Here is a 56,713-nt window from a genome sequence, read left to right on the forward strand (position 1 = left end):
GCCCCCCCCCCCGCCCGCGCGCCCCCGCCCCCCCCCGCGCCGCGGGGGGGGGGCCCGGCCCCCCCCCCCCCGCGGCGCGCCCCCCCCCCCCCCCCCCCCCCCCCCCCCCCCCCGCTCCCGCGGCGTCCTCAGGGGGTCACCGCCACCGTGGTGGTCTCGGGGTTCCCGCTGTTGCCCTGGTAGATCGTGTCACCGCTGTAGACGGCCGTGATGACGTGCGCGCCGGTGGTCCGGAAGAAGACGACGCGCCCCGCGGCGGCGCAGTTCCCGAGGTTGAGGACCAGGCGGGCCGTGCCCAGGGTGGTGCCGGTCGTGGTGTCGGTGAACGTCACGGTGCCGGTGGGCGGGGTCGTGGCGCCCCGGTCGGCCGGGCAGACCAGGTCGTCGAGGACCACCGGCCGGCCGAGCCGGGAGTTCTGGGGCAGCGGGATCAGGTGCGTGTTCACCGGCTTGCCCGGAGTGGTGTAGCTGATGGTGACGCCCGCGGCGGTGCTGGTCACCGTGGGGCCGCTGCCGCCGGAGGGGACGAGGGACGACCCGCCGCCGCCACCACCCGCGCTCCCGAACGGAGAGGTCAGGCCGTTGAGGCTGGCACCGCCGCCACCACCGTAGTAGCCCCCGCCGCCCGCTCCGCCGGTGCCACCGCCGTTGCCACCGCCGTTGCCGCCGGTGCCGAGCGTGCCGGGCGCGCCGTTCGTACCGCCGGTGGCCACACCGCCGGCGCCGCCCTGGGTCGCCGTGCCCGCCCCGCCGCCCATTCCCCCGTTGCACGTTCCGTTCGCGCCCGGCTGGCCGGCGTCCCCGCCCTGGCTTCCCGGGCACGAGGAGCTGAAGACCTCGCCGGCTCCACCGCCGCCCGCGGCCACGACGAGGCGGGAGTCGGTGGTGGTGAGCGGAGTGGTGCGGGGCTGGGTGCGGACGTCGGAGCCCCCGCCTCCGCCGCCGCCGAAGCGGGTCGTGCCACCGCCGTTGAAGCCGCCGAGGCACGGCGAGAACACGTAGCAGGCGGAGGTGTCGAGCGTGGGGGTGCCGCCGACCTCGACGTAGAGGGTCTGACCCGCGGACAGTCCGGTGAGCGTGCCCGCAACCTGCGCGCCACGGCCGCCGGGCGTGTTGTTGACACCCTCCAGGCCGCCGGCCGCGCCGATCGCCGTGACGTCGACCTGGGTGACGCCGGCCGGACGGTGAACGTCTGCTCGCCGCCGGTGAAGGCGAAGGTACAGGTGGGGGTGGGGCCCGAGACCGTGCAGGAGCCCTGCGCGTGGGCGGTCCCGGACAGTGCCACCGGGGCGATGCCGGCGACACAGAGCATGCCGGCCGCGGCGGCCAGCGCGGGCCAGCCGCGAACGGCCGAACCGGTACGGGGCCTGCTTGCCGTCGCGTTGGGCTGACCGGCGGCGGCCGGCGGTGAGAACTTCACGATCTGCTCCCGGAAGGGGGAAGGAGGGGATCTTTCGGCAGGGGGGTGCCTGCCCTCCGACACTGTGGATCAGACAGTTCGAGCCCAGGCCCGCAGCCGATCTGACACACCGTCGATTCACCTCGGCGGTGTGCGATCGACGTCGAGGTCGACAACCCGGCAAGGCGGATCGGCGGCCGCCGGAACACCGAGAGCTGCTCTGCGGCCGAGGCCCTACCCCAGGCTCTCCGCGACGTGGACGAGCTCCTCGTCCGAGAGCCGCGGCGGACCACCGGTGGTGACGACGAAGGTGTACGTCCCGTCGGACCATGTCACCGAACGGGGCGCGCCGTTGGAGTCCGGTGGCGTGATGGTCGCGGGGTGGCCCTTGACGACGGCGGCCCGGCCGGCCGGTGGTGCGCTGCTGCGGAGGGTCTGGCTGATGATCAGGGACCCCTGTTCGGGCCCGGTTCCCAGCCGGTATCCGCTGGCCCAGGCCGGGGTGTCGGTCGGGAGCGGGGCCAGGCCGGGCAGGTGGACCATCCTGCCCGCGGGGTAGGGGTAGTAGTTCTCCGGAAGGAACGCGGGCCGCCGGAGGTCGCGCTCGTCGAAGTGGACGGCGGGTCTGCCGGTGGCGTCGTTCAGGGCCCTGGTTCCGAGGGGTTCGTTCAGGTGGGCTGTGATCTGTCCGAGGCCGCCCAGGTCGCAGCCCCTCGGGTCGACCGTGTGCCGCAGGGAGAGTTTCACCGCACCGGCGGTCTCGCGGGCCACGAGCTCGGGTTGCTTCTCGCAGCTCCAGCCGATGTTGAGCGTCAGGGTGTGGCCGTCGGAGCCGACCAGCAGCGGGTAGCCGGCCACGGGGCCTTCGTGGACCTCGGTCTCCGGGCCCCGGTCCAGCCAGGTGTTGATCGCGAAGCCGCCACCGAGAACGGCTACGGCCGCTACGGCGGTCAGGCGGTTCCGTCGTCCGCGCTTCGACATTCGGACGGTGCGTTCCGTCACAGGCCCCTCCCCGGTGGTCGCGGCCATGCTGGTGGCACGGCGTGTGCGAAGTCAAAGGGCGAGGTGGGGAGCCGGTGGGCGCTGGCGGAGGGCTACCAGGGCAGGGGGCCCGCCGCGCCGAAGTAGCCGCCGGTCGGGCCGTCCGGTCCTGTCTGTGCCATCCGGACGATGATCTCGGCGCCCTGTTCGACGGTCTGGGTGCCCTGGTGGTGGTTCAGGTCGGTCGCGGTGTGGCCGGGTTCCACGGCGTTGATCCGCATCTGCGGGAAGGCCTTGGCGAACTGGACGGTGAGCATGTTGACCGCGGTCTTGGAGGTGGGGTAGGCGGCTCCCGGGTACTGCTTGCCGGCCATGGTCAGCGAGGCCAGGCCGCTGCACATGGCGTCGGGCGCTGGTGGCGGCGGCCGTTCGGGCCCCGCCGATCGACGGGGGCGGCGCCCCGTCGATCGGCGGTATCGATGCGTCGTATGCGAGTGGAACGATCTCAGCGGTCATCAGTTGCGGGATGGCCGAGCCACCCTCGGCCCTCACCGGCGGGGCGGCCGGCTTCCGGGGGGAAGAACCGCAGGAACCGGGGGGGACCACGCGGCAGGCGTTTCGGCCTGCCCGCGTGCGTCGACGCGTCGGCCGGCGATCGACCACTCACGTGCGAACCGACGCGGACGACGCGAACGGTGCGGTGCGGGCGACGGATCAGCAAGGGCCCTGAGCGGCCCGTGAGCTGACCGGTCGTCGGCCCGCACGATCGCGCCGCCCCGAGGCAGCGCGCGCTCCTGGTGCTCCCGCCCGGACGCCGGGCGGCTCATCTTGCGGCCACCATCAGGAGAACAGCCACTCCCATGCAGACCAGATTACCGATCCGCTCACGCCGGGCGCGCCGCGCCGTGGCCAGGGTCCTGGGCGTCACCGCGATAGCCACGGCGATGTCCCTGGTGACCTCCGCGGCGCACGCGGCGCCCGTCCGCTCCGCCGCCCCGGCCGACGTGCCCGCGGCGCCCGCCTTCGCGGTCAACGGCGAGGTCGCCCACTACGACTACGAGTGGAGCGACGAGAAGACCGCGCCGAACCTCATCGACGGCGGCCCGCGCGCCGTCCACCACAACGGCGCGCACGCCGGACCCGGGACCGACAACGAGGTCATCTGGGGGATCCCCGGCCACACCGTCCGCTCGCTCCGGCTGGACGGCGCCAACCAGTACGACTCCGTCCCGCTCACCGTGCCGACCGACCAGTCCTTCACGGTCTCCGCCTGGGTGCAGCTCGACAAGAAGCCGGACGCCTCGTACGCGGTGGTCACCGAGGGCGGCAGCCGGGTCTCCGGCTTCTACCTGAAGGTGAATCCGGACGGCAAGCCGCTGTTCGGCATGCCGCGGGGCGACTCGGAGAACATCGGCTGGGACACCGCGGACGGCACCGTCGCGCTGACCGAGAAGAGCGGCTGGACCCACCTCACCGGCGAGTACGACGCCGCGGCCGGCGTGATCCGGCTGTTCGTCAACGGCGTCAAGGTCGCCACCACCCCGCACACCGCCACCTGGAAGGCCACCGGCGAGCTGAACATCGGCCGCGGGATGTGGGCCGGCCAGCCGGGCGACCACCTCCCCGGGCGGATCGCCGACGTCCGGATCTGGCAGCGCGCGCTGTCGGACGTCGAGGCGTCGAACGTGGCGATCGCCGACAGCGTGGTCCGCGACGACCGCTGCTCGCTGGCCTTCGCGCTGCACGCGGGCGGACCCAAGGTCAAGGCACTGACCTCCAAGGCCCTGGCCGGCACGGTCGCCGACGTCCGCGCCGCGGCGGTCAGCGGGTGGGGGTACGGGCCGATCGCGGCCGCCGCGGTGGACGACCAGCGCGACCAGCGCGCGATCCAGGACGCCGAGCTGGCCCGCGAGGGGGCCTGGACGGACATCACCAAGCCGTTCGCGGTCTCCGGCCCCGACTACATGTCCTTCCTGAACAAGCCCGGCTACGGCGCTCCGATCTGGGCCTTCCTGGGCGACGGCAAGCTCGTCGACCCGACGGGCCCGCCGAAGCCCTCCCAGGCCGCCCTGGACCGGGCGATCGCGATCTACCAGGAGCGCCGGGCGGCGGCCGGTAACGGCGGCGGGCCGAGCTGGTACGGGTTCTTCGTCAACGAGGACGTCCTCAAGCGCCTGTCGGCCTACCAGATCGCCCGGTTCATCCGGCTCGGCGGTCTGCCCACGGTCGCCCCGGCGAAGGACTCGGTGGAGTTCCGCACCGAGGTCGAGGACCTCAAGGCCCAGTGGGCCGGCTGCGACGCGAGCGACCCGCTCGACCCCCAGCACATCCTGAACGAGGTGGTGGCCACCGCCAGCGCCGAGTGGCAGGCCGAGCTGGGCGACCAGGCCAAGCAGCGCGGCGACATCGTCTCCGCCGACCTGACGGCCTACCAGAACCTGCGGACCGCCACCAGCGCGATGGTGGAGGCCCAGGGCCAGGCGTTCATCGTCAGCCGGATGCTGGTCTTCCAGAAGTACTGGCAGGGCAAGCCGTCGAACGACCCCAACTACCCGAAGCCGCAGACCTTCGCCAACGCCACCGCGGCGATGGCGAACGCCCGGAACGCGGTCAGCGCCCAGCTGGCGATCGCCCGACAGGCCGCGGCCTCCGCCAAGGCGCAGGCCGACCGGGCGACCGCCGCACAGTCCGAGGCCGGGAAGATCGCCGAGTCCGGCGGCACCCCGTACGGTCGCGGACTGACCCACGCGCTGCAGTCGGCGCAGGTCACCAAGGCGTCGGCGGCGGCCGCGCAGACGGCGTCCAAGGCGATCGAGACCACCCTGAACGCGGTCGCCGCCGGCCAGGCCGACAGCGGTGCGCTCTACGCCCTGGCCGACACCCAGACCCACGCCACCCAGGCCGAGTTCCAGCGCGCCGTCGCCCAGGAGGCCGCGGACCAGGCCAAGGCCGCCGCCGCCGCCGCGGCCGCCCAGGCCGACCAGGCGGCCCAGGCCGCCGCCCGGGCCAAGGCCGACCGGGAGCAGGCGCAGCAGGCCGAGCGGGACGCCAAGGCGGCCGCCGACGACGCGCACGCCAAGCGGGCCGTCGCCGAGCAGGAGCGCGCCAACGCGGCCGCCGCGCGGCAGAAGGCCGACGGCGAACGGGCCAAGGCGGCCGCCGCCGAGGCGGAAGCGACCAAGAAGCGGGCCGCCGCGGCGGCCGCGCTGAGCGCCGCCGAGAGCGCCGGGAAGACCGCGTCGGACAAGGAGAGCGCCGCGAAGACGGCCGAGGCGCAGGCCTACCTCGCCCGGGACGCGGCCGCGGCGGCGGAGGCCCGCAAGGACGCCGCCACCGCCCGGCAGAAGGCCCTGGAGGCTGCCGCCGACGCGGCCGCCGGCAGCGCCGACGCCAAGGAGAGCCGACAGGCGGCGGACCAGGCCAAGGCCGCCGCCGCCGAGGCCACGACCGCGGCCGGTGGTGCCAGGGCCGCGGCCGACGCGGCCGGCCGCAGCGCCATCGCCGCCCGGGCGGCGGCCACCGAGGCGACCGGCGCGGCCCAGCGGGCCCAGGCCGCCTCGGACGCGGCCCAGGCCGACGTCGCCATCACCAGCGCGGCCGCCTCCACCGCGCACGCCGCGGCGGCGGACGCGATCGCCGCCTCCGAGCAGGCCGCACAGAACGTCAAGAACGCGGCCGAGCAGGTGAAGGTGGCCGCTGCCGCCGCCCTCAAGGCCGAACTGGCGCAGAAGGCGGCCCAGCTGCAGTCAGCCCAGGCCGCCGCCGACAGCGCCCGCGCCGCCGGCCGGGCCCACGCGGCCTCGCTCTCCGCGCTCGCCGCCAGGGACACCGCGGCCGCGGCGATCACGGCCGGGAACCAGGCGATCGCGCTCGGCACGCCGTACCGGGAGACCGACTCCGCGGCCGCGCTGGCCGTACTGGTCGGCCAGAGCGGCAAGACCCTGGCCCAGCAGCAGAACGACGCCGCCCGGGCCCGCGCGGACGAGGCGGCGAAGGCCGCCGCCACGGCGGCCGCGCTGGCGGCCAAGGCCGGCAGCGACGCCAAGGCGGCCGCCCAGGCCAGCGCGAACGCGGCGGCCGACACCACCAGGGCGCTCGCCTCGCTGCAGCAGGCGCGCGCCTCGGCCGCCCAGGCGGCGAACGAGGCCGCGGCGGCGAAGGTCGCCGAGACCAACACCGCGAAGTACGACGAGCAGGCCCACGTCGACGCGTTCGCCGCGGCGGCCGCCTCGACCGACGCCGCGAACGAGGCCGGCGCCGCCCGGGCGGCGGCCACGGCGGCCGAGCAGGACGCCGCCACCGCGCGCAGCAGCGCGACCGCGGCGGAGGCCGACGCGGCCAGGGCCCGTGCCACCGCCGAGCAGGCGGACAAAGCGGCGACCGAGGCCGAGAAGGCCGCGGCCAACGCCCAGGGCGCCGCCCAGCAGGCCGACCAGTCGGCCCAGCGGGCCGAGGAGCAGCAGCGCAAGGACGAGCAGGCGGCGCAGGCGGCCCGGGCCGCCCAGGTGACGGCCGGTCCGGCCGACACCGGCCCGGACCTCAGCGCGAACGACGAGCAGCTGCTGCTGGCCCAGTGCGGTCAGAGCTGCGTCGACGAGTTCCGCAAGGCCAAGGCGGACGCCGCCAAGGACGTCCTCGACTGGGTGAAGGAGAACGGCGGGGAGATCCTGCTCGACGTGCTCGGGGTCACCGACGCCAAGAAGTGCTTCACCGAGGGGGACGTCGAGGGCTGCCTGTGGACGGCGCTCAACGTGGCGAGCCTGGTGGTCGTGGTCGGCAAGCTCCCGGCCGTCAGCAAGGCGGTCATCCGGATCGGCGAGGGCATCGGGAAGTTCTTCGAGGAGTCGGTGGCGGCCAAGCGGGCCATCGACCGCCTGCGCAAGGTGATCGAGGACGCCAGGAAGGCCGCCGACGGGGAGTGCGTGCTGGAGCTGGCCGCCGAGGGCGCCTCGGGCGCGGTCTCCGCCGCGTTCCTGCGCCCCGAGGGCGCATCGGCCGGCAGCCTGCGGCTCGCCGCGGGGAAGAAGAGGTTCTGCGGCATCAAGCGGGCAGCGGTGCTGCACGACGACTTCTGCGCCAAGGGTTCGCACATCAACCTGCTGAACGGCGCCGAGGTGGCCCTGCGCCCCGACGAGAAGGGCAGCATCCGGGGCATCGTCGGGCGGCCCGCGCCGCGCGACGCCACCCAGGCGGAGATCGACGCGGTGATCGACATCATCAAGTCCGACAAGTCGCTGCGGGAGGAGATCAAGTCGGTGGCGAGGGATGCCATGCGCATCTTCAACACCCCGGGCAATCAGCCCGGCACCTGGGGCGGCGGCTGGAGCTGCTCCACCAACCGTGCGCTGGAACTGAAGTTCCTGATCGACGCGCTGGAGCGGATGGGCTGACGGTGCGGTGATCAGGATGTGCTGATCAGAGTGTGTTGATCAGGGTGCGGTGCGGTCTTCCCTCCGGGGCGGGCCGCACCGCATTCGATTTCTCCCGACACTTCGCTGTGCCATCATGAACACATGGAATTTATCCGGGTGTTGACGGAATTCGGATCGGCCGCGAGGCTCGGCGGAATCCAACCGCTGGATGGTCTGGCCGACATCGTCGAACGGCTCGGACCGTTCGAGAAATCCGGCCGGATCAACCAGAGACGACGCTGGCCGCACTGGTTCGGGTGCGGCGACGTCACCTTCGAATCCTGCCAGTGCCGGATCGTCAACCGCCTTTCGCTGCGCACCTGGTACGAATCGGTCCGGATTCCGGCCGGCGCACCGGGGGAATTCCGTACCTTTCCGACCGGCGTCCGATTCGACCGGCTGGCCGACGCGTTCGCCGGAGTCGGCCTCGAATGGCGGGAACTGCACCGCTCGGACCGCGAGTTCGCCTTCGCCACCCAGGCCGCCGAACTCCCCGGAGTGAGTGTCGCCTTCACCTTCACGGCCGACGACCAACTGCTCTACAGCGTCCACGCCACCGAATCCGGCCACCTCTGCCACCCGCCGGCGCCCGGCACCCCGGACGACGGCTTCGGCCGCTGACGCCCTACCACCCCGCCGCCCTACCGTCCTTCGTCCGTCCCGCCGTGCACGGCGGCGCCGTAGGCGAGCAGGATGCTCAGCGCCAGGTAGTCCGAGCCGGGGCGGCGGACGGGCACGAACACCCTCAGCTGGTCCCCGTCGGTGCTGTAGCCCTTCTTTATTGCTTGCGCCCTCAGGGCCTGGCTGCCGACGTGCGCGGCCAGCCCCTCCACGTCGAGCAGGACGCCGTTGGCCGGGGTCGCGGAGACGAGGGCGATCCGGGACCAGGCGACCGGCTCGGCGAAGGGGGCGAGCGTCATCCCTTCGGCGGTGAAGGTCAGGGCGCCCCAGCGGAACGCGCCGCCCGCGCCGAGCTCGTCCACGAGGCGTTGCGCGCGGGCCTCGCCGACGGCCCGCGTCGCGATCGTGACGAACCGTTCGCCGGTGTCGGGGGTGGCCTGCTTGATCAGCCCCCAGAAGCCGCACTCCTCGCGGACCTTGACGTAGTCCAGGCCCCTGACCCGGATCCGGTCGCCGGTGTACGGGCGGATCACGGTCTTGAGCACGTCGTGCGAGTGCGCGAAGTTGAAGTGGACGGACACCCGGGTCGACTCGACGGACGCGATCTCCTGCCACGCGTACCGCAGCGTGCGCCGCCCCGGCCGGAGCAGCTCGAAGCCGTGCTCGTACTCCCGGATCCTGATGTGGGCGTGCCGCACGCACAGGGCGAAGCACAGCACGCCCGCCACGACCACCGCCCAGAACACGAGGCGGAACGAGGACTCCTCGTCGTAGTACTCGCCGACGAGGGTGCACATCACGATGAACGCGATGAGGAGCGCGAAGAACGCGCTCAGGGGCCTGCGTGCGTAGACCCCCTGGTAGGTCCACACCCGCTGCCCCAGCCGCCCGGTCCGCTCCGACCCCGCCGCCGTGCCTGCCGACACCACACACCTCACTCGATCGCCCGGTACCGCGGTTGTCGAGTCTCGGGCGGCTTCGCGCGGCGGGGCAACGGGAGAACTACTCAATTCCCGTGCGTCCGTAAGATGGCGACCCATGGAAACGGGGGCAGCCACCGGGACGTTCGCCGGCGTCGACGTCGCACTGACGCCGCTGGTCGGGCGGCGGGCGGAGACCGCCCGGATCGCCCGGCTGCTCTCCGGCGCGCGCCTGGTCACGCTCAGCGGAACCGGTGGCGTGGGCAAGACCCGGCTGGCGCTGCGGGTGGCGGCGGGCGCGGCGCGCTCCGCCTTCCCCGACGGCGTGTACGTCGCCGAACTCGCCGACCTGCGGGACCCGGAGCTGCTCGCACCGAGCGTCCTCGGCACCCTCGACGCGGCGAACCCGGGCCGCCCCGGCGCCGATGCGACGGCCGTCCTCGCCGCCCGGCTGCGCGAGCGGCGGGCCCTGCTGGTCCTGGACAACTGCGAGCACCTGCTCGACGCGTGCGCCCGGCTCACCGACACGCTGCTGCGGGCCGCGCCCGGACTGCGAGTCCTGGCGACCAGCCGGCAGCCGCTCGGCATCGCGGGCGAACAGGTCTTCCCCGTCGAGCCGTTGCCGGTGCCGGACGCGGACGCCGGCGCCGGCCAGGGCAACGGCCTGCGCGTCCTGAGCGGCAACCCGGCCGTCGCGCTGTTCACCGACCGGGCCGCCGCCGTGCTGCCCGGCTTCACCCTGACCAGCGCGGACGCCGCCGCCGTCGCCGAGCTCGTGCGCCGCCTGGACGGGCTGCCCTTCGCGATCGAGCTGGCCGCGGCCCGCATCCGGAGCCTGACGCCGCAGGAGATCCTGGAGCGGCTCACCGACCGGTTCGCGCTGCTCACCGGCGGGAGCAGCGTCGCCACCGACCGGCAGCGCACCCTGCGCGCGCTGATCGACTGGAGCCACGACCTGTGCACGGCGCGCGAACGACTGCTCTGGGCGCGGGCCTCGGTGTTCCGCGGCGGCTTCGACCTGGAGGGCCTCGAACAGGTCTGCGCGGACGCCGAACTGCCGCCCGCCGCCCTGCTCGACACCCTGGACGGCCTGGTGGCCAGGTCGATCGTCAACTGCCGCCAGGTGAACGGGCGTTCGCGCTATCACATGCTGGAGACGGTACGGGAGTACGGCCACGAGCGGCTGGCCGCGTCCGGTTCGCTGGACGCGCTGCGCGGCCGTCACCGGGACCGGTACGCCGAACTGACCGCACGAGCCGGGCGGGAGTGGTTCGGGCCCCGGCAGGTCGACTGGTTCACACGGCTGCGCCTGGACCACCCGAACCTGCGCGCGGCGCTGGAGTTCTGCCTGGAGCGGCCCGGGCAGGCGCGGGCCGGTCTGGCCCTGGCCGTGTCGCCCCGGCACTACTGGATCACCGCGGGCCTGCTGCCCGAGGGGTGCCACTGGCTGTCGCAGCTGCTCACCGCCGACCGCGCCCAGGACGAGGGCGACGACGCCGCGGGGACGGACGCCGCCGTCCGCGTACAGGCCCTGGTCACCGAGACGTACCTGCGCATCCTGCAGGGCGACCCGGAGGACGAGGTCCGCCGCGCCCTCGCCGCCTGCGAGGCGGTGGCCAGGCGGGGCGGACACCGGCGGGAGTCGGCCTGGGTGCGGCACCACCACGGGATCCTCGCCGTCTGGCGGGAGGACTTCGCGAGCGCCGCCGAGCTGTTCGCGCGGGCGCACAGCGAGTTCCGCGCGCTGGGCTGCCTCGACGCGGCCCTCGAATGCCGGGTCAAGTTCGCCATCGCGAACGCCTACGGAGGCCAGGCCGCCGTCGCCGACGAGGCGTGCCGAGAGGTCGAGGAGGCCGCCCGCGCGCACGACGAGTCATGGCTGCGCGGCATGGCCCTGCTCGCCCGCGCCCTGCTGGCCCTGCGCGCCGACGCGCCCGCCGACGCGATCACCCACGCCAGGGCGGCCATCGCCCGGCTGCGCCCGTTCCAGGACTGGTGGGACGTGGCCATGTGCGTGGAGGTCATCGCGTGGAGCACCCGGGACGACCCGCGGCGCACCGCCCGGCTCCTGGGGGTGCTGCACCTGCTGTGGGAGTCGCTGGGCGGGCGACTCGGCGCGGCGCCGTTCATGCGCGCCCGGCACCTGCGCTTCGACGCCGCGGCGCGGGAGGCGCTGTCCGCCGCCGCCTTCGACCGGGAGTTCCGTCGCGGAGCGCGCGCCACCGTGGACGAGGCGATGGCCTACGTCCTGGAGGACGCGGCCGGGGTGCCGGGACTGACGCGGCGCGAGAGCCAGATCGCGGAACTGGTCGCCGAAGGCCTCACCAACAAGGACATCGCGGCGCGTCTGACGATCGCGCAGCGCACCGCGGAGAACCACGTCGAACGCATCCTGGACAAGCTGGGGTTCGCCTCGCGCACCCAGCTGGCGGTGTGGACGTACGAGCAGCGCGACGAACCCGCCGGGAGCCGGCGGCGGCCAGGGCCCACGGAACGGGCACCGGCGGACCGACGCGCCGAGCCCTGACCGGGCACCGGCGGACCGACGCGCCGAGCCCTGACCGGGCACCGGCCCGCCGTGGAGAATCACGCCATGCGCATCCTGATCGTCACGACCGGCTCCCGCGGGGACGTCGCCCCGTTCACCGGCCTGGGCCGACACCTGGTGGACGCCGGGCACCGGGTCGCCGTGGCCGCCCATCCGACCTTCGCGACGCTGGTCGAGTCCTGCGGCCTGGAACACCGGCCGGTGCCGGGGGACCCGGAGGCGTTCATCCGTGACAGGGCCCGCGCGACGTCCCCGGCGGAGACCCGCGCGTTGACGGCCGCGTTCGTGGACGGGCTCGCCGACGGCGTGGCGGACGCCGTGGCCGGCGGGGCCGACCTGCTGCTCACCGCCTTCGCCCCGTCGCCGTTCAGTCTGACGGCCGGGGAGGCCCACGGCGTGCCCGTCCTCGGCACGTACCTCACGCCCGCCTTCGCCACCAGGGAGTTCCCGCTGCCCGGCCCCGCCGGCGGCGGGGACCTGGGACCGGAGGGCAACCTCGCCGCCGGGCAGGAGCGGCTCCGGAGCGCGGACCGGCTGTTCTCGGGTGCCGTGGCCCGGCTGCGCGAGCGCCTCGGCCTTCCCCGCACGACCCCGCCGGAACCGCTCGGGCACACCCGTCCGGTCGTCCACGGCTACAGCCCCGTGCTGCTGCCGCGCCCGGCGGACTGGCCGGCCCCGGTCGAGGTGGCGGGCTTCTGGTGGCCCGCCCGGCCGCTCGGCTGGCAGCCTCCGGCCGAACTGGTCGACTTCCTCAGGGCCGGTCCGGCGCCGGTGTTCATCGGGTTCGGCAGCATGGCGCCGGGGGAGGGCGCGCGGCTCGGTGAGCTGGTGACGGCGGCGGTGCGGCGGGCGGGTGTGCGCGCGGTGGTCCAGGCGGGCTGGGCCGGGCTGAGGGCGGCGGGTGACGGTGTCCTCTCCGTCGGCGACGTGCCCCATGACTGGCTGTTCCCCCGCACGGCCGCCGTCGTCCACCACGCCGGAGCGGGCACCACCGGCGCCGCGCTGCGCGCCGGAGTCCCGGCCGTACCGGTGCCCGTCATGGCCGACCAGCCGTTCTGGGCGGCGCGGCTGCACCGGCTGGGAGTCGCCCCGGAGCCCGTGCCGTTCGCGGAGCTCACCGCCGAACGCCTCGCCGCCGCGATCACGGCCGCCCTGGCCGAGCCCGTCCGCCGCCGCGCGGCCGCCGTCGCCGGGCTCATGGCGGCCGAGGACGGCGCCGGCGCCGTCCTCTCCCACGTCGACCGGATCGCCGACGGCCCCGGCCGCTGAGCCCGCCACCCTTTCTCGCCGCCCGTTCTTGCCGACCGTTCTCGCGGACCGTTATCGCTGCCCGTTCTTGCCGACCGAGCCGTGCAACCCCTTTCGCGGCGCGGGGGTGAGTAGGGCAGAGCGGCGGTCCGGTCGGGCCGTCGCGTGGATGCGAAGAGGAATCGGATGACCGCGAGCACATTGCACGTCCCACCGGAGGAACGGCCCCGGCCCGTCACGGCACTGGTGTCCGCCGACGGCCCCGGCCCGCGGGAGCCCGACTTCGAGGCGTTCGCCGCCACACGCTGGCGGCGGCTGGTGCGCACCGCCTACCTGCTCACCGGCGACCACCACGAGGCCGAGGACGTGGTGCAGGCGACGTTCGCGAAGGTCTTCAGGAACTGGTCCCGGATCAGCCGCCTGGACGAGCCGGACGCCTACGTCCACCGGGCCCTGGTGAACAACAACCTGAACCGTCACCGGCGGCGCCGGGTCAGGCAGCTGCTCGTGCCCGTCCTGCCCGACCGGGCGTCCACCGCGGGCGGCGGCGGCCACCGCGACGTCGAGGAGCGCTCGGTGCTGCTCCAGGCGCTGGCCGAGCTGCCGCAGCGCCAGCGGGCCGTGGTCGTCCTGCGCTACTGGGAGGACATGAGCGAGCGCCAGGTCGCCGACGTGCTCGGCTGCTCGCAGGGCAACGTGAAGAGCCAGGCCAGCCGGGGCCTGGCGAAACTGCGCGCCCACCCGGCGCTGGCCCCGTACGCCCCACAGGCCCTGCACGCCCCGCAAGCCCTGCACGCCCCGCAAGCCCTGCACGCCCCGCAAGCCCTGCACGCCCCGCAAGCCCTGCACGCCCCGCACGCACCGCGCGCGGCGGACACCGACTCGACGATCGACGGCACGAACGGAGGCAACAGGTGATGGACACCGAGGACATGGTGCGCGGCGCTCTGCGGGACGAGGCGGCCCGGGTCGCGGTGGCGGACTGGTCCGCCGGGCCCGTGCGGGTCCACGTGCGCCGCCAGCGGCGCCGGGTGGCGATGGGCGCGTCGGCGGTGGTGGCCGCGCTCGCGGTGGTGGCCGGCACGGCCACGGTGCTGTCCGCGCAGCACGGGGGCCCGGCCGTCGGGCCGGCCTCGCAGGCTCCGCGGCTGCCGGAGGGGCCGGCCCCCGAGGCCGTGGTGGTGGAGCCCGGCCGGCAGCTGCCGTTGGGCCGCCAGGACTGGTGGATGCAGCTGAAGGACCAGGAGATCTGCATCCACGACGCCCCCGCGTACGGAACCGGTCCGGGCTGCGGCGGGCACTCCTGGGCGGGGGGCGCGACCGAGATCACCATGCAGTACTACGGGAACCCCCCGCAGTACCAGGAGGGCCTGTACAACCTCGTCTACCACGGGCCCGGACAGGTGGCCCGGATGGCCGTCGAGGTGGACGGCCGGTCGTACTGGGCCACCGTCGCCTCGCTCCCCGGCAACCCGGGCTATGCCACCGGCTACGTCTGGGGGCCCGGCCGGAAGACCTCCGACGATCCGAAGGCGCACCCACTCGAGGGCATCAGGCTCGCCGCGTACGACGCCCAGGGAACGGTGCTGGCGAGCCGGACGCTCTCGCCCTGAACCCGGCACGAGCGGCCCGCACCGTCGCCGCGCCGACCGGGCGTTAGCATCCACATAGCCGCGACCCCACGGCTTCACGGCCGTACGGCCTCACGGCTTCACGGCCGAACGGCCGCAGGGCCTCGCGGAGCGGAACACGCGCAACACGCGGAACTGAAAGGCGGAGACTGCCATGGGAGTTGAGATCCAGGTCGAGCCCCTGGGCGACCACGAGCACCTGGTTCGGGTCCGTGAGGGTGTCGTCGAGGCCGAGACCCGGATCCGGGTCACCGACGGCGTCCTCGACCAGCCGCAGGTCACCGGCGCGGACGAGACCAGGATCGTCCACGAGACGGTGGCCTTCCTCGTCGAGCGCCAGCCCGTCATCGACATCCCGCCGATGATCGACCTCGACGACCTCACGGACGCCTACGGCGCCCCTTATCTGGAGGACCTCGGCCGCCGCCTCGCCGCGCGGTAGGCCGGAGCGTCGTCCCGCCGCGCGGTGCCTCGCCGCGTGGCGGGACGCCAGAGGTCGGTCCGCGCCGCCAACGCACCTGAGCCGCCGGTCAGTTCGGTCGCGCCCTGATCGCGCCGCCACAGCGCTGCGCCGGCCGGGAGCCAGGGGGATGAGCCGGGTCTGCTACGTTCACCTGCACGAATGAACCAGTTCGGGCACATATCTGTTCGATCGCCAAGCCGCTGCCCCAGGGCTGGTTCGTCCGCGCACCGCAGGTCGACGAGCAGGGGGACGGACAACCATGAACGCCTACGCGGACCCGGGCGGACCGGTCGGGCTCTATGGGCTCCCACCGGCCGGGGCGCCGATCGCGCCGACCTTCGGCGTCAACCCCGCGGACCTGGACGCGGCGGCCAAGGCGGCCAAGGAGACCGCCGAGGCGATGCCGAACGAGCTCAAGACCATTCACGACCCCTCGGACAAGGCCGCCGCCGCCCTGTCCGGCTGGCGCGTCGGCGCCTCGCTGAAGAACTGCGCGACCGCGTGGGAGGAGTGCCTGAAGAACCTCGCCACCGAGGTCGACCAGGTCAGTCTGAAGCTGAGCCAGACCGCGGCCGGCTACCGCAACGCGGACAAGAACAGCGCCGCCTCCCTCAAGCCGCAGGCGGGTGGCTGATGGTCACCCTCGCCCAGCTGCGCGACGCCGACCTGTCCGGCCTCCAGCCGGCCGCCACCGCGTACGACACCCTCGCCGGCAACTTCGGCAAGCACGTCCAGACGATGCAGCACGAGGTCACCAAGCACATCCTCAACGCGAACTGGGTCGGCAACGCCGCCGGTGCCGCCAACGCCTCCCTGCAGCGCACCAGCACCCGTCTGGACGCGGCGCACACCGAGATGTCGGCGGTCTCCGGGCTGCTGCGCGAGGCCTCGGAGAACTTCCTGCTGGCCCAGTCCGAGCTGAAGGTCGCGCTGCAGGAGGCGCAGAACCTGGGGCTGACCGTCGCCGACGACGGGGCCGTGTCCTGGCCCCCGCCGTCCCAGGCCGAGCGGAACGACCCGGGGTACAACGTCCCCGAACGGGCGAAGGCGCTCGCGAACCGGATATCCCACGCCGTCGGCATCGCCGACAACGCCGACCAGAAGGTCGCCAAACTGCTCGACGACCTGACCGCGCGGGCCCGCAACGGCACGGGGCTCGACGCCGACAAGGCCGCCGCCGACCTGAAGGCCGTCACCCAGCAGGGCATCGACCTGATGGCCGCCGGGTTCCCGCCCGCCGGCGCCCAGCCCACCGAGGTCAACTCCTGGTGGAAGGGGCTGGCACCCGACGAGCAGCAGCGGCTCATCGAGTCCCATCCGGACCTGCTGGGCATGCGCGACGGCATCCCGGCGGAGGCCCGGAACCAGGCCAACCGGCTGAACCTCGCCAACCTCATCACCACGTACGAGCACAAGTCCGGGCTGACGGACGGCGAGAAGCAGAAGCTCGAGGGCTTCCACGCGATCAGGGCGCGGCTGGAGTCCGGCAAGGACAAGCAGCCCCCCATGTTCCTGCTCGGCGTCAGCGAGGAGGGCCAGGGCCGCGGCATCCTCTGCTACGGCAACCCGGACACCGCGAAGAACGTCAGCGCGTACGTGCCCGGGCTGGGCACCACGCTCGCCGCCGTCGGCGGCAAGGACGGCGACCGCGCCCTGAACGTGTGGAACGCCGCGCACAACGCCGACCCCAACGCCGAGGTCGCGTCGATGGTCTGGCTCGGCTACGACCCGCCGCCGGGCCTGGAGAAGCTCGCCGACGGCGACCTGCGCCCGCTGGAGGTGATGGGGACCGACCGCGCGTCCAAGGGCGGTGCCTCCTACGACCGGTTCATGGCCGGCCTGCGCGCCACCCATGACGGGCCGCCCGCGCACCTGGTCGCCCTCGCCCACAGCTACGGCTCCACCACGGTGGGCCTGGGCGCGCAGATGCCCGGCGGCAACGGCGCCGACGACATCATCCTCGTCGGCTCTCCCGGCACCGGCGCGCAGAAGGCCTCGCAACTGCACATCGCCCCCGAGCACGTGTGGGTCGGCGACGCGGAGAACGACCCGGTCAGCCACCTGCCGAGCAAGGACCGGGTCGCCAACGACGCCGCGGGCGTCGAGATCGGTACCGGGCTCCTCGGCCCCGGCGGCGGTTCCCTGCTCGGGGGCTTCGTCGGTGACAAGCTGTACGACTGGTTCGGCCCCGAGAACGAGCTCTGGTTCGGCCAGGACCCGGCCGGCAAGCAGTTCGGCGCCAACCGCTTCGCGGTCGCCGACGGGCCGTCGCTCTCCTTCGACTCCCACTCCGACTACATGACCGACCCCAACGACGCCCAGTCGAAGACCCTGGAATCCGTCAACAACATCGGCCAGATCGTGGCCGGACAGTACGACCACGTCACGAGGCAGGACCACCGATGAACCGTTCCCCCCGCCCCGCCCTCGTCCTGGCGGTCGCCTGCGCCGTCCTCGCGCTCGGCGTCACCGCCTGCGCCGGCGGGGGCGGGGGCGGTACGGGCGGCGGCCGGAGCGGCGGGGGGACCCCCGGGCCGCTCATGACGCCCGCGCAGGCCCTGCAGAAGGTCGACGCCCTGCTCGACGAGGTGACCTCGGGCGTACAGCCGGCGCTGCGCTACCGGGACGCCTGGCCGGAGGCCACCGTGCAGTACTCCAAGGGCCTGGACGAGCACTCCCTCGGCTACGCCAAGGCCTCCCGCCAGCGCCACGTCATGACCAAGGTCGCCCCCGCCAAGTACGGCGCCCTGCTGGACGCGGTGCGCAACACCTGGCAGGCCAAGGGCTACCGGGTCGAGGCCGGGCCCGCCAACCTCCAGGCCCTGCTCGCCACCACCGCCGAGGGCCACGGGGTGAGCATCACCATCCACCCCGCCGGGAACATCGACATCGGGGCGACCGTCAGCCCGATCCCGGTGCCGGAGGGCCAGGACCCGTTCGGCACCCCCACGCCCCAGCCGACCACGGCCGGGGGAGCGCCGGACGTCATGCCGACGTACGACGACCCGTACTGGTCCGTCTGACCGCCGCGCCGCCCCAGGGGCCGCTGCCGCGCTGCTCCCGGGGGCGGTCGTCCCACCTCCTCGCTCCGAAAGTCTCCGCATGACCCCCGAACAGGCCGTCCAGGCCCTCGACGCGCTTCTCGACGAGGCGATGTCCGCGATCCGCCCCCCGCTGCGGTACTGGGACGGCTGGCCCCGCTCCACCGAGCAGACGGCCGGTCCGGAGGACCGGTCCCTGGGCTACGCCACCGCCACCCGGGACCGCCATGTGATGACGAAGGTCGCCCCTTCCCGGTACGGCGCGCTGCTGGGGATCACCGAACGCGGCTGGCAGGCCCGGGGATACCGGATGACCGCCGTCAACCCCCGCCAGCCCGCCATGTTCGCCGCCACGCCGGACGGGTACGGCGTCTGCATGCTCTTCGGAGCCGCCGGCAACATCACCGTCCAGGCCACCGTCGGCCCCATCCCGGTCATCCGCGACCGCGACCCCTTCGGCACCTACGAGCCCGAGCCGACCCTGCCCGACGGCCGGCTCGACGTGTTCCCCCGGTACGACGACCCGTTCTGGTCGTGCTGACGGGGCGTCCCGTGTCCTCGTAGCCGTAGCCGTAGCCGTAGCGGCTGCGCATCATATGAGGATTGTTGCCGGCATTGCCGCGCCGGAGCCCTTGGGCCAATGTGGGAACGGTTCGGCAACTCGCCGACGCGCACCGTGAGTCGGCCACGGAGGTGCCATGCGTTCCTCAGCAGTTCCCCTCTCGGGGCGCGCGTGAACGCCTCGCCACCGGCCGACGCCCCCGCCCTGTTGCACGCCTGGTCGATCCCGCACCGCGAGTACGCCCGCCAGGAGGAGCGCCGCGGCCGCCGCCACGCGTACACCAGACTCGACCCGGTGCGCACCGCCCTGGTGGTGGTCGACATGGTGCCGTTCTTCGACGGGCCGTACGCGCGCGGCGTGATCCCGCGGATCCAGCACCTGGCGTGCGCCCTGCGGGAAGCCGGCGGCCTCGTGGCCTGGGTGCTGCCGGGCCCCGGTGGGCCGACGGCGACCCGTGAGGAGTTCTACGGCCCCCGGGTCGCGGAGCTGTACCGGACCTCCGGCGGCAGCGGACCGCTCGCCGGACGCTTGTGGCCGCAGCTCACCGTGGACGAAGACCGCGACCTCCTCGTAGAGAAGGCGGTGCCCAGCGCCTTCTTCCCCGGCTTCTGCCCGCTGCCCGACCGGCTGGCCGAGCGCGGCGTCGACACCGCGCTGGTCTGCGGCGTCGTGACCGACGTGTGCGTGGCCGGGACGGCGCGCGACGCCTCCACCCTGGGCCTGCGGGTGGTCGTGGTGGCCGACGGCACGGCCGCCGGCAGCGACGAGGTCCACAACGCCGCCCTGCGCACCCTCTACCGCTCCTTCGCCGACGTCCGCCCCACCGCCGAGGTCCTCGACCTGATCAGGGCGGGCCGGTGACGCTGTCGGTGGTGGGCGCTAGCTTGTGCCGCCATGGCCGACATCTTCGAACTCATGCTCACACTGGACCTGCGCGACGAGTTGTCCGAGGAGGAACTCGCCGAGCTCCGATGGCACCTCGGGCTGGGCCCCAAGCCGGAGGTCCTCCGCATCGTGCCCAAGTTCCCGCTCGGGTACATCGACGACGACGGCGAACTCGTCATCGAGGACCGTCCGCAGCCCCTCCTGGGCGGTCACGGCGAGCCCCGGAAGATCGATGGCGCGCTCTTCTCGATCCTCCTCCGCCGGGAGCGCACCTGGGGCGGCGGGTGGGGGCTGACCAGCCGGCAGGAGATCCACCCCGACCAGTTCGACCTCACCGGTGAACTGCTCTGCTGGCTCGCGGCCAAGGCCGACCACGCGCAGCGGAAACCGAACGGCAGCATCCTCCTGGGATACACCCGGTTCTACGAAGAACACCGGCTGATGCCACTGGTCGTGCGGGACGGCGTCGTCATCTGGCCGTAGCGGCCGATCAGCCGGTAGCAGAGCCGTGCACGGCCTGTTCCCAGAGGTCCAGTCCCGCGCGGAGGAGTTCGCGCACGGCCGAGGTCTCCTCGCCCGTCCAGGCTTCCTCGCCGGAGGCCGGGTCGAGGGGTTCACCGCCGAAGAGCTTCTCGTAGGCGTTGTCGTGGACCGGCCCCTGAAAGGGAAGGGGCGGGCCGGCCTTCAGGGTGTGGGAGAGGTCCTCGAAGAAGTTCCACGCGTCCAGCAACTCGACCGTCGCGACCGGGTCGAGGAGGCCGGGGTGCTCGACCCACCGCCGCACGACGGCCAGATCGAGCGTGCCCTCGCCCTCCGGGACGAGCTCCCAGCCGTTGCGGTCGCAGCATTCCTGCAGCGCTCCGAGTTCGGGGAAGGTGAGGAGGGCGCCGAGTTCGTCGACGACGAACTCGTCGGGGGCATCGTCCTCTGCGGGGCGCCAGATCAGCGTCAGGTCGCTGCGCCGGGTGACGATGCGGTACGGGTAGTGCTTGGCCATGCGGGTCTCCCTGATGCCGTGGCGGCGTGTGCCGCCGTGGTCATCCTGCCTGGGGTGACCGCCGCTTGGTGGCTTGGGTGCGGCAGTGGGTGAGGGCGTATTTGAGGCGGGGGTCGGGGTTGGGGGTGGTGGTGAGGAGTTCGCCGGCGGTGGTGAGGGTGGTCCAGTAGGTGGTGGGGTCGCCGGTGCGGGGGAGGGGGTGGGTGGCGGTGAGGGAGAGGTAGGCGGCGGTGAGGTTGCCGGTGGTGAACCAGCGTTGGAGGCCGTGCTGGTGGCCGGGGCGGATGCCGCCGATGGCGTCGATCGCGATCAGGAAGAGGTCGACGACGGTGAGTTCGGTGGGGGTGAGGGGCTTGGGGATGTCGAAGACGCCGAGGGCTTCGAGGAGTTCGCCGGTGTCGTTCTCGGAGTTGGGGCGGGGGTCGGCGAGGAGGGCGTCGTGGCAGTCGGCGAGGCGGCGGGTGGTTTCGGCGTGGGGGATGTCGAGGGCGAGGCAGACGGCGCGGGCGACGGGGAGGGGTTGGTGGCCGAGGCGGGTGAGGAGGGCGTAGGTGGCGGCGGGGGTGGCGCCGCGGGAGAGGGTGTGGCGGGCGAGGGTTGAGAGGTTCATGGGGCTTCGGGCTTTCAGACGGTGACGAGGGCGGGGGTCGGGACGGGGGCGATGTGGGCCCAGACGAACTTGCCGATGCCGCCCGGGTGGGAGGCGCTGCCCCAGCGTTCGGCGAGCTTGTTGACGAGGAAGAGCCCGCGTCCGTGCTCGTCGTCCAAGGACGGTACGTGGAGGGCGGGGTGGGTGGTGTCGGCGTCGTGGACTTCGATCCGCAGGCGGGAGTCGATGAGGGTGAAGCGGATCTCGATGTGCCGGTCGTCGGGCGCGTCGGAGTGCTGGACGGCGTTGGCGAACAGCTCTCCGAGGATCAACTCGGCCGTGTCGCCGTAGCGTTCGCCCGAGGGGAGCCCGGAGAGGTAGGCCCGGAGCATGTACCGGGCCAGGGGCGTGGATTCGGTCCGCGAGTCGAGGCGGGCGACGAACGCGCGGGGCTGGTGGGTTTTGAGCATGGGGGAGCACCTCAAGGGGGCGGAGGGGGGCGTGCGACAGGAGCGCGCAATCACGCTGTGCAGGCAGATGACTGCGTTCCGGTCTCAAGTGTCCGGGGTGCAGAGGTACGGTGATGGCCGAAATCAGGTACCAGACACATGCGGTACGTAAGGGGTCGGGCATGGCACACCGGCGGCTGAAGAGCGAAGTGACGGCCAGTTCGGCACGGATCTTCGGTGAAGAGCTGCGGTTCTACCGGGAGTTGGCCGGCTACACGCAGGAGCAGCTGGCGAGGCTCCTGCACTGCACTCGACCGAACATCACAAGGTATGAGTCCGGCCAGAGGCGCATGCCGCCGGAGATGGTCGAGCGGGCCGACGTGCTGCTCGACACGGGTGGGTCGCTGAAGCGGCTCTGGGATCGGGTCGACTGGAATGCCGAGGTTGAACACCCGAACTGGTTCCAGACCCATGTCGACATGGAAGCCGAGGCGGTAGCCGCACGGATCTTCCAACTGGCCGTCATCCACGGACTGCTGCAGTGCCGGGAGTACGCGGAGGCCGTCTTCGGCATCAGCGATGCGGCCGGAAAGCCAGAAGTGATTGAGGAGCGAACGGCGGCTCGACTGGCACGGCAGATGCGCTTCCTCGATCCGGAGGGCCCGCTGCTGCTGGTGATTCTGGACGAGAGCGCCATTCGAACCGTCTTCGGCGGTCCCGGTGTCATGCGACGCCAGATGGAACACCTGCTGACTATTGCGGAACTCCCGAACGTGATCATCCAGGTCGCGCCATTCGGCTCCCGACAGGCCATCATCGACAAGTCCATGGTGATGCTGGAGATGCCTGATGGTCGGAACTGCGTGTACTCCGAGAGTCTGGATCGCGGGCATGCCAGTGATGATCCGGCGATCGTGGCGGCGCATCGCCGCAGCTATGATCTGGCCCACGGGGCAGCACTGCCAGTCGCCGACTCGCTTGCGCTGATCGCCGATGCGCTGAAGGGGTTCATGGATGACGAGGATCGAGCTCAATGCGACCGCCTGGCGCAAGAGCAGCCACAGCGGCGGCAACGGCGGCGACTGCATCGAGGTGGCCCCCGGATTCCCCGGCCGCGTCCCCGTGCGTGACTCCAAGGACCCCCACGGCCCGGCGCTCGTCTTCCCGACCACCTCCTGGGACTCCTTCATCGCCGCGATCCAGGCAGGCGAGTTCCCGATCGGGAACTGACGCCCGCTGGTGCTCTGACCGGGAAGGTTCACCAGGTTGGTGGTCGTGACGGCTGGAGGCGCGGTGGATGAGCCTGTCCGTCCGTGTGCGCAGGCTGACCGGCCAGGAAGGGCAGAAGCTGCAACAGACCGTGCGCCGGGGCAGCACCGACTCGGTGACTCAGGAGGCGACCGGCTCGATCTCCCCCGCGAAGACGATGATCTGGTCGATGAGGCTCCGTCGCAGATGGACGACATCCGTTCCCGCCAGGCGGGGGCCTCCATCAGGCGTGGTGAAGACCCACTGGTACCGGGCCCATTCGTCAGGCATGTCCACCGCTGAGCAGCGCACCATCGTGCCGGTCCCGGCCGGGTGGCGTCGGATGTCCAGCACGAACCGCTCGACCGCCCCGATTCCTTCGGTGCGACCCAACGGCCCCCAGAAGACCACGTCTGAGGTCAGGGCCTGGGAGAGCAGGGCAGTCACATAGCTGTCGTCCGAGGCGTTGAACGCGGAGATGAACGTGTCGATCGCGGAGCGTGCGGTCTCTTCCTGCATACCCCAGTAATACCAGCCGTTTCGCGTGCGCTCGACCCACGAACCGCCTTCCGATCACGGTGAACCTTCCCGGTCACAGCACCAGCCGAGTTCCGGCTGGTCTACGGTGCGTTCGACTTCCCGGTGACCGCCGCCGGCGACTGGTACTTCCTGGAATGCAACCCCAACGGGCAATGGGCCTGGCAGGGTTGCGACACCACCTCGGCGATCGCCGGGCCGTCGCCGACCGACTTGAGGAGGGGGTCGGCCCATGAGTGCATCGGCTCGGCTTCGTGCCGACCTGGTGGACGGGTTCACCGGGGAGGACGCGGTGGACGACCCGGCGTGGCGGGCTGCCGCGCTGGCGGTGCCCCGGGAGTTGTTCGTCGGCTCCTTCTTCGTGCAAGTCCCGGGCAGCAGCCCGACAGGCGCAGATCGCCGCCACGATCGATCGAGGGCTTCTGCCAGCGCATTCACCATCGGAGGGCGCCTTGGTGATGCAGCCATCGGCGCTCAGGCGGTCGAGTTCGAGGCCGATCATGCGGTCATGGGCGGCGAGTGCGAGTAGCCGCAGCCTGTCCATCACGCCGGCGTCGATCCACTCGTCGCGGCGTCGGCGCAAGGTGGTGGCCGAGCAGTGTTGGTCGGCGGCGCGTTCGTACCCGCAACCGAAGACCAGGACCTGTACCAGCCGGTCGAAGACGACGGCGTCGCTGATCCTCGGGTTGTGGCAGCCCAGCGGGTGCCGTTCCTCGCGCGCCGGCAGGGGCGCGAGGAACTGGTCGCGGATCGGGTCAAGAATGCATGATGGGACGGCAGGCACGGGTCCTCCGGTGATCATGAAGCACAGAGAACTCCATGATCGGGTGAACCGTGCCTGCCCTGCTGCCAGCACCTGCGGCACCTACTGGCGGACGCCCTTACACGTCTTGACTGCTGGACGTTTGGTCACCTCCGTGGAGCGGTAACGCAAGGATGCACAGCCGACTTGGCACGGGAGGGCACGATGGCGCTACGGTTCCATGGGATGGACCCCGAGACCCAGGGGAACGGCTCGCCGACGGTCTGGGTGGACGAGGAGAAGCGGGAGCTGGTGCTCCAGGGCTGGAAGCCCGGCGAGGAACTGCTGGCCGCCATCAGCACGACCGAGTGGGTTCCCGGTCACGCGATCGGCATCCCCGAGAGCGAGGCCGTGGTTCGTGTCCCGCTCCGCATGGCGGCCATGATGAGGAAGGCGCTCGATGACGCAGAACGTTCCGGACTTCTCTGACCTGCTCAAGTCCGCGCGGCACTCAGCCGTGCACCTGGAGATGCGGGACTGGTACGGCGTTGGCGACGAATCGGCGGATTTCGCGACGTTCAGGCGGACTGGAATCCACCCCGATCTCGACCCCGAGTCCGATGGTTGGGCCGGGTGGGTTCCACTCGTCCGAGATGCCGTCAGCCGGGGCGTGGTCATGCGCAGGGCCCGGATCGTCTCGGAGCCGGTGACCGACTACATCCGCTTCGAGCACGCCGGGACCGTCGTGAACATCGAGGCAGGCGAACAGGTCCGCTGGCTTCCACGCCGTGAGGCGTCGGACATCGCCTTGCCGGGCAACGACTTCTGGGTCTTCGACGGTCGGCTGGTCGAGTTCAACCACTTCACCGGCGTGGGCGAATGGGCGGACCCCAGGTACGAGCTGTCCGAGGACCCGGCGGTGGTGAAGCTCTGCGTCTCGGCCTTCGAAGCGGTGTGGGAGCGCGGCATCGACCACGCGGTCTACACCCTCTGACCTCCGCGATCACCGACCGGACCGACAATTCATGCCCTCCTCGCCATCGTCCAGCGCCCAAGCCGTCCGGCAGGTGGTCGCCGCGCGTCTGCGCGAACTCATGCTGGATGCCGGCCTCAACGGGCGAGAGCTGTCGGCCCGGTGCGGGTGGCATCCGGCGAAGACGTCGCGGATCCTCTCCGCGAAGACGACCCCTTCCGAAGCGGACATCCGGGCCTGGTGTGCCGTCTGCGGTTCCGATGACCAGGTGCAGGACCTCGTCGCCACCGTGCGCGTCGTGGAGTCGATGTATTCGGAATGGCGGAGGCTCCAACGCGACGGCATGCGAAAGGTCCAGGAGAACGTCTACGGACTGAACGAGCGGACCCGTCTGTGCCGGGTGTACGTGTCCAACGTCGTTCCCGGCTTCTTCCAGACACCGGCGTATGCCACGGCCCTGATGCGCGCCATCACACAGTTCCAGGGAACCCCTGACGATGTGGCGGAGGCCGTCGCCGCGCGGGTGGCCCGTAGCCGTTTCCTGTACGAGGGCGGTCACCGGTTCGTGGTGCTTATGGAGGAGGCCGTGCTGCGGTACCGCATCGGTGATCCCGACGTGATGCGTGGGCAGCTCAGGCACCTGCTCACTGTGATGCCACTCGCCTCGGTCTCGCTCGGGATCATCCCGTTCACCGCCCGCCGCTCGGTCTGGCCGTTGGAAGCGTTCTACATGTTCGACGACCGACACATCGTGGTGGAGACCCTGACGGCCGAGATCAACGTCAGGCAGCCCCGCGAACTCGCCGACTACAGTAGGGCGTTCGCCCAGCTGTCCGATGTGGCTGTCTTCGGCGCCGCGGCCCGTGCCGTGATCGGGGCTGCGATTGACTCTCTCGGGTGAATCGGCGCAACTACTCGCAAGTTCGTTGAGGCCGGGTGCCGTGGCTCTCTACCGTCCATGGTGTTGTCGGCACCGTGAACGAGGAGGCGCAACCTATGGCAACCGCACCGTGGGGCACGACCCGGATGAGGCCGTACCCGGACACGACCCCGATCCCCGCCGTCTCGGCCGTGATTGACCCCGAAACGCAGATGGCCGTCTTCGTGGACGACCAGGGCCGCAAGGTCGAGATGGGGGCACACGGCACCAGCACGGAGACCAGCGCGCCTACGAACACGGGCGGCGGTGACGGACAGAGCGGCGGACAGAACACGCCGACCGACATGGACAGCATGTCCTCGAACGACCAGGACCAGGGCACTCGCTGAGATGGCGCTGGATCGACACCGGGCCGTCCTGGTCCTGACCAATACGCACGACGTGACGGCCGACTTGGTGCTCCGCATCTTGTCCGAGCGCCGCGTTCCGGTCGTCCGGGTGGATCCCGGTGCCGATCTGCTCGGGAGTGCCTCGTTGACCGCCCGCTACGGCAAGGGCGACCAACGGGGTACCCTGCGCACACCGAGTCGGGAGCTCGACCTCACCCGGGTGCGCTCGGTCTGGGTCCGCCGCCCCTCGCCCTACGAGGCACCGCCGGGGCTGACCGAACACGCTGCCAAGTTCGCCGGAACGCAGGCGTTCTGGGGTGCCGGTGGCATCCTTGCGTCGCTTCCGGACGCCTACTACGTCAATCACCCGTGGCGCATCCGGAATGCGGAGTACAAGCCCGCACAGCTTACGGTGGCCGGCCGGAGCGGGTTCCAGGTGCCGGACACGGTCATCACCACTGATCCCGACGAAGCGCGCCGGTTCTGCGCAGGCCGGCCCCACGGGTCCATCTACAAGCCGCTGTGGGACAGTCGGTACCGCGCGCCCGACGGGACCGCGCGGACGGTGTGGGTGCGGGAGGTCGACCCGGCCGAGATCACCGAAGCGGTGTCCGTCTGCCCGCACATGTTCCAAGGAACTGTGCCCAAGTCGTTCGATGTGCGGGTGACCGCGGTGGGGGACCAGCTGTTCGGTGTTCGGATCACCAGCCCCGATCTCGACTGGCGTGAACGCCAGGACCTGATGACGTGCAGGCCGATCGAGGTGCCGGGCTCCGTCGCCCGCTCGGTGGCCGCCTACCTCGCCGAGTTCCGGTTGGTCTACGGTGCGTTCGACTTCGCGGTGACCGCCGCCGGCGACTGGTACTTCCTGGAATGCAACCCCAACGGGCAATGGGCCTGGCAGGGTTGCGACACCACCTCGGCGATCGCCGGGCCATCGCCGACCGACTTGAGGAAGGAACCGGCCCATGAGTGCATCGGCTCGGCTCCGTGCCGCCCTGGTGGACGGGTTCACCGCGGAGGACGCGGTGGACGACCCGGCGTGGCGGGCTGCCGCGCTGGCGGTGCCCCGGGAGTTGTTCGTCGGCTCGTTCTTCGTGCCGGTCCCGGGCAGCGGCCCGACCGCTTACCGTCCCGTGCGGCGGGCCGATCCCGGATGGCTGGAGCAGGTCTACTCGGACGAGACGCTGATCACCCAGCTCGACGGGCGCACCCGCCCCGAGGACGTGACCGGGGGCAGCGCGACCGGAACCCCGTCGTCGTCCTCCACCCTGCCCTCGCTGGTGCTGCGCATGTGGCAGCAGCTCGGTGTCGAGGCCGGTCACCGGGTGCTGGAGGTCGGCACGGGCACCGGCTACTCGACGGCCCTGGGCGCGCACCGCCTCGGGGACGCGAACCTGACCAGCGTCGAGTACGACCCGGTGGTCGGCGCCGCTGCCGCCGCCGCGATCGGGTCGGCCGGGTTCGCGCCCCGGCTGGTCATCGGTGACGGGCTGCTCGGCGACCCGGACGGCGGCGAGTACGACCGGCTCATCGCCACCTGCGCGGTCCGCTACCTGCCGCCCTGCTGGCTGCACCAGGTGAAGCCCGGCGGCGTCATCCTGGCGACCCTGTCCGGATGGGGGTTCGGGTTCGGACTGGTGCGCCTGGTCGTGACGGCTCCTGGCGAGGGAAGAGGGGTGTTCATGCCCGGCTACACCAGTTTCATGATCGCTCGCCCGCACGACCGGCCACCGCGCCAGAGCATCTCCCTGCTCCCGGGGGATGAACGCCCGTCCCGGATCGACCCGGAGGTCATCGGCACCTGGACCGGCAGTTGGGTCGCCCAGCTCGCGGCGCCCTCGGCCGAACGGATGGGCGCCGGTGGGCACCAGATCCTCTGGGACGTGGCGACCGGGTCGCAGGCCCGGACCGCGCCCCACCCGGACGGCGGGTGGACCGTGGTGCAGCGCGGCCCGTTGCGGCTCTGGGACCAGGTGGAGAGTGCCGTCGAGGCGTGGCAGCGGGCCGGCGAGCCGCACCAGGAGGGGTTCGGCCTCACGGTCTCGGTGACCGGGCAACGGGTGTGGCTCGGCAGCGAGGACGGGTCGGGCTGGAACCTGCCGATCTGACCGGACGGCCGGCCGTCGTGGTCGGGCCGGCGACGAACGCGGGCCGGTGGCGAATACGCGCAGGGCCCCGACCGCGGGCAGCGGTCGGGGCCCCTCAGTGCGCATCCGGTCAGTCGAGCGGCGGCGTCAGCTCCACCTCGTAGCGGTAGAGCCGGCCGTTCACCCAACAGGCCAGGTCGGCACCGTCGGTGTGCCGGGCGAGTTCGGCGAGCAGGCGCTCGGTGAACTCGCCCAACTGCCGGGCGTCGGCCGGGGCGGCGGCGGAGCGCGCCCCGGCGGCGAAGGGGAGTTCCTCCGCCCGGTGGGACACGGTGTAGGTCACCGAGTCGCCCGCGCCGTCCGACGGGACGATGTGCCGGCCGGGCTCGTCCTCGGTGAAGACCAGCCCGGTGCCCGAGGCGGCGCGGTTGGCCGCCTCGACCAGGGAGAAGCCGGGCTCCGTGGGCGGAGCCCCGCTCCCCAGCCGCAGGTCGACCACGCCCTCGGACGGCTCCGGGAGGACCCGGTAGCTGTAGGCGTCATCGACCTCGAACACCGACTCCGCCTCCGGCCACACGGCGTGCAGCTCGGCGACGAGGGACCGGCAGAACGCCCGCAGGGAACCGATGCTGTCGTCGGTGTCCTCGGTCGTCCAGTAGATGGACACGTGGACGAAGCAGTCGTAGTCCCGCTCCCCGGCACCGGACGACTCGACGGCCGGCCCGGAGAGGTCGCCGGGCGCGCTGCTCAGCCGGAGCCGGAACTTCGAGCCGTCCGCGCCCACGACGTGGTGCCACGGATCCGTGAGCGGATCGGTGGTCAGCGTGAGGACGTCAGAGATCTCCCGGGCGGTGAGGGCGGGACCGGACGGTCGTCTCACCAGGATGGCGGCATCGGTCGACATGGTCTCAACACCCGTGGCCCTTGCACTTGTAGCCGCCGCCGATCGTGCCGCTGATGCTCCAGCCGGTCGGGTCTCCGGCCGCCCAGATGTGGTACTCCTGGAAGTCCGAACTCCGCGTGCGCAGGTAGTCGTCCAGGCTCGCCATGGCCGTCTTGGCGGAGTAGTCGTCCGGCATGCGGATGTAGGTACGCACCGCACCCTTCCCGTTGGACTTCCTCATGTTGTCGTGGACGGCGTTCGGTCCGGGCTTGGTCTCCTTGAACTCGGACGGCACCCCGTCGACCCAGGCGTCGAAGCCCTTTCCGGACTTTCCGCCGTCGTCCAGTGTCGCCTTGACGTGGGAGCCGACCTGGGCCAGTTGGAAGGCTATCGCGTACTCGCTGTTGCTGAGCGACCAGGTGGTGAGGGCGCTCCCCACCTTGGTCAGCGTCTTGAACCGGTTCTCGTCGAAGGGGGTTTCGGACTCGTCGATCCGGTCGGCGATTTCCTCGACGTAGTTCCGGTTCATGAGGTCCTGCGCCAGGTTGGCGTACTCACGGTCTCAGTGACCGGGCAACGGGTGTGGCTCGGCACGGAAGACGGGCCGGGCCGGCGATGAATAGGCGCAGGGCCCCGACCGCAGGCAGCGGTCGGGGCCCTGCCCGACAAGTGGGGCGTGTGGCTCAGAGGTTCGGCGGCTACTTCCTCGACAGGGAGTAGGTGTCCCGGTTGTCGGGGTCGGACGTGAGGAAGTACAGGATGGTCCGGCCTTCGCGGTCCCGGGTGACTCCCATGTCCCAGGTGCCCAGGGCCGGCGCGGGCGCGGTCCGGCGGGCTGCTTCCCGCTCGTCGACGCCGGTGGACGCCGGTGCGGCGGGTTCGGTCGGCGTGGCCCCGTCCGCTGTGGCCTGGCCGGGTTCGGAGGTGACGGCGAGGTGGACGACGAAGCCGCGGCCCACGGTGTTTCCACCCTTGTAGCGCCCGGGTTCGTAGAGTTCCCAGCTTCCCGAGCCGGTCATCCGCCAGTTGTCGTCGAACCGGAACTCCTGGCCGTCGAGCCGTGCGGCCCGCGCCGCCCCGACCGGACCGAGTGTGACGCTGCTGCCGCCCCAGCCCGTCCAGGTCCCTTCGAGGTCCGCTGCCGTGACCTGGGCGACGGGAGGTGCGGGGGCGTTCCGGTTGTCGACGCAGGACGACGTCAGGAGGGCGAGCGCTGCGACTACCGAGAGCGCCGTGAACCTGGATCGTGCGGGGAGGAGCACGGACTTGCCTTTCTCTGCCTTGGAGCACGACGGGCGGGTCGGGTACGGAGTACCGACCCGCCCGTCGAGTCACGAGGTTACTGGTCGACCGACATCCGGATGGATTCGGTCCAGGTGACGGTGAAGCCGACGGCGCGCTGGCCTGCGGGGAACACTGACGACATGGCGCCCGACAGTTTCTCGGCGCCGCCTTCCTTCGCGCCCGAGGAGTAGCCCTCCGGGGAGACCCCTCGGGTGGGACGGCCGGCCGTCGTGGTCGGGCCGGCGACGAACGCGGGCCGGCGGCGAATATGCGCAGGGCCCCGACCGCGGGCAGCGGTCGGGGCCCCTCAGTGCGCAGCCGGTCAGTCGAGCGGCGGGGTCAGCTCCACCTCGTAGCGGTAGAGCCGGCCGTTCACCCAGCAGGCCAGGTCGGCGCCAGCGGTGTGCCGGGCGAGTTCGGTGAGCAGGCGCTCGGTGAACTCGCCCAACTGCCGGGCGTCGACCGGGGCGGCGGCGGAGCGCGCCCCGGCGGCGAAGGGGAGATCCTCCGCCCGGTAGGACACGGTGTAGGTCACCGAGTCGCCCGTCTCCCCGGCCGGCACGAGGTGCCGGCCGGGCTCGTCCTCGCTGAAGACGAGTCCGGTGCCCGAGGCGGCGCGGTTGGCCGCCTCGACCAGGGAGAAGCCGGGCTCCGCGGGCGGAGCCCCGCTCCCCAGCCGCAGGTCGACCACGGCCTCCGGCAGCCCCGGGAGGTCCACCCGGTAGCTGTAGTTGCCGTCGATGTCGACGTAGAAGGCGGTCTCCAGGCCCTCTAGTGCGGCGTGCAGCCGGGCGGTCGCCCAGCGGCCGCAGGAGCGGAGCGCGGGGACCATGTCGTCGCCCGCCAACTGCTCGACGCTGATGTTCAGCCGGCAGTCGTAGGGGTGCTCCACGTACCAGTCGTCGCGGACGGCTCCCACGGCCGGGCCGGACACGTCACCGGGGTCGGTGGTCAGCCAGAGGCTGAACAGCGAGCCCTCCGGGCCCGTCGTCCGGTGCCAGGACTTCGCCGCCGGGCCGTCCTGGAGGCCGAGCGCCGAGGCGATCTCCTCCGCGGTGACGGGAGGTCCGCCGGGACGTCGGACGACGAATCCCGCGTTGACCGACACGGTCAGCACCCCCCGCCGTTGCACTTGGGTTCGCTGCCGACCTTACCGGAGATCACCCAGCCGCCCCGCAGGTCCCCGCGGGCCCAGATCTGGTACTCCTGGAAGTAGGGCGTGCTGTTGCGCATGAAGGAGTTGAGGCTGGCCATGGCCGTCTTGGCGTCGTAGCCGTCCGCGAGGGTCACGTAGGCCCGGACGGCCCCCTTCTCCTTGGTCACGGCTCTCAGCGAGCTCTGGACGACGTCGTCCCGCTTGCTGGTGGCCGCCTTGAACTCCGACGGCACGCCGTCCACGTAGGCGTCCGACGTCTTGTCCCCTGACTCCGGGATCGCCACCACCTTGTGGCCTCCCTGGGCCAGGTCGAACGCGATCCGGTACTCGCCGACGCTGAACCCGCCCTGGGAGATCTTGCCCTTGGCCAGGCGCTTGAAGGTCAGCGGGTCGAACGGGGTGGCGCTCTCGTCGATCAGGCCGGCGGCGTCCTCGACCATGTTCTTGTCGAGGATGTCCTGGGCCATGTTGGCGAACTGGCAGCCGTCCTTGGCGGAGGGGCGGCAGTACTTCTTGTTGATCTCCCGGATCTTGTTCAGGTACTCGCCGATGATCGGGTTGTCCTTCTGCATCAGCCAGGCCACCCGGGCCTCGTACCACAGCTTGCGGTTCTCGGGGGTGCCGGCCGTCGTCTTGCTGGGGGTCGACCCGCCGCCGCCACCGCCCTTGCCGGTGCCGCCGCCACCGCCGCCACCGCCGCCACCGCCACCGCCACCGCCACCGTCATCGCCGGTGTCCGTGTCGCAGTTGGTGACGCACTGGGGGCCGCGGGTCGGCTCGTGGAAGGTGCCGTTCATGCCGACCCAGCCGTGCAACGCCATGTCGTTGCTGGAGCAGTCGTCGGCGCACATCTTGCGGCCGTCGGGGTCGCTGGTGCTGATCGGGTTGCCGCCCGAGTAGGCGTACCCGTTCAGCTCCTTGGGGCTGGTCGGGTTGAACTCCGGGTCGATGCTGAGGAAGCGGCCCAGGGACGCGTCGTAGTCGCGCGCGCCGAGGTGGACCACGCCGGTCGGTTCCTCGACACCGCCGAGGAAGCCCCGGCTGCCCGCCCACGCGGTGGGGGCTGTGCCGCGCTGCTCGCCGTACGGGGTCGTCCGCCGTTGTGCCGCCGTGCCGGTGGAGGCGTCGACGTTGAGCTCGGACGTGCCGTGGTGGTCGGTGACCTGGAAGGAGACCTTGTTGTCGTCCGTGCGGACGCCGACCGCCGAGCCCAGCGAGTAGTAGCGCGTGGCGGCGGGCTTGGCGGCGCCCTTGGTCAGCTTCAGCTCGGTGGCGCCGAGGAAGAGTGTCCAGCTCTCGGCGCTCGGGTTGGCGCTGTCCAGGACGTGCGAGGTCAGCCGGCTGCCGCTGGGGTCGTAGAGGTACTCCGTCGTCCTGGTGCTGGTGGCGGGCCCGTTCTTGACGGTGTCGACGACCTTGCCGAGCTTGCCCTCGGCGTCCCAGGTCAGCGCCTGGTCGCTGGTGGCCCCGGCGGCGAGGTCCCGGTGGCGGGCGATGGTGTTGCCCGCGGGGTCGTAGCCGGCGGTCTCGGCGAGGACGCCGGTGCCGCTGGTGCTTTTCAGCGTGTGCGGCTGGGTGGCCGTCGGGCCGGGGTAGTTGTACTTGGTGGTGACGTCCTTGGCGGGGTCTCCGGTGATGTCGTGCCGGGTCTGGGTGTCCCGGGTGCTGTCGGGGTTGAACTGCCAGCTGGTCCAGTACGGCGCCGGGCCGCCGAGCGCCTTGGCGTCGGGCTTGGCCGGGCAGCCGGTGCCGCTCGGCGTGAACGCCTCGGTGAGCCGGGCCAGGTAGTCGTACTGGAAGCACTGCCGGTCGGTGCCGGAGCGCGAGGTGTCGGTGATCGACGTGACGTTGCCGACCTGGTCGTAGGTGTAGGCGGCCGCGCGCAGCGGGCTCGCCTGGCCGTACTGGTCGGTGCGGCTGGAGGCGAGGCGCTGGGTGCCCCACTCGTACGCGTTGGTGACGTAGAGCTGCTTGTTCGCCGTCCCGTCGGACAGCGTGCTCTGCAGCGGCTTGCTGGTCAGGCTGTAGGTCTGGTTCGCGAGGTAGCTGCTCAGACCCTGGGCCGTCGTCATCCGGGTGAGGGCGTCGTAGCCGTAGGCCACCGACTCGGCGGCGAGGTTGCCGGCCGCCGGGTAACTGGTGCTCTGCGGCTTGCCGTCGAGCCGGTAGATGGTGCCGCTGATGTAGTTCCCGGCGAGCGCCTCCTGACCGGGGACGGAGGGGACACTGAGCGTGGTTCGGCTGGCACGGCCCAGTGCGTCGTACAGCGACCACGTGGTCGTGTACGGGTAGGTGGCGCCGCCGACGGTGGAGTACCGCGTCGCCGAGGAGATCAGGCCCTTGTTGCCGGCCGGGTCCCAGACCTGCGAGGTGAGCAGCGGGCCCGAGACGGACCCGGAGTGCAGCTCGGTCTGCCGGTCGAGGTTGTCGTAGACGTACGCCAGGGTCTGGTTGTTGCCGTCCCGGCTGGTGGCCAGCCGGCCGCGGTCGTCGTAGGTCTTGACGGACGTGCCGGAGTCCGGGTCGACCGTCTTGACCTGGTGGCCCTGCTGGTCGTACGTCCAGCTCCACTGCGTCCCGGACTGGTCGGTCAGCTGAGTGGTGTGTCCGGCGGCGTCGTGGGCGTAGGTGATCCGGTCGTAGTCACCGGTGGGGGAGCCCCCGCGGTACTGGCGGATCTCCGTGGTCCGGCCGCGGGCGTCGGTGATGGTCGTCGCCGGGGTGCCGCCGGTGGGCGGGGTGACGGTGATCCGGTCGCCACCGTACTCGGTGAGCGTGGTGGAGAGCGGCGTGCCGACGCCGTTGCCGGCCAGGGTGGTGGACGTGACGACGCGGCCGAGGCCGTCGAAGGTGTTGGCGGTCTGGGTCTCGACGCCGGTGGCGTCCTCGATCTTGAACAGCGTGGTGCCGGGTGCGCCGGTGGCGTAGTAGGGGGAGTAGGCGAGCGCGGACCGGCCTTGCTCGTCGTAGAAGGCGTCGGTCAGGACCCGGCCGCCGTTGTCCCCCGGGGCCTGGCTCTGCCGGACCCGGCCGAAGCCGTCGTACAGGGTGTACGCGGTGGCCTGGGAGCCGTCGGCCAGGAGCGCCTTGGTGGAGACGGCACGGATCTGGCCGTCGTTGTCGACGTAGCCGAACTCGTGGTTCGGGGTCTGGCCGGTCGCCTTGGAGCGGTTCGGCAGCCAGATCTTGAGGGTGCGGCCGAGCGCGTCGTACAGGCTGTCGGTGCGGCGGTTGTTGGCGTCGACGGTGTCGACGGTCTGGCCGCGTAGCAGGTCGAGGTCGGTGACGGTGACCATGGCGGTGGCGGGGTTGCCCGCGACCACCGGCGGTCCGGTCGTGGTGACCTTGGCCGGCCGGCCGTTCGCCGGGGTGTAGCCGGTGGTGGTGGTCTGCGCCAGCGGGCTGGCGGTGGTCACGGGTGCCGTGGTGCCCGTGGTGTCGAACACCGTGGTGGACGCCAGCTTGGTGGTGCTGTCGGCACGGCCGTAGGCGTCGTAGTGGGTCGTTCCGTCCAGGTAGGTGGCCTGGTTGCCGGAGCGGGACTTCAGGACGTGCACGGTGGTCGGGTCGCCCTTGACGGGGGCGGCGCCGTAGGCCTGGCCGTCGTAGCGGGTGCGGACGTCCGACAGGACGGCGGAGGTGCCGTCCGCCTGGGTGTCGCGGTTCACGGCCGCCGAGCAGTTGCCGGCGACCGTCTCGACCTGGACGGTGCCGGTCAGGATCCAGGCGGCGGTGTTGTCGGCGTAGGTGGTGCGGGTGCAGGTGTCATCGGTGCCGACCGCGACGTCGCCCAGGTCCTCGGTCTGCGTCGCACGGCCGTAGCCGTCGAAGGAGGTCGAGGTGCGGGTCTCGCGCCAGGAGGCGCCCGCGCCCTTGTCGAGCGAGGTGAAGGTCCGGCTCGCCTGGGTGCCGGTGAGGTTGGCGGTGGTGGTGCCCCAGTCGTTGGAGCGCTTGGCGGTCTCCTTCTTCCAGGGGGCGCTGACGGACTTGGAGAGGACCACGCCGCCGGGCTTGTCGTACTGCTCGGTGCGGTACTCGAAGCCGGCCCAGGCCTGGTCGTCGGTCAGGACGGTGCCCTGGCCGTCGTCGACGGTGACGCTGCGCTTGCTGTTCTTGTCGGTAGGACTGTTGCGGTCCTGGTCCATGCCGCGCAGGTAGTAGTGGTCGGCCTGGGTGGTCGTGCCGGTGACGCCACCGGTCTCCACCCGGGCGTGGGCGTAGCCGCGCCACTGGGACCAGGTCTTGAGCTTGGCCGGGGTCAGGCCGTCCTCGTCGTCGAAGTGCCAGGCGGCGTCGCCGAGGTAGGTGTAGCGGGTGACCATGTCCGGTGCGCCGCCGGTGCGGTCGGTGGCGATGACCGTGTTGACGACGTACTTGTTGAACCACTCGGTGGTGACCGGGGTCTCGTTGGACGGCTGGTACATCTGCGGGAAGCAGCGGGTGGTGTTGCTCTGCGGGGTGGGCAGGGCGTTCCAGTCGCAGGCCGGGGCCGAGTAGTTGACGTCGATCTGGCCGCCCTGCTCGTCGGTGACGGTGCCGAGCCGTTGCTTGATGAACGGCATGCGGCCGTCACCGACCTTGTCGAGCCGGTTGGCGAGCTGCTTGTACGCGAAGCCGGTCTTGGGCAGGGCGATCGCCGGGGTGGCCGAGGAACCGGTGTGCTGGATGGAGTCCAGCAGCAGCTGGTAGTCGAAGTCGGCGGTGCCCCACTTGTGGTTCAGGGTCCACGTGTCGACCGCGGCGTAGCTCCCGTCCGCCTGGAGCGTCTTGGCGGTGACGGAGGTCAGGCGGGTCCGGGTGAAGTAGGTCGGCGAGGACTGGCCGGTGCAGTCGGTGCCGTCCTTGCAGTTCTGGTCCCACGGGGTGTCGTACCAGTACTGCCGGTTGGTGTCGATCTTCGCCGGGTCGCAGAGCGCGGCGTTGGTCTCCAGGCAGCGTTCGGCGGTGCCGAACTCGACCCGGCCCATCGGCTTGACGGTGGCCGAGTAGAGGTCGCCCTGCTGCTGGCCGTACTCGATGTGCTCCAGGCGGCCGCCCCGGACGTACGGGGTGCGGTCGGTGGCCTTGAGGTTGCGGCCGTAGTTGTTGGTCTCGGGGGTGTACCAGTAGGTGATGTCGTTGCCGTGGGCGTCGACCACCAGGTCCAGGTTCCACCGCCAGCCCTGCTGGCACCAGGAGGACGCGAAGTCGGCGCCGTTGCAGGGCTCGCCCGCGTTGTTGCCGTACACCGGCACCGTGTAGACCGACTTGGTCTCGGGCTTGCCGGCCGACCAGTTCGGCAGGCGGTTGTAGCCGAAGTAGTAGCTCGAACCGTCGGCGGTGACGGCGCGGAAGTACTCGCCGTCGTTGTCGCCGTTGCCGCGGCCGGTGTCGCGCAGGCGGGTGACCTTGGTGTTGTCGTCGCCCTTGATCCGCCACTCGTCGGCGGCGACGGGGATCAGCTCACCGGAGTGGCCGGCGAAGCTGATCGTGGCGTTGTCGGTCCCCCAGCAGAGGTCGCCGGGGCTCGCGGAGCCGGTCTTGGGCGCACCGTCGTCGGCGCACGCCTTGTAGCTGCGCTCCACGAAGCCGGGGGAGAGCTCGAAGCCGTCGCCCGCCCAGGAGGCCTGGTTGTTGCTGTTGGCCGTCCGGCCGTCGATCGCACCGGAGTTGTAGGACAGGCCGATCTTCGGGGTCAGCCCGCCGGGCATGGCCGTCAGCGGCATGTCGTACGACCAGTTGAACGACCCGTTGTTCAGGGACGTCGACCACGAGGATGCCGGGGACAGCGGCGTCGCCTTGTAGTCCCCGCTGGGCCCGGCCGTTCCGGCCGTGGCCGCCACGACCATCGCGCCCGGCGCGGACGCGAGCCGCATCGACCCGGTCGGGGCCGTGGTCAGCGCGTCGGCGGCGACGGTCTGTTTCGCCACGTCGTTGCCGCCCGGCAGCGGGGTCTGCACCCGGCACTCGGGCAGGTCGGGGGTGGTCAGCGCGCACTCGGGCAGGCGGACCAGCTTCAGCCGGGAGCCGAAGCCGGAGCCCGCCGCCTGGGCGAAGGACGAGTAGTCGACGGCCAGGCCGCTGTTCTCGTCGGCGCCCGTGACGGTCAGCAGCACGCCGTTGATGCCGGCCTTGGTGGCGGCGTCCTGGCCGAGCAGCTCGACCTTCGCCTTGCCCGCCGCGCCGGCGGAGGAGACGGCGACCGGCAGCTTGCCGGCCTTGACCGCCTTTCCCTTCTCGCCGGGGACGTCGACGGTGGCGCTGCCCGCGGCGGGCAGGGAGCCGTGCTTGCCGTCGGTCCTGCTGACGGTGGTGTCGGCCCTGCGGCCCTTGGTCTTCGCCTCCGAGCCCTTGACCGGCTTCTCCGGGGAGACCGCCGAGGGCTTGGTGTACGGTTCCGCGGCCGCCGCGACGGCGGCCAGTGGCAGTGCCGGCAGCAGCGACCCGACCAGTGTGCCCGCGATGACCGCGGACACTCTGGAGCGGGTCGGCCGGGGCACCGACCTCTTCCTGCTCATGGGGAAACAACTCCTTGAGGTGAAACGGGTGTGACGGACCACGGGCCGGGCGGCAGGAAGCCGCCCGGCCCGCAGGTAGAGGGGGGATCAGACCCCGGTGGAGGTACCGAGCTCGACGTTGTAGTCGGCGAGCTTGGTGATCTGCGCGGGGCTCAGCACGCCCTGGTACAGCCAGACGTCGTCCAGCTCACCGGAGAAGTACTCACCCCACGCGCCGGCCGCCTTGTTGCGGCCGAACTGCACGCCGCCGCCCGCCTCGTAGGGCTGCGGGGCGCCGGTCCAGGAGATGTGCGGGGTGCAGCCGGACGAACCGTCCGGGCAGCCCTGGTTCTCGATCTGGCCGTTGACGTACAGGACCAGCCGGTCCGCGAAGGCGTCGTAGCTGACCGCCAGGTGGGTCCAGTTCTCCAGGACGGAGGTGGCCGGGGTGTGGGCGGTGAGGGTGCGGACGGCGCCGGTGGCGTCGGAGTCGCGCACCTCGGCCTGCCACTGGCCGGTCGGCTGGCCGTTGGCGTCCTTGCCCAGGGTGTGCCAGCGCAGGGTGACCGCGCTGTTGTTGGCGCCGGCCACGGAGAGCACCGTCATGTCCCGGGCCGGGACACCGGCGGTGTTCGCCCAGCCGGCCAGGGTGAAGCTCTGGCCGGTGTGCAGCGGGACGGAGCCGGTGGCCGCGTAGCCGGTGGTGCCGTCCAGCTGCAGGGTGCCGGGGGCGGGCAGCACGCCGCCGTCGGCCTTGATGGAGGCGCCGCCGCCGAGCTGGGCGCCGGCCTTGGCCGGGCCCTCGTCGGGGGTGACGGCCGGGGTGCCGGTGGCCGAGGAGAGCTTCCAGCGGCCGGCCAGCTGCGGGCGCTGCTGCACCATGGCGCCGGCCTCGGGGCTGGTGACGACCCGGTCGTAGACCCGCACGTCGTCGATGTCGCCGCCGAAGAACTCGCCGTTGACGCCCTCGCGGTTGACGGCACCGAGCTGCAGCGGGCCGGGGTTGGCCCACGGCGTGTTCTGGGTGTAGTCCGACTCGCCGACGAGGAAGCCGTTGATGTAGAAGCGCAGCTTCTTCGCGGCGGTGTCGGAGACGCCCAGCAGGTGGGTCCACTCGCCGGTGGTGCCGGCGAAGCACGGCGCGCCGTTGATCTGGGTGCCCGGGGTGCAGTCGGGCTGCCAGGTGCGCACCAGGGTGTCGGCGGAGGTGTCCTCCTTGTAGCGGCCGAAGATCCAGCGCTTCCAGTAGGCGGAGTAGTACAGCGAGAACTCGCTGTTGTGCTGGCCGATCTGGGTGACGGCGATCTTCGCGGTGGTGTCGCCGGGAGTGGGCGCGGGCAGCTTCACCCAGGCGGAGACCGAGAAGTCCCGGCTGCCGTCGACCTGCGGGCGGGTGCCGCGCAGGTAGTCGTCCACGCCGTCCAGGTGGATCGCCTTGTCGGCGATGCCGGGCCGGCCGAGGGCGACGCCGTTGTAGGCGGTCAGGTTGTCGGTCTCGGCGGTGCCGACCGGCTTGGCGGAGGCGCCGTCCAGGTGCCAGACCGACCTGGCGGGCAGGCCGGCGGCGAGCTGCTTGTCGGCGGCCACGTCGGCGGCCTCGGTCTTGCCGAGGGAGCGGTCCCAGAGCCGGACCTCGTCGACCGAGCCCTTCCACGGGTCGGTCCAGTTGCCGTGCCACTTGGAGCGGCCGAACTCCAGCGGGCCGCGCGCGTCCCAGGTGGCGGTGACGGCCACCGGGGTGCCGGGCACGCCGTTGACGTACAGGGTGCTGGTCTTGGCCACCGGGTCGTAGACGCCGACCAGGTGGGTCCACTGGCCGAGCACCACGGGGGCGTCCGAGCTCGCCGTCTCCAGGGTGTAGGTGGCGTTGGTGTCCTGGGTGGAGGTCCACATCGCCCACTTGCCGTTCATCAGGCCGAGGGCGAAGCGGGCGGCCCAGTTGCCGTTCTCACTGACCGCGACCCGGTTGCGGGTGGTGTCGCCGGTGAGGTTGACCCAGGCGGAGACGGCGAAGCCGCGGGTGGTGTCCAGCACCGTGCCCTGGGTCTCGGCATAGCCGTTGGCGGTGCCGTCCACGGCGAGGGCCTCGCCGAGGTGGCCGGGCGCGCCCGGGGTGGCGCCGGAGCCGAGGGTGGCCTCGACGCTGCCGCCGGTGCCGGTGACGGAGGTGCCGCTCGCGTCGTCCATCGACCAACCGGTGCGCTGGGTCTGTCCGGCGAGCACGTTGAAGTAGTAGGTCTCGGGCTGCGAGGCGTTGCCCGATCCGTCGACGGCGCGCGCGGAGAGGAAGTGCACGCCGGCGGTCTGCGGCTGGACGCGCACGGTCTGTCCGGCGCCGCCGCTGGTGGCGACCTCGTTCGCCGCGGACGGCGAGGTGTCCAGGCCCCACTGGTACTTGACCACGTCGGTGGCGGCGGACTTCAGGGTGAAGTAGCCGTTCTTGCCGACGCCGTCGGTCCACGGGAGCGGCGCGGAGGCGTCCTTGGAGCCCGGGTAGGCGTCCGAGGTGATCGCCGGGCCGTCCGGCGCGGAGGTGTCGACGATGAAGTAGCAGCCGGTCGGGTCACCGTCGGAGGACCACGGGCCCCACTGCGCGCCGTCCCAGGCGCGGGCCTCCCAGTCGAGCTGGAGGTTCTGCGGCAGGCTGGTCGGCAGCGGCCAGGAGAAGATCGAGCCGGAGGCCTTGAAGGTGTCCCCACCCGGTGCGGCGTCCTCCGAGCCGGTGGACCACCAGCGGCGGCGCAGGCCGGTGCCGTCGTCCCAGCCGACCGCGAACTGCACGCCGATCGCCTCGCCGTCCGGGTCGGAGGCGCGAGTGGTGACCTGCGGCATCTTGTTGATCCTGATGCCCGGGTACTGGCAGACCGAGCCCGGCGACATCGTCATGTCGGACATCGGGATCTGGTTGGGCCGCAGGTTGTAGTACACCGACAGGTAGGCGTCGTCGGTGAAGCGCTTCCAGGCGAGGGTGTCGCCCTCGTTCTGGGCCTTCAGGCCGAACGTGATGGTCGGCCAGCCCCAGTTGGCGGCGTCCTGGACGAGGTTGCGCACCGCGCCGTCCGCGCCGTACTCCAGCCAGCCGCCGGGGCAGCTGCCGCTCCAGCCCTTGGCGGTGTTGATGGTCTGCAGGTAGCGGCTCCAGAACCCGGAGGCGTTCTGGCTGTTCCAGTTCAGGCCGGGGGAGATGTAGCCGGTGTTCCACAGCTCGACGGGCCGGGCGTCGCAGGAGTACGACCAGCTCTCGTAGGTGCCGAAGGTGGCGGCGAGGATCTGCTTGCCGGCGAACGGGTTGGATATCTGGAAGAACGCCCGCTTCACGTCGGTCGGCGCGCACCGCGAGGTGTCGCCGCAGTAGCCGACGCCCCAGTCGTGGACGTAGTTGCTGTTGTACGTGAAGTGCCAGTACGCCTGGTTCGGGTAGGTGCGCGAGACGCCCGCCCAGTCGCCGGCGTGCGGGGTGTTCCACGCCGGGTCGATCATCACCGGGTAGACCGTGTCCGGGGCGTCCAGCATGGCCTGGTCGGGGGACAGCACCAGGCCGTCCTTGGGCAGGTCGACCTTGAGGCGGGTCATCTTGGCGCCCTCGCCGGGCAGGTCGCCCTCGCCGTACGCGGCGGGATCGGGCTGACCGGCGGCGGGAGCAGCCTGGGCCGGGGCGGGAGCGGCGGCGGCCGGGGCCTCGGCCCGCGGCGCCTGCTGCGGGGCGGCCTTGAGCGCCTTCGGGGCGGCGGCCGCGGGGGCCGGGGCGGAGGGGGTGCTCGCCGCGGCGGGCTTGGTGGAGTCCCACATCACCGGGACGGGCGCCTCGAAGACGGTGCCGCCGCCGGACGGGTCCTTCGCCTTGAGGGTGCCGTCGGCCTCCTGGCTGACGGTCAGGCCGTCGCCGTGCAGGCCGAGTCGGAGCTGGTCCAGCTCGGGGTTCTTCGCGGCCTCGGGCGTGCGCACCACGATGACCTGGGTGAACCCGGTCTTGGTGGCGGTCAGCCGCAGGTCGACGTCCGGCAGGATCGAGGTGTACTCGGCGGTCGCGCCGTTGACCGTCGGCTTGGGCAGCGGCTTCGGCCAGCTGAGCTTCAGCTCCTTGCCGGCCCGCGCCATCCGGACCAGCGGCTCGCTGCCGCCGCCGGAGAACCGCAGGTCGGCGGTGGAGCCCTTGGGGGCGACGGCGCCGTCGGGCAGTGCCTGCAGCGTCGGGTCGAGGTCGACCCAGGTGCCGTTCTTGCGCACCCGCTTGGGCTGGACGTAGGTGGTGGTCTTCAGCTTGCCGTCGGGCTGGGCGACGGTGTCGCTGGACTCGCCGCGCTTGGCGAGCACCTCGACCGGCTTGCCGGTGCGGGTGGCCTCCTGGACCGCCAGGGTCTCGGCGGTGTCCTGAGGATCCGCCAGGCCGGGCGGTGGTGTTCCGCCGATTGCGGCGGCGGCCGGTACCACCGCGGTCGCGGCCAGCGCGACCGCGGCGAGTGCCGCGGCGAGCAGGCTGCCCGACCGTCTTGCTGCTGTTCTCACTGTGCGTAAGCTCCGACTTCCGGTATGTGGGCGAAGTTTGAGCGGATCTTCATGGACGCTTAAACGACTGTCAAAGGTCCATGAGAAAGCCATGAAGATTCGTGTACCTGTCGAGGTGTCGTCAGAAGGGGGCCAGTTCAGGTAAAACCGGATAAACCCCCTGACCTTCTGTGGTGCAACTCACAGCAACAGGGGGAGTTGGAGAGTCCGCTTTTGGGGCTGGGTAGCGGTAACGAACGGTAACCATGCTGGTCATCAGGGGTGTTCGGGCGCCGCGCAGGGTTCAGCGGGGCCCTGCGGCCCGGGGCGGCAGGGTCCGCAGGGCCTGGGCGATCTGGCCGAGCCAGCGGGTCTCCGCCTCCATGCCGCCGATGTGCGGAAGGTGGGGCTCGGCCGCCGGCGGGACGGTGCCGGGAGCGCCGTCGTCGGGATCCCGCACCCGGGCGCGGAGCAGCGCGTCCGCGATCCTGGTGGCCTCGGCCCGCGCCGCGGCATCGGTGCCGCGGGGCGCGCCGCCCGCCCCCGCCGGCGCCTCCGCCGTGCGGTAGCGGCGCAGGATCAGCAGCCCGTCCCGGATCTCGATGACCCGGCGGTAGAGCGCGAGTTCGGCGTCGGCCGGCGGCATCCGGCCGGAGCTGAGGGCGATCTGCGGGAAGGCCGCGTGCAGCGCCCGCCACAGCGGCCCGAGCGACCGGTAGCTGCGGTACGCGGCCCGCCAGCGCCGGGCGGCACGGCCGGCGCGCGCCCACAGCAGGGTGGTGGCACCGGCCAGCAGCAGGACCGCGCACAGCCGCCCGAGCACCAGCGAGACCGGGTCCTCGGTGGTCAGCTGGCGGCCCGAGCGCAGGGCGCCGAGGACGTCGTCGAACCCCCACGCGGCCCAGAGCAGGCCGATGGCGGCGGTGAGGGTGATCAGGCCGAGGGCCGTGCGCAGGGCCGTGGTGTCGGCCTGGCGGGTCCAGTGCAGCGTCTGGCGCGCCAGGGTGACGAGGCAGCAGGTCACGTAGCCGGTGATGACCAGGTCGTAGCCGGCCAGCGCCACCGGGCCGAACGCGCCGGTGGCCACCATCTGGCCGCCGTCCTCGCGGATCCCGGCGAGCAGGAACAGGACGGTCGCCGAGAGGACCGCGAGGGCGGTGCCGGCCTGGCGCAGGCGAAGCGCCCGGGCGTCGGCCGCGGGACGGCGCAGTGAGACGGCCGCCAGCGCGAGGAACCCGGCGGAGCCCATCTTGAGGTGGTCGGTGAACATGCCGGACAGGCCCGCCAGGCCGGTTCCGTGGTCGATGTCCGCCCTGGTCTGACCAGCCATCAGCTCCAGGAAGGCGCCGAAGCACCAGGCGAAGCAGCAGGTGTGGCGCAGGGCCGGCGTGCGGCCGCGGCGCCCGCGCGCGAAGAAGCGGTACGTGCTCAGGCCGAGCAGCAGGACCGCGGCGCAGGCGAGGACGGGGTCAGTCATGCGGGCCCGGCGGGCGGCGGGAGCCCAGCAGGGGGAAGAGCCGGTGCGCCCACTCGGCGTCGCGGGACTGGGCGCCGGACGGGCGGCCGCCGGGCAGCAGGGCCCGTTTGAGGATCAGCGAGGCGAGCAACTCCGCCTCCTGCTCCTGGGGTTCGAGGTAGACGGTGCGCCCCAGGACCTTCCCGATCATCGTCGGGGAGAGGTGCGGCAGCAGGCCGCGGGTGAGCCCGGGGTCGGGCGAGGGGCTGTCGGCGTGGCCCAGCAGCAGGTGGGCGTACTCGTGCACCAGGATGTGCTGGCGGTGCACCTCGCTGGTGTCCTCGGCGTACACGATGTAGTCGGCCTGACCGGTCGTCACCAGCAGTCCGCAGGGCGCACCGGGCTTCGCGGGGACGGCGATCAGGTCGATCGGGCGGCCGCGGTCGCGGGCGAGGCGGGCGACGAGCTCGGCGGCGTCGAACGGGTCGGGGAGGTCGAGCGACTCGCTGATCGCGCGGCAGCGCCGCATCATTCCGCCGTGCCGTCGGATCCACCGCAATGCGCGCCTCGCCTATCCGCCGGGGCCGACGTGGCCGGTCAACCGTCGCGGGGTGCCTCCTCGGCGGCACCACGTCGTGCTCACTGGGAGGGCTTGCCCCTGGCAGCCTCCCGGCGAGCGATAGTCTCGATCACATCGGAGACCGTGTCCAGAGCTTCGGGTGAGAGTTCCACCGCCCGCAGCGCCATGTTCCGGACGCCGGCGTCCCGCAGCGCCTCCAGCAGGGCGAGTTCGGCGACGATCTCCTCGGGGCGGTCGTCGAAGAAGTAGGCCGGTGAGACATGGAAGAACGCCGCCAGCGCCTCCAGGTGACGCTTGGTCGGGTTGTCGCGCTTGCCGGTGCGCAGCTGCCACAGGTAGGTGGCCGAGAAGGTCTCGCCGGTGGCCTCGCGACAGGCGCGCGCCACGTCCTCGTTGCTGTACTGCTCCCGGTTGGGGCGCCGGACCGTGCGGAACAACGTCTCGATCTTCTCGGCGAGCGTGCTCGCCCCGGCTTCCGCCATCTCCGCCTCCTGCGCCGCCACTTCCGGTCACGGCGACGCTGGAGCACGGGGCCGGCCGCCGGGTAACCATCGTAGCTTCGGGCGTGGCGCCACCTCCCGGCAACGGTCCTCCGGAACGAACACGCGAACGAACGTCGGAACGAACGCGGGCCCGGCCCTCGGGGGAGGGCCGGACCCGACGTCCTGTGAGAGGGGTGGTGCGTGCGGGTCAGCAGCAGCCGTAGCTGAAGCTGCCGCAGGTGCCGCACCAGCTCCGGTCGGTGTCGCCGCAGAGGTCGTTGTAGGTGATCTGCTCCTCGCCGCCGGTGAGGGTGGTCAGGTCCGGTTCGCCCAGCGGGTGGCCGGGGGCGGTGTGCGCCGTCTCCGGGTCCTTCCAGGACCGGGCGATCTCGTCGTTGCTCATCGTTCGACTCCTTCCTGGTCGCTCAGCAGCAGCCGACGCTGAAGCTGCCGCAGGTGCCGCATCCGGTCTGCATGGAGGCGCAGATGTCGAAGATCGTGATCTGCTCCTCGCCGCCGGTGAGGGTGGTGAGGTCCGGTTCGCCGAGGGGGTGGCCGGGGGCGGTGTGCGCCGTCTCCGGGTCCTTCCAGGACCGGACGATGTCCTCGTTGCTCATCGTTTCGACTCCGTCTCGGTCGCTCAGCAGCAGCCGTAGCTGAGGCTGCCGCAGGTGCCGCACGCGGTCTGGTTGCTGCACATGTCGAAGATGGTCATCTCCTGCTCGCCGCCGGTGAGGGCGCTGAGGTCCGGCTCGCCCAGCGGGTGGCCGGGGGCGGTGTGCGCGGCCTCCGGGTCCTTCCAGGACCGGACGATGTCCTCGTTGCTCATGGCGTTCCTTCCGTTTCGGGTTCCGGGAGTGGAGGTGGTTCGGCCGTCAGCAGTGGGTGCCGGTGGCCCAGGTGGGGCAGCAGCCGGCGCTGCCGAGGGCCTCGCTGCCGTCCTCCTCGTCGGAGAGGCCGCCGACCATCAGGCCGAGGTCGATCTCGCCGGACGGGTGGGCGGGGGCGGTGGCGCGGGCGGTGTGCTCCGGGTCCTTCCAGGCGCGGGCGATGCTGTCGTCGGTCATGGCGGTCCTGCCTTTCGGTGGGTGGTTGCGCGACCGGGCGGCCGGGTGACCGACCGGGGTTCCGGGGACGGGCGTCGGGCGCCCGTCGGATTGAGCCCGTCGGATTCAGTGGCTCGCGGCGGGGCGTACGTCGCTGTCGGCCGCGCCGAACAGCAGGCGGTAGACGCCGTCCTGCTCGATCAGCTCGTCGTGGCGGCCGCGTTGGACGATCCGGCCGTGTTCGAGGACGAGGATCTGGTCGGCGTTGCGTACGGCGTTGAGCCGGTGGGAGACGACGATCCGGGTGACGGCGAGGTCGGCGAGCGCGCCGTCGACGTGGCGTTCGGTCTGCGGGTCGAGGTGGCTGGTCGCCTCGTCGAGCAGCAGCAGCCGGGGCCGGTGCACCAATGCCCGGGCCAGGGCGACCCGTTGGCGCTGTCCGGCGGAGAGGGCCGAGCCGCTCTCGCCGACGGGCGTGTCGTAGCCCATCGGCAGGGCCAGCACGTCCTCGTGCAGTCCGGCGATCCGCGCGGCCCGGATCACCTCGGCGTCCTCGGCGTCGGGCCGGCCGAGGGTCAGGTTGTCCCTGATGCTGCCGCCGAAGAGGCTCAACTCCTGGAGGACGGCGCCGCAGTGGGCGCGCAGGTCGGCCAGGTCGAGGCGGTCGATCGGCACGCCGTCGTGCCGTACCGTCCCCTCCTCGGGCCGCAGCAGGCCGAGCAGCAGCAGGGCCAGGGTGCTCTTGCCGGAGCCGGTCCTGCCGACGATGCCCAGCTTGCCGCCGGCGGCGACGGACAGGTCGATCCCGCTGAGGGCCGGCGCCCCGGACGGCTGGTAGCGGAACGTCAGTGCGTGGACGTCGACGGCGGTGGCCCGGTCCGACGCGAGTCGCAGCCCGCCGCCGGTCTCCGTGGGTGCGTCCAGGACGTCGAAGAGGCGTTCCACCTGGGCGTTGACGGTGAGGTAGAGCTGACCGGTGGTGGACAGGGTCTCCAGTGGTGCCAGCAGGGACAGCACCAGGCTGTTCGCGGCCAGCATGGTGCCCAGGGTGGAGCGGCCGGTCATGACCATCCAGGCGCCGACGCCGAGCATCAGCAGCGGGCCGAGCGAGGTCATCGCCCGCTGGGCCCCGGAGAGCCGGGCGGTGGCCCGGCCGCGCCGCAGCATCGCGCCCTGGTAGCGGGTGAACCGCTCCTGCCAGTGCTCCACGGCGCGGCCCTCCACGCCGTTCGCCTTGAGCGGCAGGATCGCCTCCAGCGCCTCGACCAGGTAGCTCTGCTCCTCCGCCCGCGCCACCAGCTCCAGTTGGGCGAGGTTGCGCAGCCGGCGGTGGGACCGGAGGACCAGGAACAGCTGCAGCAGGAACAGCGGGGCGACGGCGAGCAGGTACAGCGGCTGCAGCAGCACCACGGCGACCAGGTAGCCGACCAGCAGGACGCCGTCCAGGGCGACGGTCATCAGCTGCTGGGTCATGGTCTCCCGGGTGCTGGAGACGCTGGACATGCGCATCAGCAGGTCGCCGCGTCCGCGCTCGAGGAAGAACTGCAGCGGCAGCCGGAAGAGGTGCTCGACGAAGGAGCGGGTCAGCACCAGGTCGCCGCGCCGGCGCAGCGCGAGCAGGGCCAGCGCGCGCAGCGCGGTGAGCAGCCCGGTGAGCAGGGCGATGCCGACGGCGGACAGCGCCAGCAGGCCGGGCAGGCCGGTGCGGTGCTGCGGCAGGAGCGTGTCCACCACGGTGCGGGTGAGCAACGGGACGGCCAGGCCGAGCAGTTGCAGCCCTCCGGTGACCAGGGCGGTCAGGGCGAGCAGCGAGCGGCCGCCCGGGGCGGCGAGGAAGCGCCGCAGGTAGCGCACCATCGGACGGTCGCGCAGCGGGGTGTGCCGCTCCTCGAAGTGCTCGCCCGGTTCCAGGGCGACGGCCACGCCGCCGAACAGCTCGTCGAAGTCCCGCCGGGAGATCTGGCGGCGTCCGCCGGCCGGGTCGACCAGCCGGACGGAGCGGCGGTCGACCCGTTCCAGGACCACGAAGTGATGGGTTTTCAGGTAGGCGATCACCGGGCCGCGCAGCGGTCGTTCCAGGGCGGCCGGTCCGCGGTCGACGCGGACGGTCAGGCCGACCCGCCGCGCCGCGTCGACGAGCACGGCCACCGAAGCGCCGTCGCGTCCGGCGCCGAGCAGCGGGCGGCAGTCGGCCACCGTGGAGTCGCGTCCGTAGTGGCTGAGGACCATGGCCAGGCAGGCCGCGGCGCACTCGGTGCGGGTGAACTGGAGTCGCAGCGGCACGCGGTGGGCGCGTTGCCGGGGGCGGGTCCGGGCAGCGTCGGACGGGGAGGTCACGGGGCCTCCTGCGGCGCGAGCAGGAGCACGGGGGCGACGTGGTCGGGCGCGGCGATCCGCAGCAGTCCGTGGCCGATGCCGGCCAGGCCGGTCATCAGACCGGGCGTGGGGATGCCGCCCGGGGTGCCGCAGACCGGGCCGCGCTCCTCGATCCCGGCCAGCAGGGTGTCGCGGGTCCGCCGGAAGTGGTCCCCGGCCCGCGCGACGCCGGCGCGGGCGGCCGCGGCGAACAGCTCCAGATTGCCCAGACCGCCGTGGCAGAGGCTGTCGTTGCCGTCCTGGCCGAAGGCGGCGGTCGAGCGTACGGCGCGCAGCAGGGCCCGGTCGTTCGCCAGGGTGCGGACCGCGGCGGGCAGGTCGGCCCGGAGCAGTCCGATGCCGGGGGCGCCGTGGCACCAGGCGTGCACGTGGGCGATGGTGCCCGGGGGCGGGGTGGCCTGCCAGGGCCTGGGGGTCTGCTCCCGGAAGTCCGGCCAGTTGTCGAGCTCGGGGTCGAAGCCGTCCTCCTCGTAGGCCAGGGCGGCCTGCCCGGTGCGCAGCGCGTCCGCGTCCCCGGTGCGGGCGGCGTGGCGCAGCAGCGCCCAGCCGATCCCGCCGGCGCCGTGGGACAGCCCCAGCAGCGGCCGCTCGCCGGTCAGCGCGGTGCGCCAGGCGACGGTGCCGCCGGGGTGCGGATCGGCCTTCTCCACCAGCAGTCGGGCGCAGCGCCGGGCGCAGTCCTGTGCGGCGCGGCCGTGCCGCCGCACCAGGGCCTCGGCCACGGCGAGGCAGCCGGCGGCGCCGCCGATCAGGTCGAGCTGCCGGTCGTCGTCGAGGCCGTGGGCGGCCGCGGTGAGCAGCTCTGGTACGGGCTGCGCCAGCGCGGGGTCGTCGAGCAGGACGGCGGCGCAGTCCAGCGCGTAGGCGGTGCCGGACAGCCCGCCGAACGCCCCCCAGGTCCGCTTCGGGGTGCGGTGCAGCGCGTGCGCGAGGTGCTCCGGGAACGGTGCCAGGACGCGGCGGGCCCACTGCGCGTAGCGCTCCTCCCCGGTGACGGAGGCGAGCTGGGCGAGGAACAGCGCCGGGCCGGGGTAGCCGCCGTACAGGTCGTCGCGCAGGGCGGTGACCCGCCACTGGTCCCGGGCCAGGTCGAGCCCGAGCCAGCCGGTCCGTGCGCCGGTGTGGCGCGCGTCGGCCATCAGGCGGTCGGCGACGGACCGGGCGAGGTTCAGGGCGCGCTCGGCGGGGGAGCGGTCGGGGTCGGCCGGGGCGGGCCGGGCCGGCCGGGCGGTGGCCGCGGATTCCGGTCCGCCCGCCAGTGGGTTGGTGGCGCGGGCGGCGAAGGCCGCCCGGATGATCCAGTCCTGGGTGGCGAGGTCGTGCTCGTCCATGGCGGCGATGATCCGCCGGGCCCGGTCGAGCCCGGATTCGGGCAGCGCCCGCGGCAGCGAGTGCCCGCGGTGGGTGTGCAGGTCGCGGGAGCCGACGACGGCGCGGAACAGCGGGACGTCGCCGCTCCAGAGGTCCTCGGCCTCCAGCGCCAGCAGTGGCCGGAGCGCCGGGTTCTCGGCGGACTGGGCGAAGATCAGCCCGAGCACCCGGTCGCGGTCGAGCGCGTCCCGGGTGACGTCCGGGTGGGTGCTCTCGCTCAGCAGGTGGGCGTAGACGCGGGTGGCGCGGACGATGGTGCGGACGGTGTCCTCCCGGAACCGCTCCAGCGGGCCGTCGGGCGCGAGCAGCGCCTCGCGGTGGGCGGCGATCGTCCGGTAGCCGGTCTCGAACCCGGCGCGAAGGGACGGCAGGTGGTCCGCCGGGTCGACGTCCCGGCCGTCCAGGCTCGGCCGGTTCGCGCTGCCGCCGAAGGCGCGCTGCACCCGGGTCAGGCGCATCCCGTCGGTGCCGCCGTCCTCCCAGGCGGGCATCTTGAAGGGCAGCACGGCGCCCTTGTCGGCGCCCATCCCGCCGACGTCCAGCACCGCGCCGCCGTCGCCGACCAGCACCGAGGGCAGCAGCCCGACCCGCTGCACCGAGTGGGCGAGCAGGTGCTGCGCCGGGTCGTCGTCGACCAGCGGGCTGCCGCTCAGGTGGGGCACGCCCACGTGGAACAGCGACTCCAGGTCGACCGCGATCGGCTGTTCCCCCACGGCGATCACGTTCTCGAAGTGGAAGTCGGTGGCGGCGAGCGCGTAGAGCAGGGCGAGCAGCGCCCCGAGGCGGTGGTAGAACCGTTCGGCCGCCGCGTGGTCGGCGCAGGGCGTCGGCTCCACGAACTCGATCCAGCCGTACTCGCCGCGGTCCCACACCGCCACCGTGTCCAGGCCGAGGTCCGGCAGGGCGGTGTCGTACCAGTCGACCACCGCGTTGAAGTGCTCGTGGACGGCCAGCGGCCGGGGCTTGTACACCAGCCGGGCGCCGGAGGAGAAGGTCAGCAGCGCGACCGAGCGGCCCGCCTCGTGGCCGTCGCCGTGGCCCATCCGGACCTCGGTCAGCTCGCCGGGGTCACGCCCGTCGAAGAGCCGCTCGACGAGTGACGGCCGGTCGGCGGTGAAGCGGTCGAGGAACTCCCGGTGCGCGTGGACGGCGTTCGCGGTGACGGACGCCAACAGCCGGGCCAGGACGGCGTATTCGTCGAGGAGCGCGGCCAGCCGCTCGGGCTGTCGCTGCCAGTCGACGAAGGAGCGGAAGCGTTCGCGCGGGGTGTCGCCGGCCAACTGGCCGGAGAGCCGGGCCACGTGGAGTTCCAGGACCAGGGTGCGGCCGAGCGAGGAGACCAGCTGTTCCCGCAGGCCGTCGGTGAGCGAGCGCCGGACCGCCGCGAGGGCGTCCTCGGCCGGGTCGGCGGTGGCGTTCCCGGCGGCGGAGGCCGCCAGCAGGCGGTGGGCCTCGGCGAGGAAGGGCTCGACGAGGACCGCGAAGTCGGCGAAGCCGTGCTGGTGTTGGCCGTCGGGTGCCGCGTCGTGCTCGTCGCCGGGCTCGCCACGGTGCTCGTCGCCGGGCTCGGCGTGGCGCGCTTCGTCGGGCGCCGGCGGCCGGTGTGCGGCGCGCGCCATGACGTCCTCGACGAACCGGGCCCAGTCCGGTTTGGCGGTCCGGGCGGCCAGGCTGTCGGGGTGTTCGGCGAGCAGCCGGCGCAGCAGCGGCGGGTCGATGCCGAGGGCCCGGGCCTGGGTGTCGGCGGTGTCCGGGGTGTGGTCGGGGAACGCCGAGCGCCAGCGGGCCAGTCGGCGGTCGGCGCGCCAGCCGAGGCTGCCCTCGGCCGGGCTGTCGGGCACCGGGGCGGGCGGTTCGCCGTCGGCGGTCAGGCGCTCGGCCAGCCACAGGCCGCGCGCCCACCAGCTGCCGGTCAGCGGTGCGCGGTCGACGCGTGACCAGGGGGCGGCGGTGTCCGCGGCATCGGGCGGGGTCTTCGAGGGCATGCTGAACTCCTGGGATGCGGAGGGCGGACGAGCCGGGGCGGACGGGGCGCGGCGCAGAGGCGGTCGTCGGCTGTCGTGAATGGAAGTACCCAGTCGATTCATATGAGCTGATATCGACGCCAGGCGAGTCTGCCCGCGTCCATGACGGTGCGTCAAGTGGTGTGAATGGACATGCCCGATCCATTCATCTCAGCTGTTGAAGCGGGGCGGCCGAGCCGGGTGGCGTGACCTGCCGGAACGCGCGCAGGTGCCCCCGGAGTGCCGAACACCCGGGGACACCTGTGGAGTTGGTCGGATCGATGCGGTTGTCGAAGGCGGAGCGCGGTGCCCGGCCCTCGTGCGGCGCGGTGCTCGGCCCTCGTGCGGCGCGGTGCTCAGCTCTCGTGCGGCGCGGTGCTCAGCCCTCGTGCAGCGCCCACTTGTCGCTGTCGACCCGCACCGAGCCCGGCAGGGCGATGAGCTCGGGCTTGAACAGCGGCTGGGTGTCCATCGCGGGCTCCCAGGTCGCCAGCCGCTCGTCCTGGGGGACCTCGATCCGCCGGTCCGCGGCGAGGTCGGCGACCACCTTCAGCAGCAGCCGCACGCCGAGCGGAGCCAGGTGGTCACGCCACAGGCTCTGCGCGGTCGAGCCGGGCGGCACGAACAGGTGCTCCTGGGCGGCGAGCGGGCCGCCGTCGGTGCGTTCGGTGAGGTGGTAGACGCTCCCGCCCGTCACCTTGTCGCCGTCGCGGACGGTCCAGCGGATCGCGTCCCGGCCGCGGTGCAGCGGCAGCAGGCTGGGGTGGTACCCGATGGTGGCGACGGCGGCCCTGGCCCGCGTCCGGCGGCCGAGGAAGGCGTGCGAGTGCGCGGCGAGGATGACGTCCACCCCGTCCGGGACGTGCATCGCGCGCAGTTCGGCCGAGTCCGTCCAGGGGATGTCCCGGGGGAACGCCCAGGCGCGCAGGCGGTCCCAGGACATCGCGTCGCCCTCGTCGGACTTCCCCTTGCGCAGCCGGGGCGCGGCCGCCCCGACGATCTTGTGCCCGTTGTCCAGCAGGGCTTCCGCGACCTGCACCGCGAACGCCCCTTGCCCTGACATGTAGATGTTCATCCGCACTCCCGCGGTCGCTGGTCGGGTGGTTGCCGGTCCCTCAGGCCTCCGTCGGTGCCTCCAGTCCGGAGCGGTCGGGATCGAAGCGCACCGGCATGGTGGAGAACCCGGTCAGGAAGTTCGACCGGATCGGCAGCGCCTCGCCGGTCTGCTCGAACCCGAGGGTGAAGTCCCGCAGGGCCTTGAGCAGTTCGGCGATCTCCACCTTGGCCAGGTACGAGCCGACGCAGAAGTGCGGGCCGTAGCCGAAGGCCAGGTGCTTGTTGGGGGTGCGGCCGAGGTCGAACACCCCGGGCTGCGCGAAGACCCGCTCGTCCCGGTTGCCGGAGGCGTGCCAGAGCGTGACGATCTCGCCCGGCCGCAGCCGTACGCCGTGCAGTTCGGTCTCCCGCTCGACGCTGCGCCCGAAGTGCATCGTGGGCGAGGCCCAGCGCAGCACCTCGTCCACCGCGGTCTCGACCGCGACCTCGCCCCGCTTGAGCCGCCGCCACTGTTCGGGCTGGGCGGCGAGGGTGCGGACGCAGTCGATCATCGTCAGCCGGCTGGTCTCGTCGCCGCCGATGATCAGGCTGTAGCAGTTCAGCACGACGTCCTCGTCGGACAGCGGCACCCCGTCGATGGCGCTGCCGATCAGCATGCTGATCACGTCCTCGCCGGGCGACTCGCGCCGCTCCTCGACGACGTCCATGAAGTACATCAGGATCTCGTTGCGGGCCATCTCGGAGTCGACCTCGTCGACGTCCTCGTCGTCCGCCGACAGCGCGGTCCTGGTCAGCGAGAGCAGGTAGTCCCGGTCCCGTTCGGGCACGCCGAGCAGGTTCGAGATCGTGGTCATCGGGATCCGGCTGGCGATCCGCTCCGCGAAGTCGCAGCCGCCGGACTCGACGGCCTCGCGGATCCACCGCCGGGTGTTGGTCCGGACGGTCAGCGCGACCTCGTCGAGCACTCTCGGGGAGAGCACCCGCTGGAGGATCTTGCGCAGCTCCAGGTGCCGGGGCCCGTCGGTGACGGCCAGCATCCGGCCGGCCCCGGCGTCGCCGCCCTCCAGGAGGGTGACGAGCACGTTGCCGCGCTGGGACGTGAAGTTCACGTTGTCCCGGTAGGTGGCCATGATGTCGTCGTGGCGGGAGAGCACCCAGAACCCGGGGCGGCCGCCGGCCGGCGGGTTCCAGTGCAGCGGCGCGGTGTCCCGCAGGGTGCGCCAGAACCCGTCGAGGTCGTGGTCCGCGAAGGTGGCCGGGTCACCCAGGTCCACGGTCTCCAGGGAGGGTGTGGTCGTCGGCGCGTTCATGCTCACCAGTCCGTGCGCCAGAACCGGCGGGGCTGGAACGGGTAGGTGGGCAGCGGCACCCGGCGGCCGGCCTCCCCGAGGTGCAGGGCGTCGAAGTCCACCTGCCGGCCGGTCACCCAGGCGGCGGCCAGCTCGGCGAGGGCCCCGGCGTCCCGGCCGGCGGGCACGATCCCGTCGCCGGTGCGGGAGAAGGCGTCCGGGTCGGTCCGCGGGGCGGCGGCGGTCGAGGTGGCCGGGCCGCGGGCGCCGTCGTCGGACAGCGCCGCGATCAGCTCCTCGCGGCTGCGGACCACGGCCGCCCACCGGCGGGCCATCACCTTGCGGCCGAGGTTGAGGGTGAAGCAGACGTCGTCCAGGCGCAGGCCCGGGTCGGCCTCCAGCCGCTCCCTGAGCCGGGTGCGCTGACGGGCCAGCGCGTCGTCGTCCATGGCGGACAGGGTGGCCAGCCACGGCCTGCCCGCCTCCTCGGGGGCGCGCTCGGCGGGCGTCGGCGCCTCCTCCAGCAGCAGGTGGGCGTTGTAGCCGCCGCCGCCGATCGAGGTGACGCCCGCGCGGCGGATGCCGGCCTCCGGATCCCAGTGCGCGCCCTCGATCTGCGGCACGAAGGGGGTGCTGGGGAAGTCGAGGTCCGGGTTGACCTCCGTCAGGTTGATCGTCGCCGGGAGGGTCCGGTGGTACAGCGCCAGCGCGGCCTTGACGGCACCGAAGCCGCCGGACACCACGCCGCCGTGGCCCACGTTGCCCTTGACCCCGCCGATCGAGGTGGTCGCGGTCTGCTTCCCGAACGCCATGGTCGCCGCGTGCACTTCGAGCTCGTCGGTCATCGGCAGGCCGAGCCCGTTCGCCTCGTACATGGACACGGTGTCCGGGGTGACGCCGCCCACCTCCATGGCGGCGGCGATGCACGCGCTCAGCCGCTCGGGCTGGGCCAGGCCGTACGCCATCGCGCTGACGCCGTTGTTGTTGACGGCCGAGCCCCGGACCACGGCGTAGACGTGGTCGCGGTCGGCGACGGCCCGGCCGAGCGGCTTCAGCAGCACGGTGACGACGCCGCTGGACAGCGCCGTGCCGGTGCCGTTGGCGTCGAACGGGCGGCAGTGGCCGTCCCTCGACAGGATGCGGTTCTCCTCCCAGAGGTGACCGCGGGGGTGCGGCAGGCGGACCAGCGCGCCGCCGGCGATGGCCAGGTCGCTCTGGCCGAGCAGCAGCGACTGGCAGGCCAGGTGCACCGCGTAGTGGAAGCCCGCGCAGACCGCGGCGACGGTGACGGCCTCGCCGGTGAGGCCCATGTAGTACAGCGCGTTGGAGGTCATGGTGTCCGGCGACCACGCCAGGCTGGCCTCGATCGCCTCGGGGCCGACCGACACCCGGTCCGGCGGGGAGCTGTACTGCGCGGCGGTCTGCGGGTTGTTGGCGCCGTACATGCCGACCTCGGCCTTGAGCCGGTCCGGGTCGTAGCCGCCGTCCTCCAGCGACTCCCACGCGCTCTCCAGGTACAGCCGGTTCTCCGGCGTCATCCTGGCGGCCATCCGGTCGCTGATGCCGAAGACCGACGGGTCGAACTTGTCGTACGTGTCGAGCACGCCGCAGGCCCGTACGTAGAACGGGCTGTGGATCAGCGTCTCGTCGACGTGGATGTCGTCCTTGGTCAGGAAGGACACGGACTCCCGGCCGTGGACGAGGTTGTCCCAGAACTCCTCCTTGGTGCGGGCGCCTGGCGCCCGCAGGGACATGCCGATGACGGCCACGTCACCCGGGTCGTACTCCTGCTCGGGGCTGTCGGTCATGGGAAGGCTCCTGCTTCTTCGGCTTCGTTGGCTTCGGGTGGGGCAGGGGGTGCTCAGCGTCCGGCGGCCGCGCCGCCGCCACGGCCGCGCAATGCGGCACGGCGGGCACTGGCGCGCTGGCGGGCGGACTCGACCACCTCGGGGGTGGCGCCGCTCTCGTCGTCCAGCCAGCGGGCGAGGGAGGCGATGTCGCGGAAGCTGAAGAGGTCGGGCACGCGGACGCGGCGGTCGAAGCGCCGGGTCATCAGCCGGGCGAGGCGGACCAGCAGCAGCGAGTCGCCGCCGAGGTCGTAGAAGGCGGACTGCACGTCGATGGCCGACGGTTCGAGGTCGAGCAGCTGGCCCCAGATCTCCGACA

General features: G+C 72.5%; 46 protein-coding genes and 4 pseudogenes (1 of these 50 cut by a window edge). 22 read left to right on the forward strand and 28 right to left on the reverse strand.

The window, feature by feature from the left end; genetic code table 11:
- Positions 1-128 precede the first annotated feature (128 nt).
- From ACGF0D_RS15260 to ACGF0D_RS15270, 3 genes and pseudogenes are all read right to left on the reverse strand, one after another.
- Positions 129-1,730, reverse strand: coding sequence for an Ig-like domain-containing protein (locus tag ACGF0D_RS15260; protein ID WP_392916243.1), 1,602 nt, complete (start codon positions 1,728-1,730; stop codon positions 129-131).
- Positions 1,634-2,401, reverse strand: coding sequence for a hypothetical protein (locus ACGF0D_RS15265; protein WP_392916245.1), 768 nt, complete (start codon positions 2,399-2,401; stop codon positions 1,634-1,636). The genes ACGF0D_RS15260 and ACGF0D_RS15265 overlap by 97 nt, the downstream gene beginning before the upstream one ends.
- A gap of 92 nt (positions 2,402-2,493) precedes the next feature.
- A pseudogene (locus ACGF0D_RS15270) lies at positions 2,494-2,778 on the reverse strand (SDR family NAD(P)-dependent oxidoreductase); the annotation flags it as partial.
- A gap of 462 nt (positions 2,779-3,240) precedes the next feature.
- On the opposite strand from ACGF0D_RS15270, the gene ACGF0D_RS15275 reads away from it, so the two are divergent.
- Both ACGF0D_RS15275 and ACGF0D_RS15280 read left to right on the forward strand, forming a co-directional pair.
- The gene (locus tag ACGF0D_RS15275; protein ID WP_392916247.1) at positions 3,241-7,770 is read left to right on the forward strand and encodes a LamG domain-containing protein; all 4,530 of its coding nucleotides are present in this window, start codon (positions 3,241-3,243) and stop codon (positions 7,768-7,770) included.
- 123 nt (positions 7,771-7,893) lie between these two features.
- A complete protein-coding gene (locus ACGF0D_RS15280; RefSeq protein ID WP_392916249.1) occupies positions 7,894-8,412 on the forward strand; it encodes a hypothetical protein in 519 nt (172 codons plus the stop codon).
- A gap of 20 nt (positions 8,413-8,432) precedes the next feature.
- On the opposite strand, the gene ACGF0D_RS15285 is transcribed toward ACGF0D_RS15280, so the two are convergent.
- Positions 8,433-9,338, reverse strand: coding sequence for a hypothetical protein (locus tag ACGF0D_RS15285; RefSeq protein WP_392916252.1), 906 nt, complete (start codon positions 9,336-9,338; stop codon positions 8,433-8,435).
- Between the two features lie 112 nt (positions 9,339-9,450).
- Here ACGF0D_RS15285 and ACGF0D_RS15290 point away from each other — a divergent pair, with 112 nt between their 5' ends.
- The 11 genes and pseudogenes from ACGF0D_RS15290 to ACGF0D_RS15340 all read left to right on the forward strand — a co-directional run bounded on the left by ACGF0D_RS15290 (position 9,451) and on the right by ACGF0D_RS15340 (position 20,193).
- On the forward strand, positions 9,451-11,859 hold the full coding sequence (locus ACGF0D_RS15290; RefSeq protein WP_392916255.1) for an ATP-binding protein: 2,409 nt from the start codon (positions 9,451-9,453) through the stop codon (positions 11,857-11,859).
- Positions 11,860-11,925: 66 nt separating this feature from the next.
- Positions 11,926-13,149 carry a glycosyltransferase gene (locus ACGF0D_RS15295; protein ID WP_392870391.1) on the forward strand — a complete coding sequence of 408 codons (1,224 nt, stop codon included), beginning with the start codon at positions 11,926-11,928 and terminating at the stop codon, positions 13,147-13,149.
- A gap of 165 nt (positions 13,150-13,314) precedes the next feature.
- A pseudogene (locus tag ACGF0D_RS15300) lies at positions 13,315-13,896 on the forward strand (SigE family RNA polymerase sigma factor); the annotation flags it as partial.
- A 146-nt stretch (positions 13,897-14,042) separates the two neighbouring features.
- The gene (locus tag ACGF0D_RS15305; protein ID WP_392870397.1) at positions 14,043-14,741 is read left to right on the forward strand and encodes a hypothetical protein; all 699 of its coding nucleotides are present in this window, start codon (positions 14,043-14,045) and stop codon (positions 14,739-14,741) included.
- Positions 14,742-14,913: 172 nt separating this feature from the next.
- Positions 14,914-15,201: a hypothetical protein gene (locus ACGF0D_RS15310; protein WP_392870400.1), complete on the forward strand. Its 288-nt coding sequence runs from the start codon at positions 14,914-14,916 to the stop codon at positions 15,199-15,201.
- Positions 15,202-15,481: 280 nt separating this feature from the next.
- The gene (locus ACGF0D_RS15315; protein ID WP_392916258.1) at positions 15,482-15,856 is read left to right on the forward strand and encodes a type VII secretion target; all 375 of its coding nucleotides are present in this window, start codon (positions 15,482-15,484) and stop codon (positions 15,854-15,856) included.
- Positions 15,856-17,628: an alpha/beta hydrolase gene (locus tag ACGF0D_RS15320; protein WP_392870406.1), complete on the forward strand. Its 1,773-nt coding sequence runs from the start codon at positions 15,856-15,858 to the stop codon at positions 17,626-17,628. Before ACGF0D_RS15315 ends, ACGF0D_RS15320 begins: the two co-directional genes overlap by 1 nt.
- A complete protein-coding gene (locus ACGF0D_RS15325) occupies positions 17,625-18,245 on the forward strand; it encodes a hypothetical protein (protein WP_392916261.1) in 621 nt (206 codons plus the stop codon). Before ACGF0D_RS15320 ends, ACGF0D_RS15325 begins: the two co-directional genes overlap by 4 nt.
- 79 nt (positions 18,246-18,324) lie before the next feature.
- Positions 18,325-18,804 (forward strand): hypothetical protein, encoded by a 480-nt coding sequence (locus ACGF0D_RS15330; RefSeq protein ID WP_392870412.1) that lies wholly within the window; start codon positions 18,325-18,327, stop codon positions 18,802-18,804.
- A gap of 192 nt (positions 18,805-18,996) precedes the next feature.
- Positions 18,997-19,686 carry an isochorismatase family protein gene (locus tag ACGF0D_RS15335; RefSeq protein WP_392916264.1) on the forward strand — a complete coding sequence of 230 codons (690 nt, stop codon included), beginning with the start codon at positions 18,997-18,999 and terminating at the stop codon, positions 19,684-19,686.
- Positions 19,687-19,719: 33 nt separating this feature from the next.
- Positions 19,720-20,193, forward strand: coding sequence for a hypothetical protein (locus ACGF0D_RS15340; protein ID WP_392916267.1), 474 nt, complete (start codon positions 19,720-19,722; stop codon positions 20,191-20,193).
- A gap of 7 nt (positions 20,194-20,200) precedes the next feature.
- Here the strand turns inward: ACGF0D_RS15340 and ACGF0D_RS15345 are convergent, their stop codons facing one another.
- The 3 genes from ACGF0D_RS15345 to ACGF0D_RS15355 are packed head-to-tail and all read right to left on the reverse strand — an operon-like array spanning position 20,201 to position 21,766.
- Entirely contained in the window at positions 20,201-20,707 is a 507-nt protein-coding gene (locus ACGF0D_RS15345) for a hypothetical protein (protein WP_392916270.1), read from the reverse strand.
- 40 nt (positions 20,708-20,747) lie between these two features.
- Positions 20,748-21,317: a hypothetical protein gene (locus ACGF0D_RS15350; protein WP_392916273.1), complete on the reverse strand. Its 570-nt coding sequence runs from the start codon at positions 21,315-21,317 to the stop codon at positions 20,748-20,750.
- 14 nt (positions 21,318-21,331) lie between these two features.
- Positions 21,332-21,766 (reverse strand): ATP-binding protein, encoded by a 435-nt coding sequence (locus tag ACGF0D_RS15355; protein ID WP_392916276.1) that lies wholly within the window; start codon positions 21,764-21,766, stop codon positions 21,332-21,334.
- Positions 21,767-21,879: 113 nt separating this feature from the next.
- On the opposite strand from ACGF0D_RS15355, the gene ACGF0D_RS15360 reads away from it, so the two are divergent.
- Entirely contained in the window at positions 21,880-22,875 is a 996-nt protein-coding gene (locus tag ACGF0D_RS15360) for a helix-turn-helix domain-containing protein (RefSeq protein ID WP_392916279.1), read from the forward strand.
- Positions 22,838-22,975 (forward strand): DUF397 domain-containing protein, encoded by a 138-nt coding sequence (locus ACGF0D_RS15365; protein WP_392916281.1) that lies wholly within the window; start codon positions 22,838-22,840, stop codon positions 22,973-22,975. The genes ACGF0D_RS15360 and ACGF0D_RS15365 overlap by 38 nt, the downstream gene beginning before the upstream one ends.
- A gap of 159 nt (positions 22,976-23,134) precedes the next feature.
- On the opposite strand, the gene ACGF0D_RS15370 is transcribed toward ACGF0D_RS15365, so the two are convergent.
- Positions 23,135-23,512: a nuclear transport factor 2 family protein gene (locus ACGF0D_RS15370; RefSeq protein ID WP_392870441.1), complete on the reverse strand. Its 378-nt coding sequence runs from the start codon at positions 23,510-23,512 to the stop codon at positions 23,135-23,137.
- A 250-nt stretch (positions 23,513-23,762) separates the two neighbouring features.
- On the opposite strand from ACGF0D_RS15370, the gene ACGF0D_RS15375 reads away from it, so the two are divergent.
- Positions 23,763-24,059 carry a hypothetical protein gene (locus tag ACGF0D_RS15375; protein WP_392916435.1) on the forward strand — a complete coding sequence of 99 codons (297 nt, stop codon included), beginning with the start codon at positions 23,763-23,765 and terminating at the stop codon, positions 24,057-24,059.
- Here the strand turns inward: ACGF0D_RS15375 and ACGF0D_RS15380 are convergent.
- Positions 23,946-24,314: pseudogene (locus ACGF0D_RS15380) on the reverse strand (IS5/IS1182 family transposase); the annotation flags it as partial. The gene ACGF0D_RS15375 and the pseudogene ACGF0D_RS15380 overlap by 114 nt on opposite strands.
- A 183-nt stretch (positions 24,315-24,497) precedes the next feature.
- On the opposite strand from ACGF0D_RS15380, the gene ACGF0D_RS15385 reads away from it, so the two are divergent.
- The 6 genes and pseudogenes from ACGF0D_RS15385 (at position 24,498) to tgmC (ending at position 28,625) form a co-directional block, all read left to right on the forward strand.
- Positions 24,498-24,761: a hypothetical protein gene (locus ACGF0D_RS15385; protein ID WP_392916284.1), complete on the forward strand. Its 264-nt coding sequence runs from the start codon at positions 24,498-24,500 to the stop codon at positions 24,759-24,761.
- Positions 24,733-25,266, forward strand: coding sequence for a DUF6879 family protein (locus ACGF0D_RS15390; protein ID WP_392870447.1), 534 nt, complete (start codon positions 24,733-24,735; stop codon positions 25,264-25,266). Before ACGF0D_RS15385 ends, ACGF0D_RS15390 begins: the two co-directional genes overlap by 29 nt.
- Before the next feature lie 31 nt (positions 25,267-25,297).
- Positions 25,298-26,146: a helix-turn-helix domain-containing protein gene (locus ACGF0D_RS15395; RefSeq protein WP_392870450.1), complete on the forward strand. Its 849-nt coding sequence runs from the start codon at positions 25,298-25,300 to the stop codon at positions 26,144-26,146.
- A 95-nt stretch (positions 26,147-26,241) separates the two neighbouring features.
- A complete protein-coding gene (gene tgmA / locus ACGF0D_RS15400; protein ID WP_392870453.1) occupies positions 26,242-26,514 on the forward strand; it encodes a putative ATP-grasp-modified RiPP in 273 nt (90 codons plus the stop codon).
- A gap of 1 nt (position 26,515) precedes the next feature.
- Positions 26,516-27,385 (forward strand): annotated as a pseudogene (gene tgmB, locus ACGF0D_RS15405) (ATP-grasp ribosomal peptide maturase); the annotation flags it as partial.
- 97 nt (positions 27,386-27,482) lie between these two features.
- Entirely contained in the window at positions 27,483-28,625 is a 1,143-nt protein-coding gene (gene tgmC, locus ACGF0D_RS15410) for an ATP-grasp peptide maturase system methyltransferase (protein ID WP_392916287.1), read from the forward strand.
- Positions 28,626-28,734: 109 nt separating this feature from the next.
- Here tgmC and ACGF0D_RS15415 read toward each other — a convergent pair whose 3' ends face one another.
- The 19 genes from ACGF0D_RS15415 to ACGF0D_RS15505 form a co-directional block, all read right to left on the reverse strand.
- Positions 28,735-29,508 carry a hypothetical protein gene (locus ACGF0D_RS15415; RefSeq protein ID WP_392916289.1) on the reverse strand — a complete coding sequence of 258 codons (774 nt, stop codon included), beginning with the start codon at positions 29,506-29,508 and terminating at the stop codon, positions 28,735-28,737.
- Positions 29,509-29,512: 4 nt separating this feature from the next.
- The gene (locus tag ACGF0D_RS15420; RefSeq protein WP_392916292.1) at positions 29,513-30,016 is read right to left on the reverse strand and encodes a hypothetical protein; all 504 of its coding nucleotides are present in this window, start codon (positions 30,014-30,016) and stop codon (positions 29,513-29,515) included.
- Positions 30,017-30,185: 169 nt separating this feature from the next.
- Positions 30,186-30,749, reverse strand: coding sequence for a hypothetical protein (locus ACGF0D_RS15425; protein ID WP_392916295.1), 564 nt, complete (start codon positions 30,747-30,749; stop codon positions 30,186-30,188).
- Between the two features lie 344 nt (positions 30,750-31,093).
- Positions 31,094-31,879, reverse strand: a complete 786-nt coding sequence (locus ACGF0D_RS15430) for a hypothetical protein (RefSeq protein WP_392916297.1) — start codon at positions 31,877-31,879, stop codon at positions 31,094-31,096.
- Positions 31,880-31,881: 2 nt separating this feature from the next.
- Positions 31,882-38,424, reverse strand: a complete 6,543-nt coding sequence (locus ACGF0D_RS15435; protein ID WP_392916300.1) for an RHS repeat domain-containing protein — start codon at positions 38,422-38,424, stop codon at positions 31,882-31,884.
- Between the two features lie 87 nt (positions 38,425-38,511).
- Positions 38,512-42,909: a LamG-like jellyroll fold domain-containing protein gene (locus ACGF0D_RS15440; RefSeq protein WP_392916303.1), complete on the reverse strand. Its 4,398-nt coding sequence runs from the start codon at positions 42,907-42,909 to the stop codon at positions 38,512-38,514.
- A 283-nt stretch (positions 42,910-43,192) separates the two neighbouring features.
- Positions 43,193-44,365 carry an MAB_1171c family putative transporter gene (locus ACGF0D_RS15445; RefSeq protein ID WP_392916305.1) on the reverse strand — a complete coding sequence of 391 codons (1,173 nt, stop codon included), beginning with the start codon at positions 44,363-44,365 and terminating at the stop codon, positions 43,193-43,195.
- Complete coding sequence (locus ACGF0D_RS15450; protein WP_392870474.1) at positions 44,358-44,873, reverse strand: ParH-like protein; 516 nt, start codon at positions 44,871-44,873, stop codon at positions 44,358-44,360. The genes ACGF0D_RS15445 and ACGF0D_RS15450 overlap by 8 nt, the downstream gene beginning before the upstream one ends.
- 110 nt (positions 44,874-44,983) lie before the next feature.
- Positions 44,984-45,406, reverse strand: a complete 423-nt coding sequence (locus ACGF0D_RS15455) for an XRE family transcriptional regulator (protein WP_392870477.1) — start codon at positions 45,404-45,406, stop codon at positions 44,984-44,986.
- A gap of 208 nt (positions 45,407-45,614) precedes the next feature.
- Positions 45,615-45,809 (reverse strand): hypothetical protein, encoded by a 195-nt coding sequence (locus tag ACGF0D_RS15460; protein ID WP_392916308.1) that lies wholly within the window; start codon positions 45,807-45,809, stop codon positions 45,615-45,617.
- 22 nt (positions 45,810-45,831) lie between these two features.
- Positions 45,832-46,023: a hypothetical protein gene (locus tag ACGF0D_RS15465; RefSeq protein WP_392870483.1), complete on the reverse strand. Its 192-nt coding sequence runs from the start codon at positions 46,021-46,023 to the stop codon at positions 45,832-45,834.
- 23 nt (positions 46,024-46,046) lie between these two features.
- Positions 46,047-46,235 (reverse strand): hypothetical protein, encoded by a 189-nt coding sequence (locus ACGF0D_RS15470; RefSeq protein WP_392870486.1) that lies wholly within the window; start codon positions 46,233-46,235, stop codon positions 46,047-46,049.
- A 46-nt stretch (positions 46,236-46,281) separates the two neighbouring features.
- Entirely contained in the window at positions 46,282-46,473 is a 192-nt protein-coding gene (locus ACGF0D_RS15475) for a hypothetical protein (RefSeq protein WP_392870489.1), read from the reverse strand.
- A 105-nt stretch (positions 46,474-46,578) separates the two neighbouring features.
- Positions 46,579-48,789, reverse strand: a complete 2,211-nt coding sequence (locus ACGF0D_RS15480) for a peptidase domain-containing ABC transporter (RefSeq protein WP_392916311.1) — start codon at positions 48,787-48,789, stop codon at positions 46,579-46,581.
- The gene (locus tag ACGF0D_RS15485; RefSeq protein WP_392916314.1) at positions 48,786-52,184 is read right to left on the reverse strand and encodes a type 2 lanthipeptide synthetase LanM family protein; all 3,399 of its coding nucleotides are present in this window, start codon (positions 52,182-52,184) and stop codon (positions 48,786-48,788) included. The genes ACGF0D_RS15480 and ACGF0D_RS15485 overlap by 4 nt, the downstream gene beginning before the upstream one ends.
- Before the next feature lie 397 nt (positions 52,185-52,581).
- Positions 52,582-53,277 (reverse strand): formyltransferase family protein, encoded by a 696-nt coding sequence (locus ACGF0D_RS15490; RefSeq protein ID WP_392870498.1) that lies wholly within the window; start codon positions 53,275-53,277, stop codon positions 52,582-52,584.
- A 40-nt stretch (positions 53,278-53,317) separates the two neighbouring features.
- The gene (locus tag ACGF0D_RS15495; RefSeq protein WP_392916317.1) at positions 53,318-54,568 is read right to left on the reverse strand and encodes a cytochrome P450; all 1,251 of its coding nucleotides are present in this window, start codon (positions 54,566-54,568) and stop codon (positions 53,318-53,320) included.
- Positions 54,569-54,570: 2 nt separating this feature from the next.
- Positions 54,571-56,355, reverse strand: a complete 1,785-nt coding sequence (locus ACGF0D_RS15500) for a beta-ketoacyl synthase N-terminal-like domain-containing protein (protein WP_392916319.1) — start codon at positions 56,353-56,355, stop codon at positions 54,571-54,573.
- 53 nt (positions 56,356-56,408) lie between these two features.
- Positions 56,409-56,713: the final stretch of an amino acid adenylation domain-containing protein gene (locus ACGF0D_RS15505; protein WP_392916322.1), read on the reverse strand. It continues 1,555 nt past the right edge of the window; 305 of the gene's 1,860 nt are visible here — the last part of the coding sequence; the start codon falls outside the window, past its right edge; its stop codon occupies positions 56,409-56,411.

Source organism: Kitasatospora sp. NPDC048298 (assembly GCF_043201465.1).
Taxonomy (GTDB): Bacteria; Actinomycetota; Actinomycetes; order Streptomycetales; family Streptomycetaceae; genus Kitasatospora.

What these genes read in the sequence shown, in the direction of transcription:
- ACGF0D_RS15260 (WP_392916243.1), bottom strand. Translation starts at nt 1,730, where the DNA reads ATGGTCCGACGGGACGTACACCTTCGTCGTCACCACCGGTGGTCCGCC.
- ACGF0D_RS15275 (WP_392916247.1), top strand. Translation starts at nt 3,241, where the DNA reads ATGCAGACCAGATTACCGATCCGCTCACGCCGGGCGCGCCGCGCCGTG.
- ACGF0D_RS15280 (WP_392916249.1), top strand. Translation starts at nt 7,894, where the DNA reads ATGGAATTTATCCGGGTGTTGACGGAATTCGGATCGGCCGCGAGGCTC.
- ACGF0D_RS15290 (WP_392916255.1), top strand. Translation starts at nt 9,451, where the DNA reads ATGGAAACGGGGGCAGCCACCGGGACGTTCGCCGGCGTCGACGTCGCA.
- ACGF0D_RS15295 (WP_392870391.1), top strand. Translation starts at nt 11,926, where the DNA reads ATGCGCATCCTGATCGTCACGACCGGCTCCCGCGGGGACGTCGCCCCG.
- ACGF0D_RS15310 (WP_392870400.1), top strand. Translation starts at nt 14,914, where the DNA reads ATGGGAGTTGAGATCCAGGTCGAGCCCCTGGGCGACCACGAGCACCTG.
- ACGF0D_RS15315 (WP_392916258.1), top strand. Translation starts at nt 15,482, where the DNA reads ATGAACGCCTACGCGGACCCGGGCGGACCGGTCGGGCTCTATGGGCTC.
- ACGF0D_RS15320 (WP_392870406.1), top strand. Translation starts at nt 15,856, where the DNA reads ATGGTCACCCTCGCCCAGCTGCGCGACGCCGACCTGTCCGGCCTCCAG.
- ACGF0D_RS15325 (WP_392916261.1), top strand. Translation starts at nt 17,625, where the DNA reads ATGAACCGTTCCCCCCGCCCCGCCCTCGTCCTGGCGGTCGCCTGCGCC.
- ACGF0D_RS15330 (WP_392870412.1), top strand. Translation starts at nt 18,325, where the DNA reads ATGACCCCCGAACAGGCCGTCCAGGCCCTCGACGCGCTTCTCGACGAG.
- ACGF0D_RS15340 (WP_392916267.1), top strand. Translation starts at nt 19,720, where the DNA reads ATGGCCGACATCTTCGAACTCATGCTCACACTGGACCTGCGCGACGAG.
- ACGF0D_RS15345 (WP_392916270.1), bottom strand. Translation starts at nt 20,707, where the DNA reads ATGGCCAAGCACTACCCGTACCGCATCGTCACCCGGCGCAGCGACCTG.
- ACGF0D_RS15350 (WP_392916273.1), bottom strand. Translation starts at nt 21,317, where the DNA reads ATGAACCTCTCAACCCTCGCCCGCCACACCCTCTCCCGCGGCGCCACC.
- ACGF0D_RS15355 (WP_392916276.1), bottom strand. Translation starts at nt 21,766, where the DNA reads ATGCTCAAAACCCACCAGCCCCGCGCGTTCGTCGCCCGCCTCGACTCG.
- ACGF0D_RS15360 (WP_392916279.1), top strand. Translation starts at nt 21,880, where the DNA reads ATGGCCGAAATCAGGTACCAGACACATGCGGTACGTAAGGGGTCGGGC.
- ACGF0D_RS15370 (WP_392870441.1), bottom strand. Translation starts at nt 23,512, where the DNA reads ATGCAGGAAGAGACCGCACGCTCCGCGATCGACACGTTCATCTCCGCG.
- ACGF0D_RS15375 (WP_392916435.1), top strand. Translation starts at nt 23,763, where the DNA reads ATGAGTGCATCGGCTCGGCTTCGTGCCGACCTGGTGGACGGGTTCACC.
- ACGF0D_RS15385 (WP_392916284.1), top strand. Translation starts at nt 24,498, where the DNA reads ATGGCGCTACGGTTCCATGGGATGGACCCCGAGACCCAGGGGAACGGC.
- ACGF0D_RS15390 (WP_392870447.1), top strand. Translation starts at nt 24,733, where the DNA reads ATGACGCAGAACGTTCCGGACTTCTCTGACCTGCTCAAGTCCGCGCGG.
- ACGF0D_RS15395 (WP_392870450.1), top strand. Translation starts at nt 25,298, where the DNA reads ATGCCCTCCTCGCCATCGTCCAGCGCCCAAGCCGTCCGGCAGGTGGTC.
- tgmA (WP_392870453.1), top strand. Translation starts at nt 26,242, where the DNA reads ATGGCAACCGCACCGTGGGGCACGACCCGGATGAGGCCGTACCCGGAC.
- tgmC (WP_392916287.1), top strand. Translation starts at nt 27,483, where the DNA reads ATGAGTGCATCGGCTCGGCTCCGTGCCGCCCTGGTGGACGGGTTCACC.
- ACGF0D_RS15415 (WP_392916289.1), bottom strand. Translation starts at nt 29,508, where the DNA reads ATGTCGACCGATGCCGCCATCCTGGTGAGACGACCGTCCGGTCCCGCC.
- ACGF0D_RS15420 (WP_392916292.1), bottom strand. Translation starts at nt 30,016, where the DNA reads ATGAACCGGAACTACGTCGAGGAAATCGCCGACCGGATCGACGAGTCC.
- ACGF0D_RS15435 (WP_392916300.1), bottom strand. Translation starts at nt 38,424, where the DNA reads ATGAGCAGGAAGAGGTCGGTGCCCCGGCCGACCCGCTCCAGAGTGTCC.
- ACGF0D_RS15445 (WP_392916305.1), bottom strand. Translation starts at nt 44,365, where the DNA reads ATGACTGACCCCGTCCTCGCCTGCGCCGCGGTCCTGCTGCTCGGCCTG.
- ACGF0D_RS15450 (WP_392870474.1), bottom strand. Translation starts at nt 44,873, where the DNA reads ATGCGGCGCTGCCGCGCGATCAGCGAGTCGCTCGACCTCCCCGACCCG.
- ACGF0D_RS15455 (WP_392870477.1), bottom strand. Translation starts at nt 45,406, where the DNA reads ATGGCGGAAGCCGGGGCGAGCACGCTCGCCGAGAAGATCGAGACGTTG.
- ACGF0D_RS15460 (WP_392916308.1), bottom strand. Translation starts at nt 45,809, where the DNA reads ATGAGCAACGACGAGATCGCCCGGTCCTGGAAGGACCCGGAGACGGCG.
- ACGF0D_RS15465 (WP_392870483.1), bottom strand. Translation starts at nt 46,023, where the DNA reads ATGAGCAACGAGGACATCGTCCGGTCCTGGAAGGACCCGGAGACGGCG.
- ACGF0D_RS15470 (WP_392870486.1), bottom strand. Translation starts at nt 46,235, where the DNA reads ATGAGCAACGAGGACATCGTCCGGTCCTGGAAGGACCCGGAGGCCGCG.
- ACGF0D_RS15475 (WP_392870489.1), bottom strand. Translation starts at nt 46,473, where the DNA reads ATGACCGACGACAGCATCGCCCGCGCCTGGAAGGACCCGGAGCACACC.
- ACGF0D_RS15485 (WP_392916314.1), bottom strand. Translation starts at nt 52,184, where the DNA reads ATGCCCTCGAAGACCCCGCCCGATGCCGCGGACACCGCCGCCCCCTGG.
- ACGF0D_RS15490 (WP_392870498.1), bottom strand. Translation starts at nt 53,277, where the DNA reads ATGAACATCTACATGTCAGGGCAAGGGGCGTTCGCGGTGCAGGTCGCG.
- ACGF0D_RS15495 (WP_392916317.1), bottom strand. Translation starts at nt 54,568, where the DNA reads ATGAACGCGCCGACGACCACACCCTCCCTGGAGACCGTGGACCTGGGT.
- ACGF0D_RS15500 (WP_392916319.1), bottom strand. Translation starts at nt 56,355, where the DNA reads ATGACCGACAGCCCCGAGCAGGAGTACGACCCGGGTGACGTGGCCGTC.